The sequence below is a fragment of the Ornithinimicrobium murale genome, from assembly GCF_003352835.1.
In the GTDB taxonomy this organism is placed as follows: domain Bacteria; phylum Actinomycetota; class Actinomycetes; order Actinomycetales; family Dermatophilaceae; genus Ornithinicoccus; species Ornithinicoccus muralis.
Window position 1 is genome coordinate 1 of sequence record NZ_QLVD01000023.1, and the last position, 56511, is coordinate 56511.

Annotated in this window: 54 protein-coding genes and 1 pseudogene (1 of these 55 only partly in view); 16 read left to right on the plus strand and 39 right to left on the minus strand. The window is 70.3% G+C overall.

Features of this window, described 5'->3' with window-relative positions; genetic code table 11:
- From DPQ65_RS09385 to DPQ65_RS09400, 4 genes and pseudogenes are all read right to left on the minus strand, one after another.
- A pseudogene (locus DPQ65_RS09385) lies at positions 1-150 on the minus strand (electron transfer flavoprotein subunit alpha/FixB family protein); the annotation flags it as partial.
- 29 nt (positions 151-179) lie between these two features.
- Positions 180-962, minus strand: coding sequence for an electron transfer flavoprotein subunit beta/FixA family protein (locus DPQ65_RS09390; protein WP_114907098.1), 783 nt, complete (start codon positions 960-962; stop codon positions 180-182).
- An 80-nt stretch (positions 963-1042) separates the two neighbouring features.
- Positions 1043-1792, minus strand: a complete 750-nt coding sequence (locus DPQ65_RS09395) for a hypothetical protein (RefSeq protein ID WP_114907099.1) — start codon at positions 1790-1792, stop codon at positions 1043-1045.
- Positions 1793-1794: 2 nt separating this feature from the next.
- Positions 1795-2148, minus strand: a complete 354-nt coding sequence (locus DPQ65_RS09400; protein ID WP_238146767.1) for a PadR family transcriptional regulator — start codon at positions 2146-2148, stop codon at positions 1795-1797.
- An 85-nt stretch (positions 2149-2233) separates the two neighbouring features.
- Between DPQ65_RS09400 and DPQ65_RS09405 the strand changes: the two genes are divergently transcribed.
- Positions 2234-2593 carry a VOC family protein gene (locus tag DPQ65_RS09405; RefSeq protein ID WP_114907473.1) on the plus strand — a complete coding sequence of 120 codons (360 nt, stop codon included), beginning with the start codon at positions 2234-2236 and terminating at the stop codon, positions 2591-2593.
- A 149-nt stretch (positions 2594-2742) separates the two neighbouring features.
- On the opposite strand, the gene DPQ65_RS09410 is transcribed toward DPQ65_RS09405, so the two are convergent.
- Positions 2743-3549 carry an enoyl-CoA hydratase/isomerase family protein gene (locus DPQ65_RS09410; protein WP_114907100.1) on the minus strand — a complete coding sequence of 269 codons (807 nt, stop codon included), beginning with the start codon at positions 3547-3549 and terminating at the stop codon, positions 2743-2745.
- On the minus strand, positions 3546-4136 hold the full coding sequence (locus tag DPQ65_RS09415; protein WP_202863069.1) for a hypothetical protein: 591 nt from the start codon (positions 4134-4136) through the stop codon (positions 3546-3548). The genes DPQ65_RS09410 and DPQ65_RS09415 overlap by 4 nt, the downstream gene beginning before the upstream one ends.
- Positions 4137-4170: 34 nt before the next feature.
- Here DPQ65_RS09415 and glgX point away from each other — a divergent pair, with 34 nt between their 5' ends.
- The gene (gene glgX / locus DPQ65_RS09420) at positions 4171-6291 is read left to right on the plus strand and encodes a glycogen debranching protein GlgX (RefSeq protein WP_114907101.1); all 2121 of its coding nucleotides are present in this window, start codon (positions 4171-4173) and stop codon (positions 6289-6291) included.
- A 76-nt stretch (positions 6292-6367) separates the two neighbouring features.
- Positions 6368-6697 (plus strand): hypothetical protein, encoded by a 330-nt coding sequence (locus tag DPQ65_RS09425; protein WP_114907102.1) that lies wholly within the window; start codon positions 6368-6370, stop codon positions 6695-6697.
- Between the two features lie 7 nt (positions 6698-6704).
- Here the strand turns inward: DPQ65_RS09425 and DPQ65_RS09430 are convergent, their stop codons facing one another.
- Together DPQ65_RS09430 and glgP are read right to left on the minus strand one after the other, a co-directional pair.
- The gene (locus DPQ65_RS09430; protein WP_162802142.1) at positions 6705-7628 is read right to left on the minus strand and encodes a hypothetical protein; all 924 of its coding nucleotides are present in this window, start codon (positions 7626-7628) and stop codon (positions 6705-6707) included.
- Positions 7629-7805: 177 nt separating this feature from the next.
- Entirely contained in the window at positions 7806-10388 is a 2583-nt protein-coding gene (gene glgP, locus DPQ65_RS09435) for an alpha-glucan family phosphorylase (protein ID WP_114907104.1), read from the minus strand.
- A gap of 12 nt (positions 10389-10400) precedes the next feature.
- On the opposite strand from glgP, the gene DPQ65_RS09440 reads away from it, so the two are divergent.
- From DPQ65_RS09440 to pgm, 4 genes are read left to right on the plus strand one after another with little or no spacing between them, the layout of a single operon-like run.
- Positions 10401-12518 carry an alpha-1,4-glucan--maltose-1-phosphate maltosyltransferase gene (locus DPQ65_RS09440; RefSeq protein ID WP_114907105.1) on the plus strand — a complete coding sequence of 706 codons (2118 nt, stop codon included), beginning with the start codon at positions 10401-10403 and terminating at the stop codon, positions 12516-12518.
- Positions 12518-14224: a maltose alpha-D-glucosyltransferase gene (treS, locus tag DPQ65_RS09445; RefSeq protein ID WP_114907106.1), complete on the plus strand. Its 1707-nt coding sequence runs from the start codon at positions 12518-12520 to the stop codon at positions 14222-14224. Before DPQ65_RS09440 ends, treS begins: the two co-directional genes overlap by 1 nt.
- 1 nt (position 14225) lies before the next feature.
- On the plus strand, positions 14226-18122 hold the full coding sequence (gene glgB, locus DPQ65_RS09450) for a 1,4-alpha-glucan branching protein GlgB (RefSeq protein WP_114907107.1): 3897 nt from the start codon (positions 14226-14228) through the stop codon (positions 18120-18122).
- A gap of 2 nt (positions 18123-18124) precedes the next feature.
- The gene (pgm, locus tag DPQ65_RS09455) at positions 18125-19765 is read left to right on the plus strand and encodes a phosphoglucomutase (alpha-D-glucose-1,6-bisphosphate-dependent) (RefSeq protein ID WP_114907108.1); all 1641 of its coding nucleotides are present in this window, start codon (positions 18125-18127) and stop codon (positions 19763-19765) included.
- A gap of 109 nt (positions 19766-19874) precedes the next feature.
- Here the strand turns inward: pgm and DPQ65_RS09460 are convergent, their stop codons facing one another.
- On the minus strand, positions 19875-20879 hold the full coding sequence (locus DPQ65_RS09460; RefSeq protein ID WP_114907109.1) for a tetratricopeptide repeat protein: 1005 nt from the start codon (positions 20877-20879) through the stop codon (positions 19875-19877).
- A gap of 53 nt (positions 20880-20932) precedes the next feature.
- Between DPQ65_RS09460 and DPQ65_RS09465 the strand changes: the two genes are divergently transcribed.
- On the plus strand, positions 20933-21400 hold the full coding sequence (locus DPQ65_RS09465) for a nuclear transport factor 2 family protein (RefSeq protein ID WP_114907110.1): 468 nt from the start codon (positions 20933-20935) through the stop codon (positions 21398-21400).
- 113 nt (positions 21401-21513) lie between these two features.
- On the opposite strand, the gene DPQ65_RS09470 is transcribed toward DPQ65_RS09465, so the two are convergent.
- The 7 genes from DPQ65_RS09470 to DPQ65_RS09500 form a co-directional block, all read right to left on the minus strand.
- Positions 21514-22734, minus strand: coding sequence for a hypothetical protein (locus DPQ65_RS09470; protein WP_114907111.1), 1221 nt, complete (start codon positions 22732-22734; stop codon positions 21514-21516).
- Positions 22735-22865: 131 nt separating this feature from the next.
- On the minus strand, positions 22866-24614 hold the full coding sequence (locus DPQ65_RS09475; protein WP_114907112.1) for a coenzyme B12-dependent isobutyryl-CoA mutase large subunit: 1749 nt from the start codon (positions 24612-24614) through the stop codon (positions 22866-22868).
- A gap of 42 nt (positions 24615-24656) precedes the next feature.
- Positions 24657-25472, minus strand: coding sequence for a DUF1353 domain-containing protein (locus DPQ65_RS09480; RefSeq protein WP_114907113.1), 816 nt, complete (start codon positions 25470-25472; stop codon positions 24657-24659).
- Between the two features lie 11 nt (positions 25473-25483).
- Positions 25484-26038 carry a GNAT family N-acetyltransferase gene (locus tag DPQ65_RS09485; protein ID WP_114907114.1) on the minus strand — a complete coding sequence of 185 codons (555 nt, stop codon included), beginning with the start codon at positions 26036-26038 and terminating at the stop codon, positions 25484-25486.
- Positions 26039-26462: 424 nt separating this feature from the next.
- Positions 26463-27419, minus strand: coding sequence for a methylmalonyl Co-A mutase-associated GTPase MeaB (gene meaB / locus DPQ65_RS09490; protein ID WP_114907115.1), 957 nt, complete (start codon positions 27417-27419; stop codon positions 26463-26465).
- A gap of 80 nt (positions 27420-27499) precedes the next feature.
- Positions 27500-28732 carry an acetyl-CoA C-acetyltransferase gene (locus tag DPQ65_RS09495; RefSeq protein ID WP_114907116.1) on the minus strand — a complete coding sequence of 411 codons (1233 nt, stop codon included), beginning with the start codon at positions 28730-28732 and terminating at the stop codon, positions 27500-27502.
- 78 nt (positions 28733-28810) lie between these two features.
- Positions 28811-30367, minus strand: a complete 1557-nt coding sequence (locus DPQ65_RS09500) for an amidohydrolase (protein WP_114907117.1) — start codon at positions 30365-30367, stop codon at positions 28811-28813.
- A 143-nt stretch (positions 30368-30510) separates the two neighbouring features.
- On the opposite strand from DPQ65_RS09500, the gene mce reads away from it, so the two are divergent.
- The gene (gene mce, locus DPQ65_RS09505) at positions 30511-30999 is read left to right on the plus strand and encodes a methylmalonyl-CoA epimerase (RefSeq protein WP_114907118.1); all 489 of its coding nucleotides are present in this window, start codon (positions 30511-30513) and stop codon (positions 30997-30999) included.
- 187 nt (positions 31000-31186) lie between these two features.
- The gene (locus DPQ65_RS09510; RefSeq protein WP_238146769.1) at positions 31187-32641 is read left to right on the plus strand and encodes an AI-2E family transporter; all 1455 of its coding nucleotides are present in this window, start codon (positions 31187-31189) and stop codon (positions 32639-32641) included.
- A gap of 132 nt (positions 32642-32773) precedes the next feature.
- On the opposite strand, the gene DPQ65_RS09515 is transcribed toward DPQ65_RS09510, so the two are convergent.
- From DPQ65_RS09515 to DPQ65_RS09525, 3 genes are read right to left on the minus strand one after another with little or no spacing between them, the layout of a single operon-like run.
- On the minus strand, positions 32774-33226 hold the full coding sequence (locus DPQ65_RS09515) for a hypothetical protein (RefSeq protein ID WP_114907119.1): 453 nt from the start codon (positions 33224-33226) through the stop codon (positions 32774-32776).
- Complete coding sequence (locus DPQ65_RS09520) at positions 33223-33534, minus strand: hypothetical protein (RefSeq protein WP_202863070.1); 312 nt, start codon at positions 33532-33534, stop codon at positions 33223-33225. Before DPQ65_RS09520 ends, DPQ65_RS09515 begins: the two co-directional genes overlap by 4 nt.
- 4 nt (positions 33535-33538) lie before the next feature.
- Positions 33539-35194, minus strand: coding sequence for a 3-hydroxyacyl-CoA dehydrogenase family protein (locus tag DPQ65_RS09525; RefSeq protein WP_114907120.1), 1656 nt, complete (start codon positions 35192-35194; stop codon positions 33539-33541).
- A 37-nt stretch (positions 35195-35231) separates the two neighbouring features.
- On the opposite strand from DPQ65_RS09525, the gene nucS reads away from it, so the two are divergent.
- Both nucS and DPQ65_RS09535 read left to right on the plus strand, forming a co-directional pair.
- Complete coding sequence (gene nucS / locus DPQ65_RS09530; RefSeq protein WP_114907121.1) at positions 35232-35927, plus strand: endonuclease NucS; 696 nt, start codon at positions 35232-35234, stop codon at positions 35925-35927.
- An 80-nt stretch (positions 35928-36007) separates the two neighbouring features.
- Positions 36008-37555, plus strand: a complete 1548-nt coding sequence (locus tag DPQ65_RS09535) for a gamma-glutamyltransferase (protein ID WP_114907122.1) — start codon at positions 36008-36010, stop codon at positions 37553-37555.
- A gap of 36 nt (positions 37556-37591) precedes the next feature.
- Here DPQ65_RS09535 and DPQ65_RS09540 read toward each other — a convergent pair whose 3' ends face one another.
- From DPQ65_RS09540 to DPQ65_RS09615, 16 genes are all read right to left on the minus strand, one after another.
- Positions 37592-38002, minus strand: coding sequence for an STAS domain-containing protein (locus DPQ65_RS09540; RefSeq protein WP_114907123.1), 411 nt, complete (start codon positions 38000-38002; stop codon positions 37592-37594).
- 165 nt (positions 38003-38167) lie between these two features.
- Positions 38168-38824 carry a cob(I)yrinic acid a,c-diamide adenosyltransferase gene (locus tag DPQ65_RS09545; RefSeq protein ID WP_114907124.1) on the minus strand — a complete coding sequence of 219 codons (657 nt, stop codon included), beginning with the start codon at positions 38822-38824 and terminating at the stop codon, positions 38168-38170.
- 12 nt (positions 38825-38836) lie between these two features.
- A complete protein-coding gene (locus DPQ65_RS09550; RefSeq protein WP_114907125.1) occupies positions 38837-39265 on the minus strand; it encodes a DUF2550 family protein in 429 nt (142 codons plus the stop codon).
- A 7-nt stretch (positions 39266-39272) separates the two neighbouring features.
- A complete protein-coding gene (locus DPQ65_RS09555; protein ID WP_114907126.1) occupies positions 39273-39542 on the minus strand; it encodes a F0F1 ATP synthase subunit epsilon in 270 nt (89 codons plus the stop codon).
- Between the two features lie 114 nt (positions 39543-39656).
- Positions 39657-41114, minus strand: coding sequence for a F0F1 ATP synthase subunit beta (gene atpD / locus DPQ65_RS09560; RefSeq protein WP_114907127.1), 1458 nt, complete (start codon positions 41112-41114; stop codon positions 39657-39659).
- A 17-nt stretch (positions 41115-41131) separates the two neighbouring features.
- A complete protein-coding gene (locus DPQ65_RS09565) occupies positions 41132-42031 on the minus strand; it encodes a F0F1 ATP synthase subunit gamma (RefSeq protein ID WP_114907128.1) in 900 nt (299 codons plus the stop codon).
- An 82-nt stretch (positions 42032-42113) separates the two neighbouring features.
- Positions 42114-43763 (minus strand): F0F1 ATP synthase subunit alpha, encoded by a 1650-nt coding sequence (atpA, locus tag DPQ65_RS09570; RefSeq protein WP_114907129.1) that lies wholly within the window; start codon positions 43761-43763, stop codon positions 42114-42116.
- Between the two features lie 61 nt (positions 43764-43824).
- Positions 43825-44634: a F0F1 ATP synthase subunit delta gene (locus DPQ65_RS09575; RefSeq protein ID WP_114907130.1), complete on the minus strand. Its 810-nt coding sequence runs from the start codon at positions 44632-44634 to the stop codon at positions 43825-43827.
- The gene (locus tag DPQ65_RS09580; protein WP_420330084.1) at positions 44634-45269 is read right to left on the minus strand and encodes a F0F1 ATP synthase subunit B; all 636 of its coding nucleotides are present in this window, start codon (positions 45267-45269) and stop codon (positions 44634-44636) included. Before DPQ65_RS09580 ends, DPQ65_RS09575 begins: the two co-directional genes overlap by 1 nt.
- 77 nt (positions 45270-45346) lie before the next feature.
- Positions 45347-45553, minus strand: coding sequence for an ATP synthase F0 subunit C (atpE, locus tag DPQ65_RS09585; protein ID WP_109473824.1), 207 nt, complete (start codon positions 45551-45553; stop codon positions 45347-45349).
- Between the two features lie 73 nt (positions 45554-45626).
- Positions 45627-46451: a F0F1 ATP synthase subunit A gene (gene atpB, locus DPQ65_RS09590; RefSeq protein ID WP_238146770.1), complete on the minus strand. Its 825-nt coding sequence runs from the start codon at positions 46449-46451 to the stop codon at positions 45627-45629.
- Between the two features lie 94 nt (positions 46452-46545).
- Positions 46546-46779 carry a hypothetical protein gene (locus DPQ65_RS09595; RefSeq protein ID WP_162802143.1) on the minus strand — a complete coding sequence of 78 codons (234 nt, stop codon included), beginning with the start codon at positions 46777-46779 and terminating at the stop codon, positions 46546-46548.
- Positions 46780-46808: 29 nt separating this feature from the next.
- The gene (locus tag DPQ65_RS09600; RefSeq protein WP_162802144.1) at positions 46809-47273 is read right to left on the minus strand and encodes a hypothetical protein; all 465 of its coding nucleotides are present in this window, start codon (positions 47271-47273) and stop codon (positions 46809-46811) included.
- 148 nt (positions 47274-47421) lie between these two features.
- A complete protein-coding gene (locus tag DPQ65_RS09605; protein WP_114907133.1) occupies positions 47422-48519 on the minus strand; it encodes a glycosyltransferase family 4 protein in 1098 nt (365 codons plus the stop codon).
- A 66-nt stretch (positions 48520-48585) separates the two neighbouring features.
- Positions 48586-49878, minus strand: coding sequence for a serine hydroxymethyltransferase (locus DPQ65_RS09610; RefSeq protein WP_114907134.1), 1293 nt, complete (start codon positions 49876-49878; stop codon positions 48586-48588).
- 4 nt (positions 49879-49882) lie between these two features.
- Positions 49883-50701 carry an L-threonylcarbamoyladenylate synthase gene (locus DPQ65_RS09615; RefSeq protein ID WP_337589682.1) on the minus strand — a complete coding sequence of 273 codons (819 nt, stop codon included), beginning with the start codon at positions 50699-50701 and terminating at the stop codon, positions 49883-49885.
- 250 nt (positions 50702-50951) lie between these two features.
- Between DPQ65_RS09615 and DPQ65_RS09620 the strand changes: the two genes are divergently transcribed.
- Complete coding sequence (locus DPQ65_RS09620) at positions 50952-51632, plus strand: pentapeptide repeat-containing protein (protein WP_162802145.1); 681 nt, start codon at positions 50952-50954, stop codon at positions 51630-51632.
- A 336-nt stretch (positions 51633-51968) separates the two neighbouring features.
- Here the strand turns inward: DPQ65_RS09620 and prmC are convergent, their stop codons facing one another.
- The 3 genes from prmC to rpmE form a co-directional block, all read right to left on the minus strand.
- Positions 51969-52829: a peptide chain release factor N(5)-glutamine methyltransferase gene (gene prmC / locus DPQ65_RS09625; RefSeq protein ID WP_420330089.1), complete on the minus strand. Its 861-nt coding sequence runs from the start codon at positions 52827-52829 to the stop codon at positions 51969-51971.
- 168 nt (positions 52830-52997) lie between these two features.
- Positions 52998-54089 carry a peptide chain release factor 1 gene (gene prfA / locus DPQ65_RS09630; RefSeq protein WP_114907138.1) on the minus strand — a complete coding sequence of 364 codons (1092 nt, stop codon included), beginning with the start codon at positions 54087-54089 and terminating at the stop codon, positions 52998-53000.
- Positions 54090-54211: 122 nt separating this feature from the next.
- Positions 54212-54430: a 50S ribosomal protein L31 gene (rpmE, locus tag DPQ65_RS09635; protein ID WP_114907139.1), complete on the minus strand. Its 219-nt coding sequence runs from the start codon at positions 54428-54430 to the stop codon at positions 54212-54214.
- A gap of 158 nt (positions 54431-54588) precedes the next feature.
- On the opposite strand from rpmE, the gene nthA reads away from it, so the two are divergent.
- From nthA to DPQ65_RS09650, 3 genes are read left to right on the plus strand one after another with little or no spacing between them, the layout of a single operon-like run.
- Entirely contained in the window at positions 54589-55233 is a 645-nt protein-coding gene (gene nthA / locus DPQ65_RS09640; protein WP_114907140.1) for a nitrile hydratase subunit alpha, read from the plus strand.
- A complete protein-coding gene (gene nthB / locus DPQ65_RS09645; RefSeq protein WP_114907141.1) occupies positions 55230-55877 on the plus strand; it encodes a nitrile hydratase subunit beta in 648 nt (215 codons plus the stop codon). The genes nthA and nthB overlap by 4 nt, the downstream gene beginning before the upstream one ends.
- Positions 55874-56239: a nitrile hydratase accessory protein gene (locus tag DPQ65_RS09650; RefSeq protein ID WP_202863071.1), complete on the plus strand. Its 366-nt coding sequence runs from the start codon at positions 55874-55876 to the stop codon at positions 56237-56239. The genes nthB and DPQ65_RS09650 overlap by 4 nt, the downstream gene beginning before the upstream one ends.
- Here the strand turns inward: DPQ65_RS09650 and DPQ65_RS09655 are convergent.
- A protein-coding gene (locus DPQ65_RS09655; RefSeq protein ID WP_114907142.1) for an SRPBCC family protein crosses the window boundary here: on the minus strand, positions 56223-56511 show its 3' portion. 221 nt of this gene lie beyond the right edge of the window; only the last 289 of its 510 coding nucleotides appear in the window; its start codon lies off the right edge, out of view — the gene reads right to left on this strand; it ends in the stop codon at positions 56223-56225. The genes DPQ65_RS09650 and DPQ65_RS09655 overlap by 17 nt on opposite strands.

Consider the following 56511-nt stretch of genomic DNA (forward strand, 5'->3'; position numbering starts at 1 on the left):
CTGCGCCAGCGCAGCCTTGGCGGTCTCGAAACCGGTGCCGACGAAGACGGCCGACGGCTCACCCAGGCGGGCTGCGGCGGTCAGCAACTCGGCCGTGGTCTTGCGGACATTCCCGTCGACGTGGTCGACCAGAACCAGAACTTCAGCCATGGTGATTTTCTCCTTCTCTCTGGTCGGACTCAGACGAACTTGCGGGAGGCCAGGAACTCGGCCAGGGCCTTGCCGCCCTCGCCCTCATCGGTCACGATCTCGCCCGCTGCGCGCGGGGGACGTGCCTCGACACCCTCCACGGTGGTCCACGCCGCCGCCAGCCCAACCTGGCCGGCGTCGATCCCCAGGTCGGCCAGACCCCAGGTGTCAACCGGCTTCTTCTTGGCCGCCATGATCCCCTTGAAGGAGGGGTAGCGCGGCTCGTTGATCTGGTCGGTCACCGACACCACGGCCGGCAGCGTCGCCTCGATCGTATCGGAGGCGGTGTCGCCGTCCCGGCGGATCCTGGCGGTGCCGCCCTCGACGGTCAGCTCGGAGGCGAAGGTCACCTGCGGCAGGCCGAGGCGCTCGGCCAGCATGGCCGGAACCACGCTCATCGTGCCGTCGGTGGAGGCGATGCCGGTCAGCACCAGGTCCACCGGCCCGATCTTCTTGATGGCCTCGGCCAGGACCAGCGAGGTCGCCGGCGCATCCGACCCGGCGATCGCGTCGTCCAGGATGTGCACGCCCTTGTCGGCGCCCATCTGCAGGGACTTCTTGATCGCGTCCGCGGCGTCATCCGGCCCCATGGTCAGGACCGTCACCTCACCGCCGTCACCCGCCTCGTTCAGTGCCAGGGCCGCCTCAACGGCATACTCATCGAGCTCGGAGAGCAGGCCGTCCACGGCCTCACGGTCCGTGGTGTTGTCGGCCTCGAAACTGCGGTCGGACTGGGCGTCCGGCACGTACTTGACACACACGACGATGTTCACGTGTCGATCCTCATCGTTGGGGGCGGGTGGTTACCTAGTAGTCATCTTTGCACTGCCCCGCGGGGGGACACCAAACCGGGTCAACCCACTGCGCGATAGATCACGTCCATCCCCAGCACCAGCACAGTGAGGAAGGGGAAGATGAAGGCGGTCAGCCACTGCAGTGCGGTCCGGCCGGGTGCGGGCTGACGCGGGTCGATCAGCTGATCCGGCTCGGCGAAGTCGGCCCAGGTCAGCACCACCTGCAGCGCGAGCGCCACCACACCGATGGCCGCGACTGTGCCCCAAGCAAACTCAGCCACACTGCCCCGCAGTAGGGCCTGCGGCACGATCAGCGCGATCAGCACCACGAAAGGCAGGGTGAAGGTCGTCCACCGGTGCCGCACCAACAGGGCCAGCGCCGGACCGGGCCGCAACGCAACCAGGAGGGTCAGCACGAGTGCGGCCGCGACCGCGACGAGGTCACCCTGGGAGACAGCGACCCGCGTCCCCTCGACCCAGGCGTCCACGGCGCGGGGCACCGCGACCAGACCGAAGAGCCCGAGGACCAGACCGATGACCGTGGCCGGCCGGAGGCGGAAGGTGCGCGCAGGAGTCCCGTCCACCAGGGACCGTGAGTATGCCGTGGGGTCGCCGAAGGCGTCCGGTGCGCTCTCCCCCGACTCGGCACAGTGGGCGTCGACGGTGGCGAGCGCGTCCCCGATCTCAGCGCCCGTGCGGTCTGCGAGTCGGTGCTCGATGACGAAGGTGTCGCGCCAGGCCCGGTCGATGTGTGGGGTGCTGATGTCGACTCCGCCCGTCGCGGTGGTGTCGGGGTCGCTCTGCCTCATGGTCACGCCCGTCCCTTCGAGACGATCTGGTCGGTGAGTGTTCGGGTGATGTCGGTGAACTCGGCCCACCGGCTGGCCTGCCGCTCCGCCTCAGCGGCCCCTGCGGCGGTCAACGCATAGAACTTGCGACCCGGCCCGCCCTCGCCCGGTCGCCACTCCACCTCGACCCAGCCGGCCTGTTCGAGCCGGCCGAGCAGCGGATAGAGAGTGCCGCCCTTGACGGTGCCCAGGCCGGCCTCGGCCAGCCGGGTCGCGATGGCATAGCCGTAGGTCGGGCCGTCGCGCAGGATCCGCAGGGTGCACACGCTCAGCACACCCCGGAGCCACTCGCTGGGCCACTCCTGCTCTGCGTTCACCACTAGATCATGTCACTGACTAGTCAGGCACGTCAACTAGCTTCAGTGGGGGGTGACCGTCAGTGCCCGCTCCTAGCGTGTGGTCATGGCACCGACACACCACGCAATCGACTACATCGAGATCAACGCCGCCGACCTGGCCACAGCTCGCGACTTCTACGCCCGGGCCTTCGGGTGGACGTTCAACGACTACGGCCCGACCTACAGCGGCATCCGCACGCCCGACGGCCAGGGAGAGGTCGGCGGGCTCAACGGCACGGGACAACCCGGCCCCGGCGGGCCGCTCGTCCTGCTCTACTCCGACGACCTCGATGCCTCTCTCGCGGCGGTCGAGGTCGCCGGCGGTCGCATCCTCCAGGCGCCCTACGAGTTCCCGGGCGGGCGGCGGTTTCACTTCGCCGATCCCGGCGGCAACGAGTTGGGGGTCTGGTCCGCCGACGCGTGAGCGCCTCCGTCGGGACGGGCGAGGCCCACCTGCTCGATGGACAGCAACGACACGCGGCCACCCCCTCGGCAAGCGGCCCTGTGTCGGAGCGAGGGGTGTGGGTGCCGACGCGCCCGGTCACCCGAAAACTCAGGCGCCGGTGCGCTCGGTCAGTTGCCCGTGAACTTCGCCTTGCCTGGACCGTCCTGGACGAACGAGGTCATGCCGATCTGCCGGTCCTCGGTGGCGAACACGCCCGCGAACAGCATCGCCTCGATCGCCAGGCCGGTGTCCAGGTCCGTCTCCATCCCCCGGTCGATGGCCTCCTTGGCCGCCCGCAGGGCGTAGGCCGGACCACTGACGTAACGGGCTGCACGGGCGCGCGCCTCGGCATACACCTGGTCTGGCTCGACCACCTCGTCCACCAGACCGATCGACAGCGCCTCCTGCGCGTCGACCATCCGGCCGCTGAAGACCAGGTCCTTGGCCCTGGAGGACCCGACCAGGCGGGGCAACCGTTGCGAGCCGCCCGCACCCGGGATGACGCCCAGCAGGATCTCGGGCTGGCCGAGCTTGGCGTCGCTGCCCACGACCCGGAAGTCGGCGCACATCGCCAGCTCGCAGCCGGCGCCCAGGGCATAGCCGGTGATGGCCGCGATGGTCGGCTTGGGGATGTGCGCGACTGCCTTGAAGCACTCCTGGATCACGGCGGCACGGTCGACCATGTCGGTGTAGGACATGGTCTGCATCTCCTTGATGTCCGCGCCAGCGGCAAACACCTTCTCACCGCCGTAGATGATCACGGCGCGGACCTCGGCGTCGCCGGACACGATGCCGGCTGCCTCCCCGAGCGCGTCCTGGACCGCGGTGTCCAACGGGTTCATCTTGGGACGGTCGACCCGGATCGTGCCGATCCCGTCCTCGATCTCGACGCGGACGTGCTCGCTTGCCGTCTCGACCGTGCGCACCTGACTCATGCCTGACCGCCGTCGTCCTCGGGCTTCTGGCGCTTGATGCCCTCCGACAGCCACGGGCCGACCTTGGGTGCCTCGCCGTCGGTGACCGCATCCTGGTCCCCGGAGACCACGTCACCGGTGCCGCCGGCCGCGATGTCGGCCTCCCGCTTGGACTTGGCGGTCACGTTGCGGTGCCACAGGGCCACGGCCTGCAGCAGCATGCTGACCGCGATCTGCACCTTGGGCTTGGGGTTCTCCTTGGGTGCGATCACCTGCTCCACGCTGAGGACCAGGTTGCCCGCCGCGATCCCGGCCTTGACCAGGTTGACGCCCAGCGTGATGTCGTTGCAGCCGTTGAGCCGGGTCAATAGGTCGGCGGGCACGCTGTCAGCGATCTGCCACTGGCCGTAGATGCGCAGGATGTCGACCTGACCGCCGGTCAGTGAGCGCGCGAAGAGCTGCTGCTCCTGGGCGGTGAACTTGATGTCACCGTCAGAGTCGAGGTCGGGCTGCAGCTTCAGGTCCTGCAACGCATCGAGGACCCGCCCGCGCAGCGGGTGCTCCTCGGGGGGCGGGGGAAAGTTCGGCAGTGAGGTGGGGTCGGTCATGGTTCTAACGTAACCGAGTCCCTAGGCTGCGACCATGCCCGTGCCGACCCACCGACCAGATGTGCCCCCGCCGCTGGGCGTCACCCTCCACAACGGGACGGCGGACGTGTCCGTCCTGGCCACCCACGCCGAGGCCGTCGAGCTGTGTCTCTTCGATGACGACGGGGCCGAGCGGCGGATCCCGTTGTCCCGCAAGGCCTACGGCATCTGGTGGGACGTCGTGGAGGGAGTCCGACCCGGCCAGCGCTACGGCTTCCGGGTGCACGGCCCCTGGTCACCCGAGCAGGGACACCGACACAACCCCGCCAAACTGCTCCTCGACCCGTATGCCGGGGCGATCGCCGGCGACGTCCGCTGGGGCCCGGAGGTGTTCGGCCACGTCGTGGACCAGGAGTGGAACGGCGACGGTGCCGTCCAAGACGACCGGGACAGTGCGGCATACGTCCCGCGGTCGGTGGTGGTCGACCACGGCACCTTCGACTGGGGGCAGGACAGCTCCCCCTCGCGTCGGTGGACCGAGTCGGTGATCTATGAGGCCCACGTGCGCGGGCTGACGATGCGGCATCCGGACGTGCCCGAGGAGATTCGGGGCACCTATGCGGCACTGGGGCACCCGGCCGTCCTGGAGCACCTGCGTGACCTGGGTGTCACGACCCTGGAGCTGCTGCCGATCCATGCGTTCACCCATGAGCCGCACCTGGTGCAGGGCGGGCTGGTCAACTACTGGGGCTACAACACGATGGGCTTCTTCGCGCCCCACGCGGGCTACGCGGCGGCCCAGGACCCGCAGGGAGTGGTGGACGAGCTCAAGGGTGCGATCAAGGCCCTGCACGGCGCCGGCATCGAGGTCGTGCTCGACGTTGTCTACAACCACACCTGCGAGCAGGGTGCCAACTCGGGCGCGACGCTGTCCTGGCGCGGGCTGGACAACGCGACCTACTACCGGCTGGACGAGCGCGGCCACGACATCGACGTCACCGGCTGCGGCAACACCGTCGACCTGCGAGAGCCGATGGTCGCCAAGATGGTGCTGGACTCGTTGCGGCACTGGGTGACCGAGTTCCACGTCGATGGGTTCCGCTTCGACCTGGCTCCGGCCCTCGCCCGCGGCCGAGACGACGCTTATGACCCGGACCACGCCTTCCACGTGGCGCTGCGCACCGACCCGGTGCTGTCCCGGGTGATGCTCATTGCCGAGCCCTGGGACGTCGGTGTGCACGGGTGGCGCACCGGGCAGTTCCCGCCGCCGTTCGCCGAGTGGAACGACCGCTTCCGCGACGCGGTGCGCACCTTCTGGCTGCCCGACACCGCGCGCGTTCTGCGCGGGGAGACCGGGCACGGCGCACGAGAGCTGGCGACCCGGCTTGCCGGGTCCGCCGACCTCTTTCACCGGGACGACCGGGGCCCGATCGCCTCCCTCAACTTCGTCACGGCCCACGACGGGTTCACGCTCGCCGACACCACGGCATACGAGCAGAAACACAACGAGGCCAATCGGGAGGGGAACCGGGACGGCCACGGCGACAACCGCAGCTGGCACCACGGCGTCGAGGGGCCGACCGACGACCTCGACATCCTCGCGGCGCGGCGTCGTTCGGTGCGCAATCTGATGGCGACCAACCTGCTGGCAGCAGGCGTGCCGATGATCACCGCCGGCGACGAGTTCGGTCGGACGCAGGGCGGGAACAACAACGCGTACTGCCAGGACAACGAGATCAGCTGGCTGGACTGGGCCGCCGCGGACGCCGACCTGGTCGCCACCACGGCGCGGCTGCTGGAGCTGCGCCGGGCCCACCGGGTGCTGAGGCCACCGGAGTTCCAGACCTTCGAGGCTGTGCGCGGCCACGTGCGGCTGCGCTGGTTCGGGGTCGATGGCGAGATCCTGACCGAGGGGCAGTGGTCGGACCCGGCACTGCGCACCCTCGGGGCACTCTTTGATGGCCGCGACCTGGTGGACTCACCCGCCGACGCGGCAGACCTGGTGCTGGTCGTGGTCAACGGCGCGACCGAGGAGGTCACGGTGCGGTTCCCCGACACCGGCGGCGCCCACCCGTGGCGCCTGGAGTGGGACAGCACCTGGGAACGGCCGCAGGACCCCGGGCCCGTTGGCAAGGAACTGACGATGGGCCCCGTGTCCCTCGCCGTCCTGTCCTAATTTTGGGGAGGTTCGGACCGGCCCTCGCGCGATCTTGGGGAGGTTTGGACCGGTCCCGCACCCGTGGCATGGGCTGGTGCGGTACATCCGTGCCACGTGGCTGGATCCGGCTGCCCGCACCGAAAGGCATCTTCCTGGGGACGCCAACGACGCGCGCAGTCTGGCGCTGCGCGAGGCGGTGCGCTCCGAGGCAGAGGACCCGACCTTCATCGGTGTCCAGGTGCCCGACGGAGCCGACCGAGCGGCATACAAGAATGCGCTCACCCGGGCCTGCGCATCGGCCGGCCTCCTGGCAGGTGACTTCATCGGGCAGCCAAGCCTGGGACCACCGGATGATGATTCGATCGACAGCACATGGCTGAGCACGGCGCTCGCTCAGGTGCAGGTGGCCGACGGCGACGAGTAGCGGCGGGTCACCAGTCCTCGACCTCGGGGCAGATCCACGCATCGAGGCGGGCGTCTCTCCGGAGAGCCTCGGCATGCTGCTCGAGCAGGATCGCCTCGGTCCGGGGCCGGTCCTCGTTCCAGACCTCGGCGATCGTCATGTTCATACCCCGCAGCCGGGTCGCGCGCTGTTCGTCGAGCTGTCCCGCTAAGTCGACGCGATGCGGGAAGCCCTGGTACTCCCCCACCAGCCCCGTCTCTGGATCGCACAGGTCCACGCGTGCCACGAAGTGTCCGAGTCGGTCGTAGACCGGCTGGTTCACGACGGGTGCGGGCAGCCCTGCTTGGATCCAGTGATAGCGCATCTCGCTCTCTGGCACCGACTCCGCCCGGGCGCTGATGTGCGGAAAGAGCGCGCGGACCTGGGCCAGCCGGTGCAGGCCACCCAGCGGGTCCAGGAAGTCTGCGAACGGGTCACGCTGGATCATCCCGAACCGCGCGCCCACGTCCAGCATGCCCAGGCGCGTGCCCGCGGTGGGCGCCCAGCGGGCCAGATCGAGCGTCGTGCGCGGCCCGCTCGTGACGAGGAACCCATCCACCTCCTCCCTGTGGGACTCGGGCACCCTGGACCGCCGGATGCGCAACCCACGCGTGTCATAGCTGCCGACGTCCGCTGGGACACTGAGGTCGATCGGCTTCAGCGTGCTTCCGTCCGTGGTGCCATCGAGGAACCTGGGGGTCACCCCGTGCACCACGGCGGCGGCCCAGCCCGACAGCACGGCACCGGCGGGGGCGCGCTCCATTGCGGCCCGCGCCCGCAGCAGCCGCAGGTCATCCGGCGGGTCTCCGAGCACCCGAACGCCCGGGACACCCGGAACCCGCAGCAGACTGTTCGTCGCCCGCTTGGACATTCCTCTGCTGCGCAGCTCTGCTGTTCTCGCAACCTCGAACATGTGCCACCTCCCGCCAGGCAGCATGGGGTGGGCACGGCAGATGGCGCCAGCACCCCGGAGGGTCCTGTGGACAACGTCCAGTCGCCGGGGAGGCTGGGGACGACGGGTCCAGGGTTGCGGCGGTCCAAACCTCCCCAAAAAGGCGCGCGAGGCGGTCCAAACCTCCCCAAAAATGGGTTAGGCGTTGGCGACCAGGCCGAGTTCGGCGTCGGAGGCCAGCAACGGGTGCGCGGGCAGCACGCGGACGGTCCAGCCGAGCGACCCGGTGCGGGTCAGCGCCAGCTCGCCGTCGAACCGGTGGCGACCACCGTCGTAGGACTCCACGGGCTGCAGCAGGCTGGTCTCGACCTCGGTCAACTCGTCGGTCTCCGAGGCCCGACCGAAGGCCACCTGCACGCTCACATCCTCCGGGGAGAGGTCGCCGAGCGCGAGGTAGGCGTGCACGCGCACCGTCTCGCCGATCTGCGGACTGTCGCTGACGCCCTCGGCCTCCACGTGCTCGACCCGCACCGACGGCCAGGCGGCCCGGAGCCGCTCGACCGCCGTCGCGAGGTCGCGGGCACCGGCGTAGTTGTCGTCGCGGACCGCCCAACCGGCCCGGGCCGCGGGCAGGTACAGCGCCCGGGTGTAGTCGCGCACCATCCGGTCGGCCATCACCTTGGGCCCGAGGGTTCCGAGGGTGTGTTGGATCATCTCCAGCCAGCGCGTGGGCAGCCCCGCCTCGTCGGTGTCATAGAAGGTCGGCACGACGCTGTTCTCCAGCAGGTCATACAGCGCCGCGGCCTCCAGCGCGTCCCGCCGGTCGTCGTCGACGCCGTCAGCGGTCGGGATCGCCCAGCCGTTCTCACCGTCGAACCACTCGTCCCACCAGCCGTCCAGGATCGACAGGTTGAGAGCCCCGTTCAGGGCTGCCTTCATGCCGGAGGTGCCGCACGCCTCGAACGGGCGCAGCGGGTTGTTGAGCCACACGTCACAGCCCGGGTAGAGACGCTGCGCCATCGCGATGTCGTAGTTGGGCAGGAAGACGATCCGGTGCCGCAGTGTGGGGTCGTCGGTGAAGCGCACCATCTCCTGGATCAGCCGCTTGCCGGTGTCGTCGGCCGGGTGGGCCTTGCCGGCGATGACCAGCTGCACCGGGCGGTCGGGGTCCAGGAGGATCTTGGCGAGACGCTCGGGGTCGCGGAGCATCAGGGTCAGCCGCTTGTATGTCGGCACTCGCCTCGCGAAGCCGATCGTCAGGATGTCTGGGTCCAGGACGTCATCGATCCACCCCAGCTCCGCTGGGGTGGATCCGCGGGTGCGCATCGACTTGCGCAGGCGGGTGCGGGTCTCGGTCACCAGCTGGTCGCGCATCTCGCGCTTGGTGGCCCAGATCCGGTCGACGGGCACCGCGGCGATGCGGTCGAAGGCGGTGCCGTTGACGAGCGCCTCGGCACCCATGAACTCGGCTGCCAGCCCGAAGACCTTGCGGTCCACCCAGGTGCCGGCGTGCACCCCGTTGGTGATCGAGCCGATCGGCACCTCGGACTGGTCGAAGCCCGGCCACAGGCCCTGGAACATGCCGCGGCTGACCTCGCCGTGCAGCACCGAGACACCGTTGGCCCGCTGTCCCAACCGGAGCCCCATCACCGCCATGTTGAAGACGTTGCTGTCCCCACCGTCGTAGGTCTCGGCGCCGAGCTCCAGGAGCTGTGGCAACGGCACCCCGGGCAGTTCGGAGCCGCCGCCGAAGTGCTGCGACATCTGGTCGACGCCGAAGCGGTCGATGCCCGCGGGCACCGGGGTGTGCGTGGTGAAGACCGTCGAGGCCCGCACGGCACGCAGCGCCTCCTCGAAGGACAGTCCGGCGCCGGAGACCAGCTCACTGATCCGCTCCAGCCCCTGGAAGCCCGCGTGGCCCTCGTTCATGTGATAGACGTCCGGCTCGGGGGCGCCGGTCAGTCGCGACCACAGCCGCAGCGCCCGCACGCCACCGATCCCGAGCAGCATCTCCTGCTGCAGCCGCTGGTCGCCGCCCCCGCCGTAGAGACGGTCGGTCAGGTCGCGCTTGCTCGCGTCGTTGGTCTCCACGTCGGAGTCCAGCAGCAGCAGCGGCACGCGCCCGACCTGGGCCCGCCACACGTGGGCGTCCAGGTGGGCACCGCCGGGCATCGCCAGGGAGATCACCGCGGGACTGCCGTCCTGCTCACGCAGCAGGGCCAGCGGCTGGTTGTCCGGGTCCAGCACCGGATAGGACTCCTGCTGCCAGCCCTCGGCGTTGAGCCGCTGCCGGAAGTAGCCGCTCTTGTAGAACAGGCCGATGCCGACGATCGGCACCCCCAGGTCGGAGGCGCTCTTGAGGTGGTCACCGGCCAGGATCCCCAGGCCGCCGGAGTACTGCGGCAGCGCGGCGGTGATCCCGAACTCCGGGGAGAAGTAGGCATAGGCCTGCCCGAACCCACCGGCCGCGGCACCCGCCTCGGCCTCTCGCTGATACCAGCGCGGCTCGGTCAGATAGCGCTGCAGACCCTCGCCTGCCTCGCGGACCCGCTGCACGAAGGCAGGGTCGCCCGCCAGGCGCTCCAGCTCGTCGGGTGTCAGCGCGCTGAGCATGGCCAGCGGTTCGCGGTTGCCATCGGCCCACTTCTGCGGGTCGATGCTCTCGAAGAGGTCGAGCGTCGGCGGGTGCCATGACCAGCGCAGATTGAGAGCGAGGTGGTGCAACGGGGACAGCGCGTCGGGGAGAACAGTGCGCACGTGGAGTCTGCGGATGGCCTTCACACCGCACAGGGTATGCCGTGGGGCCGGTGTGCCGTGCACGCGCACCTCCCGACCGGTAGCGTCGGGATCGTGAGCCAGACATCAGGGAGCGGCATCAACCAGTCCGTGCTCGACCTCGTGGGTCAGCGACCGATCGGGCGGATCCCCGTGCAGGAGGTCCGCCCGGCCGTCGACGGGGGTGACCGACCGACGAAATCCGTGGTGAACGAACTGTTCCCGATCACCGCCACGGTCTTCCGCGAGGGCCACGACAAGGTCAGCGCGACGGTCGTGCTGACCGACCCGGACGGTGCCGAGCACCACCTCCGCATGCACCTGCTCAACCCCGGCCTGGACCACTGGGGCACCACGGTCTTCGCCGACCGCGAGGGCGTCTGGTCCTATCGGGTCGAGGGCTGGTCCGACCCCTATGCCACCTGGCACCACGACGCCCCGATCAAGATCGAGGCCGGGGTGGACGTGGAACTGATGCTCGAGGAGGGCGCCCGCGTCATCGAGCGTGCCCGCGATGAGGTCGAGCGGTCTCCCGAGGACGCTCAGCTGCTCACCGAGGCGGTCGCCGCACTGCGCGACACCGAGCGCCCGGTCGGTGAGCGCCTGGCGGCTGGCACCGACCTGCGCGACATGCTCACCCACGCGCCGTTGCGGGACCTGGTCAGCCCGAGCCGCGAGCACACCTGGTGGGTGGAGCGACAGCTGGCCCTGCACGGCGCCTGGTATGAGATCTTCCCCCGCTCGGAGGGTGCCACCCAGGACCCGGAGACCGGTCTGTGGACGAGCGGCACCTTCGCGACGGCGGCGCAGCGGTTGCCCGCGGTCGCCGACATGGGCTTCGACGTCGTGTACCTCACGCCGGTGCACCCGATCGGGCGGACCAACCGCAAGGGTCGCAACAACACCCTGGATGCGCAGGAGCACGACCCCGGCAGCCCCTACGCGATCGGCGCCGCGGAGGGCGGGCACGACGCCCTGCACCCCGACCTGGGCGACTTCGACGACTTCGACGCCTTCGTCGCCCGGGCGCAGGAGCTGGGGCTGGAGGTGGCGCTGGACCTGGCGCTGCAGGCTGCGCCCGACCACCCCTGGGCCACAGAGCATCCCGAGTTCTTCACCACGCGGGCGGACGGGTCCATCGCCTACGCCGAGAACCCTCCGAAGAAGTACCAGGACATCTATCCGGTCAACTTCGACAACGCCCCGGAGACCATCTACGCCGAGGTGCGACGGGTCGTCCAGGTCTGGATCGACCACGGCGTCACGCTCTTCCGCGTCGACAACCCGCACACCAAGCCGGTGGAGTTCTGGCAGTGGCTGATCGCCGATGTGGCCCTCGACCACCCGGAGGTCATCTGGCTGGCCGAGGCGTTCACCAAGCCGGCCATGATGCACACGCTGGCCAAGGTCGGCTTCCAGCAGTCCTACACCTACTACGCATGGCGCAACGAGGCGGCCGAGCTCAGGGAGTACGTCACCGAGCTCTCCGGGAAGGCCGCGACCTACATGCGGCCGTCCTTCTGGCCGACCACGCACGACATCCTCACGCCCTACATGCAGTACGGCGGCCTGACCGCCTTCCAGGTGCGCGCTGCCCTGGCCGCGACCCTGGTCCCCACCTACGGGATCTACGCCGGCTACGAGCACTGCGAGAGCGTGGCCCGCCCGGGGGCCGAGGAGCACATCGACAACGAGAAGTATGAGTTCAAGAACCGCCGCTGGGACCTGGACACCCCGGACGGCGGCCGCGACGAGGCGCACGGACGGCCCAACCTGGCCCCGTTCCTGAAGCGGCTCAACGAGATCCGCCGCGAGCACCCGGCGCTGCACTGGATCCGCAACATCACCTTCCACAACGCCGAGGACGAGAACTTCCTGGTCTTCTCCAAGCGGGGCGGTGGGGCGCACGACGGCTCCGAGTCCGACGAGATCATCGTGGTGGCCAACCTGGACCCGCACGCCGTCCGGGCCACCACCGTGCACCTGAACATGCCGGCCATCGGCCTGGGCTGGCAGGACCGTTTCGTGGCCCATGAGCTGCTCACCGGGGCCCAGTGGCACTGGGGCGGAGCCAACTTCGTGCAGCTCGGCCCCGGCAGCCTGCCGGTCCACATCATCGCGGTCAGGAAGTTCTGATGCGGGGTCTGAACCTGCAGCAGCCCGGTCTGCGCTACGACCCCGACTGGTATCGCAAGGCGGTCTTCTACGAGGTCCTGGTCCGCGCCTTCGACGACTCCACGGGGTCCGGTTCGGGCGACTTCAGCGGCCTGATCACCCGGTTGGACTACCTGCAGTGGCTGGGCGTGGACTGCCTGTGGCTGCCGCCGTTCTATGCCTCGCCCCTGCGCGACGGCGGCTATGACGTGGCCGACTACACGGCGGTCCTCCCCGAGTTCGGGACCCTGCCGGAGTTCCAGGAGCTGATCTCCCAGGCGCACGCGCGCGGCATACGGATCATCACCGACCTGGTCATGAACCACACCTCCGACCAGCACGCCTGGTTCCAGGCCTCGCGCTCGGACCCGGAGGGTCCGTACGGCGACTTCTACGTGTGGTCCGACACCGACGACCGGTATGCCGACGCCCGGATCATCTTCGTCGACACCGAGGTCTCCAACTGGCACTTCGACAGCGTGCGCCGGCAGTTCTACTGGCACCGCTTCTTCAGCCACCAGCCCGACCTGAACTTCGAGAACGAGGCCGTCCAGGAGGCCATGTTCGACGTGGTCCGGTTCTGGATGGACATGGGCATCGACGGGTTCCGGCTGGATGCGGTCCCCTACCTGTTCGAGGAGGAGGGGACCAGCTGCGAGAACCTGCCCCGCACCCATGCGTTCCTGGCCAGCCTGCGCGCGATGGTGGACGAGGAGTATCCCGGCCGGGTGCTGCTGGCCGAGGCCAACCAGCTGCCGGCCGAGGTGGTCGACTACTTCGGCACCCCGGAGGCCCCGGAGTGCCACATGTGCTTCCACTTCCCGGTGATGCCGCGGCTCTACTACGCGCTGCGGGAGGAGACCGCCGCCTCGATCATCCGGGTGATGGAGGAGACCCCGCGGATCCCGGAGGGCACCCAGTGGGGCACCTTCCTGCGCAACCACGACGAGCTGACGCTGGAGATGGTCTCTCCCGAGGAGCGGTCGGCGATGTACGGCTGGTACGCCCCCGACCCACGGATGCGGGCCAACATCGGGATCCGGCGCCGGCTGGCGCCGCTGCTGGACAACTCCCGCGCCGAGATCGAGCTGATCAACGCCCTGCTGCTGAGCCTGCCCGGCTCCCCCTGCCTCTACTACGGCGACGAGATCGGCATGGGCGACAACATCTGGCTGAGCGACCGCGACGCGGTCCGCACCCCGATGCAGTGGACGCCGGACCGCAACGCCGGCTTCTCCACCGCCGATCCCGGCAAGCTCTATCTGCCGGTGATCTCCAGCCTGGTCTACCACCACGCCGCCGTGAATGTGGAGGCCCAGATGGCCACCGGCTCCTCACTGCTGCACTGGGTCCGGGGGATGCTCCAGATCCGGTCCCGGCACGAGGTGTTCGGCCTCGGCGAGTTCACCCTCTGCGAGGCGGACAACCCGGCCGTGCTGGCCTACACCCGCGTCATGACCGACCCCGAGGCCGAGTTCGAGGGCCGACCGGGCGTGCTGTGCGTCAACAACCTGTCGGCCCGCCCGCAGGCGGCACGCATCCAGCTGCCCGAGGCCCTCGCTGGGGCCGTGACCACCGACCTGTTCGGCGGCGCCGGCTTCCAGGACGTGGACGCCGACGGCTCGATCCACCTTGCCCTGGGCTCGCAGGACTTCTACTGGCTCGGCCTGACACCTGAAGGAGTCTGAGATGCCCACGCTGACACCGTCGTTCGCGGAGTTCCTCCCCACCTGGGTCGCCTCCCAGCGCTGGTTCACCGGCAAGGGCCGCACCCCCTCGTTGCGCCGGGTCGGTGGCTACCGTCTGGAGGACCCGGCCGGCGAGGTCGGCATCGAGATCCACCTCGTGGTCGACGAGTCCGGCCCGGCGCCGGTGACCTACCACGTGCCACTCACCTACCGCAGCGCGGCGGACCCCGAGCTGCACACCGCCCTGGTGGCCACCACCGAGCACTCCGAGCTGGGCACCCGGTGGGTCTACGACGGCTGCCACGACCCCGTCTATGTCCAGGCCCTGGCCGACCTGATGCACTCCGGGGCCACCGTGAGCGGCGACGCGGACACCGAACTGACCGGCAGCGCCACGACGACCCGGTCGCAGGGGCCACGGCCGCTGGTGCGCCGCAGCGCCGTCCTGGTCGGCGAGCAGTCCAACACCTCGATCATCGTGGAGACCGGCGAGCCGGGCCAGTCCGCGCCGGTCATCATCAAGGTCTTCCGGGTGCTGCAACCCGGCGAGAACCCCGACGTCGCGGTGCAGAGCGCGCTGGCCGAGGCCGGGAGCACGCTGGTCCCGCAGCCGGTCGGCTGGGTCACCGGCACGTGGCACGCGGGCGACACGCTCGCCCAGGGGCACCTGGCCTTCGCCCAGGAGTTCCTCCCCGGTGTGCAGGACGCCTGGCGCATCGCCCTGGTCGCCGCGCGGGACGACACCGACTTCACCTCCCGGGCCCGTGAGCTGGGCACCGCTACGGCGCAGGTGCACGCCACCCTGCGCGAGGCCTTCGGCACCGAGGAGCTCACCCCGCAGCGGCGCGCGGGCCTGCTGGCGCGGTTGCGGGAGCGGCACGCGGAGGCCCGGGAGGCTGCCCCGGAGCTGCAGGAGTATGACGCGCAGGTCACCTCGGTCTTCGAGGCCGCCGAGTCCGCGGCCTGGCCGCCCCTGCAGCGCGTGCACGGGGACTACCACCTGGGTCAGGTGCTCGACGTCCCCGACCGGGGGTGGGTCCTGGTCGACTTCGAGGGCGAGCCGCTGCGACCGCTGGACGAGCGCTCCCTGCCGGACGTCGCGCTGCGCGATGTCGCGGGCATGCTGCGCTCCTTCGACTACGCCGCGGGATCCCTGGCCCAGGACCACTCGGTCGACCGGAGCCGCTGGTCCCGCGCGACCCGCGAGGCCTTCCTGGCGGGGTATGCCGAGGCCTCCGGAACGGACCTGTCCGCATCGGCCGCGGTGCTGGCTGCCCTGGAGCTGGACAAGGCGCTGTACGAGGTGGTCTACGAGACCCGCAACCGGCCCGGCTGGGTCGCCATCCCGGTGGCCGCGGTCCGCGAGCTGGTGGGAGACTCCGTGACCAACGGGCCGGCTCACCCCCATTTTGAGGGAGGTTCGGATCGCGCTGTGACCATTTTTGGGGACGATCGGACCGGGTCTGACTCGCTCAGTCCGGTCGGCCCCGAGAGCGGGAGCGAGGGTGCGGGCGACGTCGGGAGCGAGCCAAACCTCCCCAAGAATGCGCATGAGGCGGTCCGAACCTCCCCAAAAATTGGGGAGAGGCCGCTCGCGGAGGGCGAGGTGGAGCTGCTGCTGCGGGGGCTGCACCGCGACCCGCACTCCCTGCTGGGTGCCCACCCGCACGACGGCGGCATCACCATCCGGGCGCTCCGCCCCCTGGCCGAGTCGGTCACGGTCCTGCTCTCCGGGGGCGAGCGTCACCCGATGCGCCACGAGACCCACGGCATCTGGACGGCCGTGCTGCCGCGCACCGACATCCCCGACTACCGGCTCGAGGTCACCTGGGGCGACGGGGTGGGGCACCAGCAGGACGACCCCTACCGCTTCCTGCCCACCCTCGGCGAGATGGACCGGCACCTGATCGGCGAGGGCCGGCACGAGCAGCTCTGGACGGTGCTCGGCGCGCACCTGCGGACCTACGACGGCCCGCTGGGGCAGGTCCGGGGCACCAGCTTCGCCGTCTGGGCCCCCAACGCCCGAGGCGTGCACGTGGTCGGTGACTTCAACCAGTGGGACAACACGGCACACCCCATGCGGGTCCTCGGCGAGAGCGGGATCTGGGAGATCTTCCTGCCCGATGTCTGGGCCGGCAACCGCTACAAGTTCGACATCACCGGACCGGACGGGCACCGGCGGCTCAAGGCCGACCCGATGGCCCGCGCCGCGGAGGTGCCGCCGAGCTCGGCCTCGATCGTCACCCACGACTGGCACGAGTGGGGTGACCAGGACTGGATGGAGCGACGCGCCAGCACGGACCCGCACACCGGGCCGATGAGCATCTACGAGGTGCACCTGGGCTCCTGGCGCCAGGGCGCCTCCTACCGCGACCTGGCCGAGCAACTGACCCGCTACGTCACCCAGATGGGATTCACCCATGTCGAGCTGATGCCGGTGATGCAGCACCCCTACGCCCCGTCCTGGGGCTACCACGTGACCGGCTACTACGCCGCCGACTCCCGCTTCGGCTCCCCCGACGACCTGCGCTACCTGATCGACCGGCTGCACCAGGCCGGCATCGGGGTCATCCTGGACTGGGTGCCCGGGCACTTCGCCACCGACCCTTGGGCACTGGCCCGGTTCGACGGCACCCCGCTCTACGAGCACCCGGACCCGCGCCGCGGCTGGCAGAACGAGTGGGGCTCCTACATCTTTGACTTCGGTCGACCCCAGATCCGCAACTTCCTGGTGGCCAACGCCCTGTTCTGGCTGGAGGAGTTCCACGCCGACGGACTGCGCGTGGACGGTGTCGCCTCGATGCTCTACCTCGACTACTCACGCAACGAGGGCGAGTGGCTGCCCAACAAGCACGGCGGCCGCGAGCACCTCGAGGCGGTGGCGCTGCTGCAGGAGACCAACGCCACCGCCTACCGCCGCAACCCCGGCGTGGTCATCATCGCCGAGGAGTCGACGTCCTGGCCGGGGGTGACGCGCCCGACCTCATCAGGCGGGCTGGGCTTCGGCTTCAAGTGGAACATGGGGTGGATGCACGACTCGCTGGACTACATCGCCCGGCAGCCGGTCCACCGGCAGTACCACCACCACCAGATGACCTTCTCGTTGATGTATGCCTTCTCCGAGCAGTTCGTGCTGCCGATCAGCCACGACGAGGTCGTCCACGGCAAGGGCTCGCTGCTGCGCAAGATGGGCGGCAGCGACCGGTGGCAGATGCTGGCCAGCCTCCGTGCCTACCTGGCGTTCATGTGGGCCCACCCCGGCAAGCAGCTGTTGTTCATGGGCCAGGAGTTCGCCCAGATCGCGGAGTGGGCCGACGGACGCAGCCTGGACTGGTGGCTGCTGGACCAGCCGGCGCACGTCGGCGTCCAGCACCTGGTGCGCGACCTGAACCTGACCTACCGGGAGACGGCCGCCCTGTGGCAGCTGGACCACCAGAGCTCGGGCTTCCAGTGGCTGGACGCCGACGACGCGCGGGGCAACACCTTCAGCTTCGTGCGCTACGGCACCGAGGACGAGGCCGGGCACCGCCCGGTGCTCGTCGCGGCCGCCAACTTCGCCGGGACCCCCCGTGAGGTCCGTCTCGGGGTCCCGCGACCCGGCCGCTGGCAGGAGGTGGTCAACACCGACGCCCACGCCTATGGCGGCTCCGGCGTCGGCAACCTGGGCTCGGTGACCGCCACCGACCAGCCGCACCAGGGTCAGCCCCACTCGCTGACCCTGACCCTGCCGCCGCTCGGGGTGCTCTGGCTCGTGCCCGAGGCGACCGGTGCGACGACCACCGTCGATGCCCTGCCCACCGACAGGCCCGCGGAGGTGACCGCCCGGAAGCAGCCGGCTGACGGCATACCGGAGCAGTCACCTGCGGACCACACCGCCCCGTCCACCACCAAGGAGTAGCCATGGCCACCCACGAGCGCGCCGGCCGGCCCGCGCAGCCGGAGGACCTGATCGACGTCGCCCACCTGGTGACGGCCTACTACACCCGCACGCCCGACGCGGGGCAGGTCGACCAGCAGGTCGCCTTCGGCACGTCCGGGCACCGGGGCAGCGCGCTCGACACGGCCTTCAACGAGGCCCACATCCTGGCCACCACGCAGGCGATCTGCGACTACCGCGCGGGGCAGGGCACCGAGGGGCCGCTATTCATCGGGCGGGACACCCACGCGCTCTCCGAGCCGGCCTGGGCCAGTGCGCTGGAGGTGCTGGTCGCCAACGGCGTCGACGTCATGGTCGACAGCGACGACCGCTACACCCCCACCCCGGCGGTGAGTGTTGCCATCCTGCGGGCCAACGCCGGCGACCCGGCGGCGCAGGCCGACGGCATCGTGGTCACCCCGTCGCACAACCCGCCACGCGACGGCGGCTTCAAGTACAACCCGCCCCACGGTGGGCCAGCCGACACCGACGCGACCGGCTGGATCGCGGACCGGGCCAACGAGCTGCTACGGACCGGGCTGGACGGGGTGCGCCGGGTGCCGTTCGTCCAGGCGCGCGAGGCGGCCGAGGAGTTCGACTTCCTGGGCACCTACGTGGCGGCGCTGCCCGAGGTGGTCGACCTCGAGGCGATCCGCGACGCGGGCATCCGGATCGGCGCCGACCCGCTGGGTGGAGCGGCCGTGGACTACTGGGCGGCGATCGCCCAGACCCACGGTCTGGATCTGACCGTCATCAACCCGCTGGTCGACCCGACCTGGCGGTTCATGACCCTGGACTGGGACGGCAGGATCCGGATGGACTGCTCCTCCCCCCATGCGATGGCCAGCCTGATCGAGAACCGCGGCCGGTTCCAGATCAGCACCGGCAATGACGCCGACTCCGACCGGCACGGCATCGTCACCCCCGACGGCGGGCTGATGAACCCCAACCACTACCTCGCCGTGGCGATCGACTACCTGTTCGGTGGCGCCCGCCCGGACTGGCCCGCCACCGCCGCGATCGGCAAGACCCTGGTCTCCTCCTCGATGATCGACCGGGTGGCCGAGGGCGTGGGACGCGAGCTGGTCGAGGTGCCGGTCGGGTTCAAGTGGTTCGTGCCGGGGCTGCTGAACGGCTCGATCGGCTTTGGCGGCGAGGAGTCCGCAGGGGCCTCCTTCCTGCGCCGGGACGGCTCCGTGTGGTCCACGGACAAGGACGGCATCATCCTGGCGCTGCTGGCCGCCGAGATGCAGGCCGTGACCGGCAAGTCCCCCTCTCAGCGGTATGCCGAGCTGGTCGCTGAGCACGGTGACCCCGCCTATGCCCGCATCGACGCCCCCGCCGACCGCGCGCAGAAGGCGAAGCTCAAGGGGCTCTCCCCCGCCGACGTCACCGCAACCTCGCTGGCCGGCGAGGAGATCACCGCGACCCTCACCGAGGCTCCCGGCAACGGGGCCGCCATCGGGGGGCTGAAGGTGCAGACCGCCAGCGCCTGGTTCGCCGCCCGCCCCTCGGGCACCGAGGACGTCTACAAGATCTATGCCGAGTCCTTCCAGGGGCCCGAGCACCTGGCGCAGGTGCAGCAGGAGGCCCAGGCCCTGGTCGACGCCGCGCTGGGCAGCTGACTGGCCGGGTGCCGGCCGGCTCCTCGCACGGACAGGAGGACAGGACGCGGTATGCCGAGGCGCGCCGCCGCGTGGGCGAGTCCGCTGAGCGCTCCGGCCGGGTCGTGACCTAGAAGAGTGCGCTCATCAGCGAGCCACGCGCCTTGACGACACGCGGGTCGGTGCCGCCCACCACCTCGAACTGGCCGAGGAGGTGCTTGCGGGCGGTGTCCCGCTCGTCGCCGGAGGTGTTGCGGACCAGCTCGATGAGACGTAGGAAGGCGTCCTCGACGTGCCCGCCGACCAGGTCCAGGTCACTGGCCTGGATCTGGGCCTGCACATCGGTCGGGTTCGCCGCAGCCGCGTCCCGGACGGTGTTGAGGTCCAGCCCGGCCGTGCGGCGCAGGAGCTCGACCTGCCCCAGGCCCAGACGGGCGTCCTCGTCCTTGGGGTTGTCCTGAAGTGCCTGCTCATAGGCCTGTGCCGCGGTGTCCAGGTCGCCCCGGTCGATCGCGTCGTAGGCCTTCTGGTGCAGCGGCGGGAGCTCCTGCTCGTCATCCTCCCCTGCCGCGGCGGCGTCCGCCACACCCTCGACCCGGCCGGAGACGCCGTTGGCGACGGCGGCCGACAGGAACTGCTCCAGCAGGGCGCGCAACTGCTCCACGGGCTGCACGCCGAGGAAGAACGGCACCGGCTGACCCTGCAGCAGACCGACCACCACCGGCAGCGAGCTGACCTGTCCGAAGGCCTCCTGCAGCACCGGGGAGAGCGCCTGCACGATGCCCGGGTTGGCCGCCAGGTCGACGGCGATGACGCGGAACCGGCCCTCCTGGGCCACGGCCTCGTCGACCATGGTCTGGACGAACTGTGCCGACTCGGGGACCTGGTCGGTGTAGAGCACCAGCACGGCCGGCACGTTCATCGAGCCGGTCACCAGGGAGTTGAAGTCCGCGTCGGTGCCCTGCACCAGGACGCCCTCGGCGCCTTGGGGCGCAGCGCCGGCTGTGGCCCCTGCGCCCGGGGCTCCGGCGCCGGCAGCTCCCGATGGCGTCTGCTGGGGGGGCCGCGAGAGGGCCGAGAGATCCACGGCACCGCGCAGGGCGGCATTGAGCGACTGAGGGGTCGGCTGTGTCATGTCTCTATTGTGACCTGTCGCCCGCCGCGGAGCGGAACCGGCAGGATGGACCCATGGATTCACCAGGCTCCATCAGCCAACCCGCCGCCCCGGTGCCCGGCCGTCGCAGCGTGATCCCAGTGGTCATCGTGGCCGGCATCGCGCTCGGCCTGGTCGCCGTCGGGATCATTGTCTGGCAACTGCTGAACCGCCCGGCCAGCGCCCAGGACGTGGCGCACGACTTCGTCGTGGCGACCTACGAGGGCGACGTCGAGGGCTTCTGCTCGCTGGCTGCCCCGGCCCTCATCGATCCGGTGCTGGAGGAGTATGAGGCGGCCGACTGCGGCAGTCTCGCTGTCACGCTGCGCGACGACCCGACGATCGACACGTCCCAGGAGGCAGCCGATATCGAGGTGCTCGAGTCGACGGAGAGCGGTGACACCGCGACCATCCGGCTGAGCGACCCGTCGGGCACGCCGGGTGTATGGACCGAGGTGAACCTGGAACGCTTCGACGACGCGTGGCTGGTGACGGACTTCTAGCAACGCACAGCCCGGTGGGTCGGGCGAGCCAGCCTCCCGGCCCTCGGTTGGGGTTCTCGCACCCTTCCGGAACCTGCAAGGGCCCTGGCCAGGAGGCCGCTAACTCGTGACGGTCAGCTGCCGGAGGCGCCGACGACCTGCTCACGGGCGGCGATGACCTCGGGGTCGCCGCCGTCCGCGCGGACGTGCACCGCGAGGAAGACCAGCGTCGTCATCTCGGCGCTGTCGGTGATCGTGTCGTCCTCGGCGAAGTGGACGAACGCGGCCGGCGGCTCCAGGATCATGCCGTCCCTGACGTCGAAGGTGCTCTTGCGCTCCAGGACGGGGAAGATGATCGCCGACCCGTCGGCCAGCTCGATGGTGCGCAGCGTGCCGGACCGCAGGGAGTGCTCCTGGCTCAGGGCGGCCTGGTCGCTGACGCTGGCGGCCTGCTCCTCGGCGGCCGCACGGACCTGGGGGCCGTAGTTGTTCGTGCGGAAGTCCGGGCGCTCCTCGCCGAAGGGGTAGTCGAGGATCTGGAAGAGCATGTCCACCACATAGCTGGGGTAGTTGCTCAGGTCGGCCCGCCCCTCACGGATCACGGGGGAGCCCTCGGAGCGCGGGTCGAAGGTGCCGACCTCGGTGCCGGCCAGCATCGGGGCACTCCAGCCGATCCGCCACTCGGCGCCGTCCTCCTCCTGCACCATCAGGTGCAGTTCGGGCAGGCCGGACTCCGGGACGGTCTGGACGACCATGTAGGCCGGGAACTGCTCGTCCTCGCGGCTGATCGCCAGGATGTTGGCCCCGGTCGGGTGGTAGTCGATGACCGGGGTGACGCCGATGTCGCGCAGCGAGGTGGCGGCCACGGCGGCGCGCAGCTCGGAGCCGACGAAGGCCGCCTCGTTGAGCTCGGCAGCCTCCTCGGCGTCCGCATTCTGCGAGTTGGCGGCGTGGCGCAGCAGCTCGTCGACGATCTCCTGGCCCTCGTCGACCGAGAGGACCCCGGCACCGGCCGGGGGGGCGGTGACCACACCGTCGTCGGTGGAGGCGTCCTCGTCGTCGCCGGGCGCCGAGGTGCTCTCGCTGTCGTCGCCGGCCGGGGCGGAGGTGCTCGCCGCGTCATTGTCGGCGGTGGACCCGTCGGCGTCGCCGGTCGAGTCCGCGGAGTCTCCTGTGGTGTCCGCGGAGTCATCGGCGGCATCGGCGTCACCGGTGCTCTCCCCCGTGTCGGGGGAGGCGTCAGCGGCCGTGGAGGAGGTGTCGGTGCTCTCCTCGGGCTCGTCGGATCCGCTGCAGGCAGCGAGGAGCAGCGACGAGCTGAGGGCAAGGGCGAGCGCAGTACGGGGCAACTTCATAACGAAATGGTAAACCTCAGACTGCAGGTTCAACCAAATCCATCGTCCCAGGAAGCTCACACCCGGGGGTGGTATTCACGCCGCCCACGCACGGAAAGAGGGTGATGGACATCTCACCCGGGCAGCACGGATCAGAAGCGAGCCGGCTCGCGGTAGACGCCCCACTCCTCGCGCAGTGCGTTGCAGATCTCGCCCAGGGTCGCCTCGGCGCGCACGGCCTCGAGCATGCTCGGGATCATGTTCTCGCCGGTGCGGGCCGTGGCCAGCATGGTCTCCAGGGTGGCCTGCACGCGGCCCAGGTCACGTCCCTCGCGACGCGAGGTGAGCAACGAGACCTGATCGCGCTCGACCTCGTGGCTGACGCGCAGGATCTCCAATTCGTGGCTGACCGACTCGGTGTGCACGTTGACGCCGACGATCTTCTTGTCGCCCTTCTCGAGGGAGACCTGATACTGGAAGGCCGCCTCGGCGATCTCGGACTGGAACCAGCCCTCCTCGATGCCGCGCAGGATGCCGCTGGTCATCGGTCCGATCGGGTGGTCGTAGGTGCCGTCCTCGTTCGGGGTGCGGTCCCGCTCGCCCATCCGCCTGATGGTCTCGAAGATCTTCTCGGCCTCGGCCTCGATCTTGTCGGTGAGCGCCTCCACATACCAGGAGCCGCCGAGCGGGTCGGCGACGTTGACGACGCCGGTCTCCTCCATCAGAACCTGCTGGGTGCGCAGCGCGACCTCGGCGGACTGCTCGGACGGCAGCGCGAGGGTCTCGTCGAGGGCGTTGGTGTGCAGGCTGTTGGTGCCGCCGAGCACACCGGCCAAGGCCTCGACGGCGGTGCGCACCACGTTGTTGAGCGGCTGCTGGGCGGTGAGGGAGACGCCCGCGGTCTGGGTGTGGAAGCGCAGCCACTGCGCCTTCTCGTCGGTGGCGCCGTAGGTGTCGCGCATCCAACGGGCCCAGATGCGGCGGGCGGCGCGGAACTTGGCGATCTCCTCGAAGAAGTCGAGGTGGGAGTCGAAGAAGAAGGACAGACCGGGGGCGAACTGGTTGACGTCCATGCCGCGGGACTGGCCCAGCTCGACGTAGCCAAAGCCGTCGGCAAGGGTGAAGGCCAGCTCCTGCGCGGCGGTCGACCCCGCCTCGCGGATGTGATACCCGGAGACCGACAGCGGCTTGTAGGCCGGGATGTTGGTGTTGGTGTACTCCATCAGGTCGCCGATCAGGCGCAGGTGCGGCTCCGGCGGGAAGAGCCACTCCTTCTGGGCGATGTACTCCTTGAAGATGTCCGTCTGCAGCGTGCCGTTGAGGGCGCCGAGGTCGACGCCCTGCCGCTCGGCCGCGACCAGATACATGCAGAAGACCGGCACGGCGGGCCCGCTGATCGTCATCGAGGTGGTGACGTCGGACAGCGTGATGTCGGAGAACAGGATGTCCATGTCGGAGGCGGAGTCGATGGCCACACCGCAGTGGCCGACCTCGCCCCGGCTCACCGCCTCGTCGGAGTCGCGGCCCATCAGCGTGGGCATGTCGAAGGCCACCGAGAGGCCACCGCCGCCGCGCGCCAGGATCATCTTGTAGCGCTCGTTGGTCTGCTGGGCGTTGCCGAAGCCGGCGAACTGCCGGATCGTCCAGGTGCGCCCGCGATAGCCCGTCGGGTAGAGGCCGCGGGTGAACGGGAAGACGCCCGGCCAGCTGATGCGCTCCATGCGCTCGTCGACGGCCTCGACCTCGGGGCTGGGCCCGTAGACGGGGTCGACCTCCATGCCGGAGAGGGTCGTGAAGTCCGCGTCCCGCACCTGACCCTTGGCGACCGCAGCCTCATAACGCTGCCGCCACCGGTCACGGCCGGAGGTCTGGGAGGAGTCTGGGACAACGCTGTCGGTCATACCTGCAGCGTACCGGTTGACGTCGCGTCAACTCCGAGTCGATCAGACCGTATGCCGAGGCGCACCGCGCGTGCTCTGCTGCGCCCTGGTCTTGTCCTGGGTGCGCACTCCCTGCTCATCGGCCGGGCCGCTGACGATCCGCTCGACGAGGTGGTAACCCAGCACCAGCGCGGCGAGCACGACCGTGACGTGGAGCAGGAAGGCCAGTGCGACGCCGGTGATGATGCCAGCCGCCCGGAAGCGCCCCCAGGAGAGGCCGAGCAGGGCCGGGACCACGACGGCTCCGGCCGCTCCCCCGAGCAGCTCCCACCACCAGCGGGTGTCGGCCCCGCCCATCCAGGGCAGGACGTTGATCAGGTCGAAGAAGTCGAGGGTGGCCAGGACGCCGAGCAGCAGCACCGCGCCGAGCACCCCGACCAGCAGCGCGCGGGGCAGAACCCGGCCCGCGTGCCAGATCGTGCTCAGGGTGACCGCGGACCACATCAGCCAGGCGCGCACCGTCCCCGTGCCCAGCCCGACCATCGCCTCGCGGAAGATGCGGTCAGCCTCGGGGCGGGCGAACGGCTGCCCATCGCGGTCGGTGTCCGGACCGAGGAAGGCACCGGGTCGGACCAGCGCGTCGTGCAGCACCGCCGCCGGCAGGAAGTCGCCACTCTTGGGCACCAACCAGGTGAACAGGGCGGGCACCGAGGCCAGGTCGGTCCGGAAATGCCGCAGGTCCGCGGGCACCACGAAGCACTCGGCGTAGTGGTCGCTCCGGAAGGCGATCTGGCGCAGCAGCGTGAAGTCGCGGCCGTCGATGCTGCGCAGCTCGAGGCGCAGTGGCCCGCCCTGCTCGGCGTCGAAGAACTCGCCCATGGCACCGCGGCCTAGCGCCGCACCATGCGCAGCTCGACCAGCCCGTCGTCCCGGTCAGTGGTCTGTGCACCGTCGAGGCGGAAGCTGTTGCGCTCGTAGAAGCGGATGGCCCGGTCATTGCCGTCCGCCACCCACAGGTAGGCGGGGCGGTCGGCCAGGACCCGGCTCAGCAGCTGCTGGGCCACCCCGGTGCCGAGGTGGTCGGAGACCACGTTGATCGCCCACAGCTGGGTGTCGGTCGGGGCGTCCTCGTCACGGGCCGGGCCGACGCTGATGAAGCCGACCAGTTCCCCGTCGTGCTCGGCGACCGCCACCTGCTCACCACGGGCGCTGTGTCCGTCGCGCAGGAGGTTGGGATTCTGATCGGCCTCCGCGACGCCCTCCTCCGGGCGCAACCGCCGTCCCCAGGTCTGCGCGAAGCGCTCCGGTGTCAAGGCGGCAAAGGCCTCCTCGTCCATCAGCCCGACATACGCTTCCTGCCACACCCGGCAGTGCACCGCGCCCAGCGCCTCGACGTCCTCCCCGCGGGGCGGACGGATCAGGTATGCCGACTCCTCCTCAGCCATGCGCCTAACCTACGACGGATCACCGACGGTGGCTACGGCTCCGCCCGCACCCCGACACCGGGCCCGTGATGGCCAGGACCGGGAAGCCCCGCCCGGGAGGCGCACCACCGGGTCACGGGCACGGAGACGACTTCTACCCACCGCCTGGCGAGACCCTGGGCAGGACCCGGGCACGGGGACGACTACTACCCACCACCGGGCGAGACCCTGGGCAGGACCCGGGCACGGGGACGACTACTACCCACCACCGGGCGAGACCCTGGGCAGGACCCGGGCACGGGGACGACTACTACCCACCACCGGGCGAGACCCTGGGCAGGACCCGGGCACGGGGACGACTTCTACCCACCACCTGGCGAGACCCTGGGTAGGACCCGGGCACGTGCCGGGCTGGCTGAACCGTTCAGAGGGGGCGACGACGCGTTCAGAGGGCGGCGACGACTCGGTCGGCGGCCGCGTAGGGGTCGGTGTCACCGGCGACGACCTGCTCGGCCGCCGTGGTGATGTCGTCCCCGCGTCCGAGGTCACCCATGCGCTCGCGCAGGTGCGCGACAGCGATCGCCTCGATCTCGGCACCCGCGCGGCGCACCCTGCGCTGGTGCAGCTCCCCGTCGGCCATCCAGTCGCGGTGCTTGTCGAGCGCCTCGAGCACCTCGTCCAGCCCCTCGTTCCGGTCGGCGACGGTCTTGAGCACCGGCGGACGCCACAGCCCGGGCTCGGTGCGGTCCCCCAGGCTGATCATGTGCCGGATCTCGCGGACGGTGTTGTCCGCGCCCTCCCGGTCTGCCTTGTTGACCACGAAGACGTCGCCGATCTCCAGGATGCCGGCCTTGGCTGCCTGCACACCGTCCCCCATACCGGGGGCCAGCAGCACCAGGGTGGTGTCGGCCAGACCGGCGACCTCCACCTCACTCTGTCCCACGCCGACGGTCTCGAGCAGGACGACGTCGCACCCGGCCGCGTCCAGCACGCGCAGGGCCTGTGGCGTGCTCCAGGACAGCCCGCCGAGATGGCCGCGGCTAGCCATGGAGCGGATGTAGACCTCGGGGTCGAGCACGTGGTCGGTCATCCGGATGCGGTCTCCGAGCAGCGCCCCGCCCGAGAACGGGGAGGACGGGTCCACGGCGAGCACCCCCACCCGTAGCCCACGGCCGCGGAGACCGCTGACCAGCATGGACGTGCTGGTGGACTTGCCGACGCCGGGGCTGCCGGTGAGCCCGATGATGTGGGCGTGCCCGGTGTGCGGCGCCAGGGCGGCCATCACCTCCCGCAGCGCGGGATGGTCGTTCTCGACGAGCGTGATGAGCCGGGCCACGGCTCGCGCCGACCCGGCTCTGGCCTGCTCGACCAGGCTGGAGACATCAACCTCACGCCGCGACATGGTCCTCCTGAACCCGTTCACCAACCGAGCCCCCACCGGGGCAGGACGTTCTCACCAGCGCCCCGACGGGGCGCGAGGGCTCAGGACCGGGCGGGCACGCGCACGATCAGGGCATCGCCCTGGCCGCCGCCACCGCACAGGGCCGCGGCTCCGGTGCCACCACCGCGCCGCTGGAGCTCCAGGGCGAGGGTCAGCACCAGGCGGGCGCCGGACATGCCGATGGGGTGGCCGAGCGCGATGGCGCCGCCGTTGGGGTTGACCCGCTCGGGGTCCAGGCCCAGCTCCTTGGTGGAGGCCAGGCCGACCGCGGCGAAGGCCTCATTGATCTCGACCACATCCAGGTCGGCCGGCTCGATGCCGCCCTTCTTGCACGCCGCGACGATCGCGTTGGCCGGCTGGCTCTGCAGGGTCGAGTCGGGGCCGGCGACGACCCCGTGCGCCCCGACCTCCGCCAGCCAGGTCAACCCCAGCTCCTGCGCCTTGGCCTTGCTCATCACGACGACGGCCGCGGCCCCGTCAGAGATCTGCGAGGCGCTGCCAGCGGTGATGGTGCCGTCCTTGGAGAACGCCGGCCGGAGCGCGCCGAGGGACTCGGTCGTGGTCTGTGCGCGGATGCCCTCGTCGGTGCGGAAGTCGACCGGGTCGCCCTTGCGCTGCGGGACCTGCACGGTGACGACCTCGTCCTCGAACTTGCCGTCCTCCCAGGCCTTCGCGGCCAGCTGGTGGCTGCGCGCTGAGAAGGCGTCCTGCTCCTCGCGGGTGAACGCCTTGTCGGCGACGTTGGCGTCCTCGGTCAGGTTGCCCATCGCCTGGTCGGTGAAGGCATCCCAGAGACCGTCATAGGCCATGTGGTCGCGCATCGTGACATCGCCGTACTTGAAGCCGGCGCGGCTCTTCTCCAGCAGGTGCGGGGCGTTGGTCATCGACTCCTGGCCGCCGGCGACGACGATGTCGAACTCACCGGCGCGGATCAACTGGTCGGCCAGGGCCACGGCGTCCAGCCCGGACAGGCAGACCTTGTTGATGGTCAGCGCGGGCACGTCCATCGGGATACCGCCCTTGACCGCGGCCTGGCGTGCCGGGATCTGGCCGGCACCGGCGGTCAGCACCTGGCCCATGATCACGTAGTCCACCTGGTCACCGGTCACGCCGGCCTTCTCCAGGGCTCCCTTGATGGCAAAGCCACCGAGGTCGGCCGCGGAGAAGTCCTTGAGGCCGCCGGACATCCGGCCCATCGGGGTGCGGGCGCCGGCGACGATGACCGAGACGTTCGCTTCCGGGGTGGTCTGCGGGGCGTCAGGTGTTGCGGTCATGGGGTCCTCCAACGACTTCGGTGATGAGCAGCAGTCCTGTCCCCATCCTACCGAGCAGCAGCGCCTGACCCGAACGGCCTAGCCACCGTGCACCAGGTGACCCCCGATCACCGTCGCCTCCACCGTCATCTCTCGCAGCACCCTGGCCTGCTCGGCCGCCCGGAGCGGTTCGGGAGCTGCCCCGGGCAGCCCGCCCTCGGCATACGGGTCCTGGTTGAGCAGCACCAGGTCCCCCGGTTCGCCGACGGTCAGCCGCCGACCGTCGACCGAGGCGGCGAGCGCCTCCCCGGGGGTGAGCGAGAGCTCCGGGTGCCACGCCGCGCCTCCGGCCGGCCCGCGCCACACCGCGGCGGCCATGGCCAGCCACGGGTCGAGGGGTGCGACCGGGGCGTCCGACCCCAGGGTGAGAGGGATGCCGGCCTCCAGGAGCGGGCGGTAGGCGAAGGCGTTGCGGGTGCGGTCGGGCCAGCAGTGCTCCGTGGCCGCGCGGTCGTCGATCAGGTGCGCCGGCTGGATGCTGGCCCGCACCGGCAGGCCCGCCCAGTGCGGCACGTCGCCGGGCGCCACGAGCTGGGCGTGCTCGACGGACCCCGTGGCTCCGGTGGCGCGAAAGACATCCAGGGCCTGCCGGACGGCACGGTCACCGATCGCGTGCAGCGCCGTCTCCAGGCCGTGCGCGTGGGCCGTGCCGACCAGCTGGGTCAGCTCGTCCTGGGTGAAGTTGGGCAGGCCGTGGGGGTCGGCGAGGTCCTCGGAGTCCGCGTAGGGGTCGCAGCACCAGGCGGTCCGGGTGTTGAGCGAGCCGTCCGAGATGATCTTGAGCGCACCCATCCGGGCCCACCCGTCGGTGCCGGGGAGCGGGTCGCCGGTCGCCCAACCACGCGCGGTGATCTCGCCCAGACGACTGGCATAGACGCCGGTACGCACCCGGAACGGCCCCCGTGCCGCCATCCGTGCCGGCCACAGGTCCCAGGCCGGGCTGAACTCCAGGTCCACGATGCCCACCACGCCCTGCGCCCGGGCGGCCGTGATCGCCTCCAGGACAGCGGCCTCCGCCTGATCCGCAGCTCCCGGCAAGGAGCCCAGCCGGTCATAGGCGTCGAACCACTCGTTCTCGGAGACCACGCCCTCCCGGGGTGGGCAGTCCAGCAGGCGCAGGGCCGAGGAGTTGAGCCACCCGTGGTGACCGTCGCCTGAGATCAGCACCACGGGCCGACGGGGGCTGACCGCGTCCAGGTCGGCCACGGTGGGCTGGCGGGCCCAGCCGGCGGTGCGGTGGCCCCAGCCGATCAGCGGAGCCGTCAGCGCGTGGTCGGGACCGGGTGACTCGGTCGTGTCCAGCGCGGCCCGCACTCGGTCCACGACCTGCTCCACGCCGTTGGTCCCGGAGACGTCGAGCCGGGAGCGCACCAGGGCCCACTGGACCATGTGGACGTGCTGGTCCCACAGGCCGGGCACCACCCAGCGCCCCTCCCCCCGCAGCTCGGGCACGCCCGCGTCGGGCAGGTCCGTCCCGACCGCGGCCACCTGGCCGCCCCGGATGAGTATGTCGAGTGGCTGGCTTCCCGAGGTCCCTCCGGGAGCGTCTCGGTCCAGTGGCACGGGACGCACCGCGCGCACCAACAGATCGGTCATGACTGCACGCTAAGGCCAGGCCCGCCCCGGATCACGCACCACCCCGCTGCGTGGCGCGGGCCGGGCTCGGCCGGCCCCTCCGCATACGAGCTGGTCGGTGCGGTGTGGGCAGGTCTGTCGCCGCCGATCGGTAGGCTCGGTGCATGACTGGCCTGCCCGACTCCGTGACCCCGCTGCTGCTCGCCATCGACCACGTGGGGATCGCCGTGCCCGATCTCGACGAGGCCATCGCCTTCCACCGGGACGTGCTCGGCCTCGTCGTGTTGCACGAGGAGACCAATGAGGAGCAGGGGGTGCGCGAGGCGATGGTCGGTGCCCCCGGGGCACCCGAGGGATCGGCACTGCTCCAACTGCTCGCGCCGCTGTCCCCCGAGTCGACGATCGCGAAGTTCATCGACCGTTCCGGGCCGGGCCTGCAGCAGCTCGCCTACCGGGTGGCGGATGTCGAGGCGGTCTCGGCGGTGCTGCGGGAGCGCGGGCTGCGGCTGCTCTTTGACGGCCCCCGGCGCGGCACCGGCGGCAGCAGGATCAACTTCGTCCACCCCAAGGACACCGGTGGCGTGCTGGTCGAGCTGGTCGAGCCGGCGGTCGGTTCCGGTGCGGCTGATGGTGGACCCACTCCTCATGGGTGATGATGGGCCGGTGAGCGAGGGAGAAGCCACAGCAGGCTCGGGGGACGCCGGTCGGTCGTCAGGGAGCACCGGTCGGGCTTCCGGGGGCGCCGGCCAGGCATCAGAGGAGACCGGTCAGGGCACGGGGGGCACTGGTCGGCGACGACTACGGCTGCCTTCCCTAGGGCGCGGCGACGACGGCGTGGGCGTGCGCGGGCGGGGCCGTGAGGCGGTGGAGAGCTGGCGCCGCTACCGCGAGACCCAGCTGAGCGAGCTGGCCGAGAGCAACCGGCTGCAGCGGGAGATGGTCGAGCGCCGACACCTCGCCCCACCCCCACAGACCACGCTGCCCGGGCTGGCCGGGACCGGGTCGGACCGGGCGGCCGCGGACGCGACGGGGGCGAGCACGACGACGGGAGCCAGCACGGCGGGGGCGAGCACGACGACGGGAGCCAGCACGGCGGGGGCGAGCACGACGACGGGGGCGAGTCAGACGGGGACGAGCACAACGGGGACGAGCGCAGAAGCTGGCGGGGCGACGACCGGGGAGGGCACCGGGAGGGCACCGGGAGCGCCCGGGGGCCCGCAGCCCGAGGAGCCGATCGTCGAGCGGCGACGCGAGATGATGATGGTGACCTCGCCGTTCATGTTCGGCTTCTTCGGCGCGCTCGGCGTCCTGGTGGCCTGGTGGCTCGCCCAGAACGTCTCCCAGCTCAGCTCGGTGATCACCTTCGTGGTGATCGCGATCTTCCTCACGCTGTCGCTGAACCCGATCGTGGAGAGCCTGACCCACCGCGGGATGAACCGGTCCAGCGGCGTCTTCACGGTCTTCGTCGGGCTGATCCTGGTGCTCGGCCTGTTCAGCTGGCTGGTCGTGCCGACCATCGTCTCGGAGACCTCGACGCTGATCGAGCGGGCGCCGCGCTATGTCGAGGACCTGGGCAACCAGGAGTGGGTGACGCGCCTGGATGCGGAGTATGACGTCAGCAGCCGCCTCGAGACCGAGTTCGAGAACCGCCTGCAGGACACCACGTTCATCTCGACCATCTTCGGGGGCGTGCTCGGCGCGGCCGGAGCGCTGGCCGGTGGCCTCATCGGCGCCTTCACGGCGCTGGTCCTGACCCTGTACTTCCTGGCCGCGCTGCCGACCGTCAAGGACGCCGCCTACAAGATCGTGCCGCTGAGCCGGCGGGCGCGGGTCATCGGGCTCGCCGAGGAGATCATGCGCCGGGTGGGTGGCTATGCCCTGGGTCAGGTCGCGGTGGCGACCATCAACGGCACCTGCTCGTGGATCATGATGCAGCTGCTCGGCGTGCCCTACGCGATTGTGCTGGCCGTCCTCGTCGGGATGCTGGGGCTGATCCCCCTGGTCGGTGCCACCCTCGGCGCGGTCATCGTGGCCCTGGTGGCCCTGAGCCAGGGCTGGGTCATCGCCCTGGTCGTCTGCATCTACTACCTCGTCTACCAGCAGTTCGAGAACTACGTGATCGTGCCGCGCATCATGGCGCGGACCGTCTCGGTGCCCGGAGCGGTCACTGTGGTCGCGGTGCTGGCCGGGGGCACCCTGATGGGCGTGCTCGGCGCGCTCGTGGCGATCCCCGTCGCGGCGGGCATGCTGCTGCTCTACAACGAGGTCGTCGTCCCCCGCCAGAACCGCCTCTGACCCATTTTTGGGGAAGTTCGGACCGCTTCAAGCCCATTTCTGGGGAGGATCGGACCGCACGCATCCACCGGGAGGTGGTCCAGACCTCCCCAAAATCATGCCGGGCGTGTTCCAAACCTCCCCAAGAATGGGTCAGGCGACGGGGACCCAGCGGGACAGCTCGACGAGCGCGATGTGCCGCGCCTGCGGTGTGCCGGTCAGCGCGACGATCCCCCAGCCGTTCCTCAGGTGGACCGTCAGCATCGTGGGATGCGACGGATCCGGCGTCCCGACTCCGCTGATCTCCTCGTAGGGCAGATGCTTGGGGCCCCGCAGGGCGCGCGTGTACCGCAGGCCGTCGGGGGCGACGGTCAGGGTGCCGCGCACGGCATACTGCGCGAGCGCGAGCCACGGCAGGCCCGAGCGCACGACCGAGATCTGCCGGGTCGGGATCGTGGCAACCGGCCCCTGCGGCCCGGGCACCACCGTCGGCTCCGGAGTCGGTTGGCGGTGATAGCGCAGGATGAAGAACCCGACCCCGGCGATGAAGGCCCCCACGGCCACGAGGATGCCCACCACCAGCAGGACCAGGGCGGTGTCACTCATGCCCAGGCCTCCCCCGGTCGGCGACGGTCACGAGCGTTCCAGCAGGTGGTGTGCCAGTGTCGCCGGTTCTCCACGCCGTGCATCCCCGCGGTGGGCCAGGCGACGGTATGCGGAGTGGTCGCCGGCAGTTCCTGGAGGCACCCCGGGCACAGGTAGGCGCGGCCGGAGTCGTTGCCCCCGACCTGCCGCGCCGCCCACGCCTGGCCGCCGAACTCCACCTCGTCCAGGACCGGCCGACGCTCGACCGGTGGGCCGTTGCGCCGCGGCTGGACCCGCCCGCCGCGCCGCTTCCGGTTGGACCGGCCCACAGGATCACCGTCCGGTGAGGAACGGCTCGTCCAGCAGGACGTGCTCCACCAGCAGGGGTGAGGGCGCCAGGTGCGTCTGGAACCCGGCGGTGCCGGTGTAGAGCTCCTCGGCCACGGCGAGCACCTCGTCGGCGCCGAGCCGGTCGATCATCGCGAACGGTCCGACCGGGTAACCCAGGCCGAACTGGAGCGCGGTGTCGATGTCCTCGGCACTGGCATAACCCTCGTCGAGCATCCGGACGCAGTCGTTGAGGTGGGTGACCAGCAGGGCGTCGACCACCAGGCCGGTGCGGTCCTTGCAGACGACCGGCGAGGCGTCGATCGCGGTGATCGCCGAGCGCACGGTGGCGAGGGTCTCCTCGGACGTCGTGATGGTGCGCCCGGCCTCGATGACCTGGCCGTTGGGGGTCGGGGCGTGCACCCGCAGCACCACGGTGTCCTCGGGGCGGCCGCTGATGGCCGCGAGCGCGACGGCGGAGTAGGTGTTGACGGTGGCCAGGATCGTGCCCGGCGCGGTGATCTCGCCGAGCTCGGCGAACAGGTGGTCCACGTCGCGCAGGGACTCGGCCGCCTCCTCCTCGACGTTCTCGTCCTGGGCCTCGATGACCAGCCCCACCGAGGCCAGCCCGGAGAGGTCGTCGGAGGGGTCGGCCAGGTGCGTGACGGCATACCCGCCCTCCTGGAACCGACCCACCAGCTCCTCGGCGAGGGCCCCCGCGCCGAGGACGGCGACCGACTGCAGGTCCCGCCCGGCCGCGGCTGTGGGAGTGAGCTCATCGTCGACGACCTGCCCGCTGCCGGGCTTGGCGAAGGTGTAGAAGCCCTGCCCGCTCTTGCGGCCGAGGCGCCCGGCCAACACCATGCGCTCGAGCATCGTGCTGGGGGCGTGCTCCTGGCTGCGGCTGTGGCCGTAGATCACGTCCGAGATGTGATGCAGGACGTCGAGCCCGACCAGGTCGCCCAGGGTCAGCGGCCCCATCGGCAGACCGATGCCGACGCGCACCGCGGTGTCCAGGTCCTCGCGGCTGACGTGGCCGGTCTCATACATCCGCAGGGCGGCGCTGAAGTAGCCGTAGAGCAGGTAGTTGGCCACGAACCCGGCACGGTCGCCGATCACGACCGGCTTCTTGCCCATCGTCTCCGACAGTGCGCGCACCGTCTCGGTGGTCTCCGGGGCGGTCAGCGGGGTGGTGATGACCTCCACCAGTTTCAGGATCGGGGCCGGGTTGAAGAAGTGCATGCCGATGATCCGGCCAGGCACCTTGGCCGGCGCGGCGATCTCGGTGATGGACAGGCTGGAGGTGTTGGTCGCCACGATCGCGTCATCGGCCAGCACGTCCTCGAGCTTGCCGATCACCTCGTGCTTGAGGTCCATGATCTCCGGCACCGCCTCGACCACCAGGTCGGCGGGGGCCAGGTCGGCATAGTCGGTCGTGATGGTGATCCGGCCCAGGATCTCGGACTGCCCCGCCTCGTCCAGCTTGCCCTTGGCCACCGCGCGGTCGGTGGAGGCCTGCAGGATCCCCCGGCCTCGCTCGGCATACTCCTGGCTGCTCTCCACCCCGATCACGGTGAGCCCGCCCCGGGCGAACACCTCCACGATGCCGGCACCCATGGTGCCCAGTCCGATCACTCCGATGGTTCCGATCTCACGTGCCATGCCCCGATCCTCTCACCCGACGCTTAGGGTGTGGCACGTGCGTGTTGTGATCGCCCGGTGCAGCGTTGACTACGAAGGGGCCCTGCAGGCCCACCTCCCCCTGGCCACCCGTCTGTTGATGGTCAAGGCCGACGGATCGGTCCTGATCCACTCCGACGGGGGGTCCTACAAGCCGTTGAACTGGATGGCTCCGCCCTGTCGGATGGCCGAGCTGGAGCCCGATGAGGAGGAGCAGGAGCAGGGGGTCGAGTCGATTTGGCTGGTGCAGCACGCCAAGCGCGAGGACCACCTGCGGATCCGTCTGCACGAGGTGATCTCGGACTCCTCGCACGACCTGGGGATCGACCCCGGTCTGGTCAAGGACGGGGTCGAGGCACAGCTGCAGGCGCTGCTGGCCGAGCACATCGCCACCCTCGGTGAGGGCTACACCCTGTTGCGTCGGGAGTACGCCACCGCCATCGGACCGGTCGACATTCTGTGCAAGGACAGCGCGGGCGCGACCGTCGCCGTGGAGATCAAACGGCGGGGCGACATCGACGGGGTGGAGCAGCTGACCCGCTACCTCGAGCTGCTCAACCGCGACCCGCACCTGGCCCCGGTGCAGGGAGTCTTCGCCGCCCAGGTGATCAAGCCGCAGGCGCGGGTGCTGGCCACCGACCGCGGCATCCGCTGCGTGACGCTGGACTATGAGGCTCTCCGCGGGCAGGACGACACGACCTCGCGCCTCTTCTGACCCATTCTTGGGGAGGTTTGGAACGCCCTGTGCGCATTTTTGGGGAGGATCGGATCGTCCGGTCGGGGCACAATCACCCCATGACCCGCCGCGCCGCGATCGCCGCCCCCAACTCCTCGGCCACCCAGGCGGGGGTGCACGCCCTGGGCAGCGGGGGCAACGCGATCGATGCGGCCATCGCCGCCATGATCACGGCCACGGCGACCGAGCCGGGCATCGTCAGCCCGCTGGGCGGGTGCTTCATCAACGTGTGGCCGATGGACGGCAGCCCGGTGGTGGTGGACGGCAATGTGGAGATGCCTGGACGCGGCGCCGCCCCGGAGCGCTTCGGCGCGGGGCTGATCGAGTGCGTGACGACCTATGGCGGCGGGCTGACCACCCACGCCGGGCCCGGGTCGGTCGCGATCCCTGGCATGTTCGCGGGGATGGGTCTGGCGCACGAGCGGTTCGGCGCCGCGCCGTGGAGCGAGCTGTTGGAAACGGCGGCGACGATCGTGGCCGACGGCTTCCAGCTCAGCCACACGGCCGCCTCCTACTTCGAGCTCGTGGCCCACACGATCTTTGCCTGGGACCAGGACACCCGGCGGCTCTACACCGACGACGGCCGGGCGTGGCAGCCCGGCCACCTGATCCGGGACGACAACCTGGTGGCCACCCTGCGCCAGATCGGTGAGGAGGGCGCGGGCAGCGTCTACACCGGCGACCTGGCGGCCCGGATCGTGGCTGATCTGAGCGAGCGCGGCGGCCTGATCACCGCCCGGGACCTGGCGGCCTACCGTCCCGCGGTGCGCACCCCGTTGCGGACCAGCCTGGGCGGCTGGGACCTGGCGTGCAACCCGCCACCGGCCATCGGCGGACCGGTGCTGACGGCGATGCTGCGACTCATCGGCGACGTCACCGGGCCGGTCTCCCCCGGGCACGCCGCGCGGGTGATGAAGGACGTCCTGGACCTGCGCCTGCACCGGGTCGACATCGCCGACGACCTGGAGGCTGCCGGGCACGAGCTGCTGCAGACGATCGCCTCGATGGGCGCGGTCGGGCTGCCGACGTCCCCGGACACCGCCCATGTGTCGGTGGTCGACAGCGACGGCACCGCCTGCGCCATCACGGCCTCGGCCGGCTACGGCTCCGGCATGTACGTCGCCGGGACCGGCCTGCTCGGCAACAACGCCCTGGGCGAGCCCGAGCTGAACCGCCGCGGCCTGCACGCGCTGGCACCCGGCACGCGGATGGCCTCCAACATGTCCCCCACGACGGCGCGGCACCCGGACGGGACCGTGCTGTCGGTCGGCACGCCGGGCGCGGACCGCATCACCACGGCGCTGCTTCAGGTGCTGCTCCACTTCTGCCTGCACGGCGAGACGCTGCAGTATGCCGTGGACGCACCTCGGTTGCACGTGCGCCACCTGGACGACGGGACAGTCCGCATCGACCACGAGGAGTCGGACACCCTGCGCGGGGCCCTCACTGATCTGCGGACGGCCGGGTCGGAGGCTGTAGTGCCGCTGCATGCGCACGCGCCGCACGCGATGTACTTCGGCGGGGTGGGTGCCGCTCTGCGGACCGCCGACGGTGAGCTCACCGCGGTGTCGGATCCGCGTCGCGACGCGGCCACCGTGGTGGGCTGACGTCGCAGGCGGGGGTCAGCGAGGCTGACCAGGGGGTCAGCGAGGCTGCCCGGGGATCGAGGACATGGCGGCAATGCTCGCCCCGGCCTGCAGGCGTGGCGGACCGGCGACGTGCAGGCCCTCCACACGGGCCAGCACGAGGTGCAGTCGGGTGATGCGCATGAGTCGCTCCAGCCGCTCGGAGGCCTCGGCGATGACGAGGCGGCGGTTCTGGCGGCGGGCCCGCTGGTGCAACCCGACGAGCACCCCCAGCCCCGTGGCGTCGGCCACCTCGGCCTCCCGCAGGTGCAGCACCAGGTCACCCTCGCCCGCAGCGAGGATGCGTTGCAGCTGTGCACGCAGCTCAGGCACGGTGCTCACCCCGAGCTGTCCCCGAATGGTTGCTTCACGCCCCGGCGAGTCCACGAACAACTCGATGCCCGGCCCGGTCCAAGCCACTGCAGTCATTCCGGCCTCCGCCCACGTGCCCCTGAGTGTCCGACAACGCTCGGTGAGTGTTGTCGGACAGTGTCTAACCAGGTAACGCCATGGAACCAGGATTGGTTGCCCGGAACTTGGTCACAGTTTCGTAAATTCTCAGCCTCGCGCTTGTAGCACTCGGTCCACGTGGCGTCAATCCTTCGGGGCTGAGCCACCGCGCTGCTTGACCGGCTGCTCCGCACGACCGCCACCGGGCTGCCACAGAACGTCACCGCCCGCCTCGAGGTTGGCGACGCGCGCCAGGATGAACAACAGGTCCGAGAGCCGGTTCAGGTACTTGGCGGTGAGCAGGCTGACTCCCCCGACGCCGCGCTCCGCGTCCTCGGCCGCGGGCTGGTCACCGTGGGTCTCCACCGCCGCCCAGGCCGACCGCTCGGCACGCCGGACCACCGTGCGGGCCACGTGCAGGTGGGCTGAGCCCGGCGTTCCTCCGGGAAGGATGAACGACCGGAGCTTCTCCAGCTCCTCGTTGTAGCGGTCGCAGTCGGCCTCCAGCTCATCGATCCACGCGGCCTCGACCCGCAGAGGCGGGTACTCATAGGACGCGCGCAACGGGGCGCAGAGGTCTGCACCCACATCGAAGAGGTCATTCTGGATGCGGACCAGGGTGTCCTGGACGTCCTGGCGCAGCCCTCCGGCTGCCACCGCCACACCGATGGCGGAGTTGGCCTCGTCCGTATCGGCATAGGCCACCAGGCGCGGGTCGTTCTTGCTCGTGCGGCTGAAGTCGCCCAGAGCCGTGGTGCCGTCGTCGCCGGTGCGGGTGTAGATCCGATTGAGGATGACCATAGCGGCATCCTCTCAGGCGACGTTGGCGTTCCAGCCCGGGGGCACCGACTCCAGCCAGGAGCGCAGTGCCGTGTAGTGCTCCAGCCCGAGCGCGAGCTCGAACCGGTCCTGTCCGTAGGTGCACGGCACCGCCAGCACCGGTCCGGTGAGCCAGGAGAACGCCGCCGGGTCCTGCGACCGGGCGATCCCGAACTCGAGACCGGCGCGCTGCCACCGGTGCACGGGGGAACGGAACGGACCGCCCCGACCGTAGTGGTCGAGACGGCCCGAGTGGTAGGTCAGTTGCCCACGGCGCCAGTCTGCGGACTCGTCCGCGCGGAAGGCGCACGGGAAGCTGTGGTGACTGCCGGCATACCGAGAGAACAGAAAGAACCCGGCGGCCATCACCAGGACAGCCGCCACCATCGCGAGCACGATGAGGAGGATGCCACCGGTGTCCATGGTCAGCTCAGGCGGTCAGACCGGAAGCATCCACCTGGGCGGCGACGATCGTCACCCGGTCGTGGTCGACGGACAGGAAGCCCGAGTCGATGGTCACGCTCTGGTGGCCGCTCTCTCCGTCGAAGCTGACGTCACCGGCGACCAGCACACCCAGCAGCGGGGAGTGCCCGGGCATGATGCCGAGGTCACCGTCCGTGCTGCGCGCGCGCACGAAACTAGCCTCGCCCTTCCAGACCATCCGGTCGGCGGCGACGAGCTCAACCTGCAGTGCACTCACGTGCTGTGTCCTCTCGGTGATGACGTGTTGTCCAGTCTAGTCCAGTGGTGATCCGGAACGGGCGGCGGCCGCAGCCGCCGCCCGTCCGTGGACCCATCGGTCAGTGGTGCCCGATCAGCTGTTCTTCTCGAGCTCTGCGGCCTGACGCTCGACGTCATCGAGGCCACCGCACATGAAGAAGGCCTGCTCCGGGACGTGGTCGTACTCGCCGTCGGCGACCTTGGTGAAGGCCTCGATCGTGTCCGCCAGCGGCACCGTTGAGCCCTCGAGGCCGGTGAACTGCTTGGCCACGTAGGTGTTCTGCGACAGGAACCGCTGGATGCGACGGGCGCGCCCGACGAGGATCTTGTCCTCCTCGGAGAGCTCGTCGATGCCGAGGATCGCGATGATGTCCTGCAGCTCCTTGTAGCGCTGCAGGATCGACTTGATCCGGACCGCGGTGTCGTAGTGGTCCTGGCTGATGTAGCGCGGGTCCAGGATCCGGCTGGTCGAGGTCAGCGGGTCCACGGCCGGGTAGATACCCATCGAAGCGATCGGGCGGGAGAGCTCGGTGGTCGCGTCCAGGTGGGCGAAGGTCGTCGCCGGGGCCGGGTCGGTGTAGTCGTCGGCCGGCACGTAGATCGCCTGCATCGAGGTGATCGAGTGACCGCGCGTCGAGGTGATCCGCTCCTGCAGCACGCCCATCTCGTCCGCCAGGGTCGGCTGGTAACCCACGGCCGAGGGCATGCGGCCCAGCAGCGTGGAGACCTCGGAGCCGGCCTGGGTGAAGCGGAAGATGTTGTCGATGAACAGCAGCACGTCCTGCTTCTGCACGTCGCGGAAGTACTCCGCCATCGTCAGGGCGGACAGCGCCACGCGCAGGCGGGTGCCCGGCGGCTCGTCCATCTGGCCGAAGACGAGGGCGGTCTGGCCGAGCACGCCGGCCTCCTCCATCTCGACGATCAGGTCGTTGCCCTCACGGGTGCGCTCGCCGACACCGGCGAACACCGACACACCACCGTGGTCGCGGGCGACCCGGGCGATCATCTCCTGGATCAGCACGGTCTTGCCGACACCGGCACCACCGAACAGACCGATCTTGCCACCCTGGACGTAGGGGGTCAGCAGGTCGATGACCTTGATGCCGGTCTCGAACATCTGGGTCTTGGACTCCAGCTGGTCGAAGGCCGGTGCCTTGCGGTGGATGCCCCAACGCTCGGTGATCTCGAGGGTCTCGCCCTCGGGCAGGTCGAGGACGTCACCGGTGGCGTTGAAGACGTGACCGAGGGTCACGTCGCCGACCGGGACGGTGATCGGGCCGCCCGTGTCGCGCACCTGCGCGCCACGGACCAGACCATCGGTCGGCTGCAGCGAGATCGCGCGGACCATGCTGTCGCCGATGTCGAGGGCGACCTCAAGGTTCAGCGTGGTGGTCTCGCCGTTCAGCTCGACCTCGGTCTGCAGGAGGTTGTACATCTGGGGGATCTGCCCCGGGGGGAACTCGATGTCGACGACGGGGCCGATGATGCGGGCCAGACGACCGACGCCGCCCTGACCCTGCTGGGTGTCCGTCTCGTTCACGGTTGCAGTCATGGTGGAGTGCTTCCTTCTCACTTGGCGTCGGCGAGGGCGCTGGCGCCGCCCACGATTTCGCTGATCTCTTGGGTGATCTCGGCCTGGCGTGCCTGGTTGGCCAGCCGGGTGTAGGTCTTGAGGAGCTCGTCGGCGTTGTCGGTCGCCGACTTCATCGCCCGCTGCCGCGCAGCCAGCTCGGAGGCCGCTGCCTGCAGGAGCGCGTTGTAGATCCGGGAGGTGACGTACTGCGGGAGCAGCGCGTCCAGCACCTCGGAGCTGTCCGGCTCGAACTCATAGAGCGGGAAGAGCTCCTCCTCGCTGGCCTTCTCCTCGGCGTCCACGACCTCCAGGGGCAGCAGGCGCACGACCTGCACCTCCTGGGTGACCATGTTGATGAACTGGGTGTAGACGATGTGGATCTCGTCCACCCCGCCGTCCTCGGAACCCCTGATGAAGTCCGCGGTCAGCCGGTCACCGATCTCCTTGGCCACCTCGTAGGTCGGCTTGTCCGTGAAACCGGTCCAGGACTCCTCGAAGGCCCGCTGCCGGAACCGGAAGTAGCCCTCCGCCTTGCGCCCGGTGAGGTAGGGGACGACCTCGCGACCCTCGTCCTGCAGGAGCTCGCGCAGCGCCTCGCTCCGCTTGAGGACGTTCGCCGAGTAGGCGCCGGCCAGGCCACGGTCGCTGGTGATGACCAGCATCCCGGCCTTGGCGGGGTTCTCCCGCTCGAGCGTGAGCGGGTGGTCGACGTCGGAGAAGGTGGCCACGGCGGAGACGGCGCGGGTGATCGCGCGGGCGTAGGGCGTGGTCTGCACCACGCGCTCGCGGGCCTTGGACACGCGGGAGGTGGCAATCAGCTCCATCGCCCGGGTGATCTTCTTCATCGACTGGACGGACCGGCTTTTCTGGCGGTAGATCCGCTGCTGGGCTCCCATGCCTCGCCTCTCTTGTCAGCCGTACGGGTGGTGGTTTGGTCGTGCCTGCCGCGCGACCGGTGAGCGGTCGCGCGGCGGGCGGTCAGCGCTTCTGGCGCTGGATCTGCTCCTGGTTGACGTCCTCGACCTCGAGCGCGTCACGGTTCTCGTCGTCCTCGTCACTGCCGGGCTGGATGCCGCCACCCTCGGAGGCCCGGAACTGCTCCTTGAACGCCTTCATGCTGTCGTCCAGAGCGGCCAGGGTGTCATCGCCGAGCTTGCCGGTCTCCCGGATGCCGGCGAGCATGTCGCTCTTCTCGCGGCGCAGGTAGTCGACGAACTCGCGCTCGAAGCGGCGGATGTCCGCGACGGCGACGGTGTCGAGCTCACCGGTGGTGCCGGCCCAGATGATGGCGACCTGCTCCTCCACGGGGATCGGCGAGGACTGCGGCTGCTTGAGCAGCTCGACCATGCGGGCACCGCGCTCCAGCTGGGCCCGCGAGGCGGCGTCCAGGTCGGAGGCGAACATCGCGAAGGCCTCCATCTCACGGAACTGCGCCAGGTCGACCTTGAGTCGTCCGGAGACGCTCTTCATGGCCTTGACCTGGGCGGCACCGCCGACCCGGGACACCGAGACACCCACGTCGATCGCGGGGCGGACGTCGGAGTTGAACAGGTCGGCCTGCAGGTAGATCTGGCCGTCGGTGATGGAGATGACGTTGGTCGGGATGTAGGCCGACACGTCACCGGCCTTGGTCTCGATGATCGGCAGACCGGTCATCGAGCCCGCGCCCATGTCGTCGGAGAGCTTGGCGCAACGCTCGAGCAACCGGCTGTGCAGGTAGAAGACGTCACCGGGGTAGGCCTCGCGGCCCGGCGGGCGACGCAGCAGCAGCGAGACGGCGCGGTAGGCCTCGGCCTGCTTGGACAGGTCGTCGAAGACGATGAGGACGTGCTTGCCCTGGTACATCCAGTGCTGGCCGATCGCCGAGCCGGTGTAGGGGGCGAGGTACTTGAAGCCGGCCGGGTCCGAGGCCGGGGCCGCGACGATGGTGGTGTAGTCCATCGCGCCGCCCTCCTCGAGGGTGCTGCGGACCGACGCGATGGTTGAGCCCTTCTGACCGATCGCGACGTAGACGCACATGACCTGCTTGTCCGGGTCGCCGGACTCCCAGTTCTGCTTCTGGTTGAGGATCGTGTCGATGGCGACGGTGGTCTTGCCGGTCTGGCGGTCACCGATGATCAGTTGACGCTGGCCGCGGCCGACGGGGATCATCGCGTCGATGGCCTTGATGCCGGTCTGCAGGGGCTCGTGCACCGACTTGCGCTGCATGACGCCGGGAGCCTGCAGCTCCAGAACGCGGCGGCCCTCGGCCTCGATGTCGCCGAGACCGTCGATCGGGTTGCCCAGCGGGTCAACGACGCGGCCCAGGTAGCCGTCGCCGACGGGGACGGAGAGCACCTCGCCGGTGCGCTTGACCTGCTGGCCCTCGTCGATGCCGGCGAACTCACCGAGCACGACGACACCGATGTCGTGGACATCGAGGTTCATGGCCAGGCCCAGCGTGCCGTCCTCGAACTCGAGCAGCTCGTTGGCCATGGCCGAGGGCAGCCCCTCGACGTGGGCGATGCCGTCACCGGCGTCGGCCACGCGCCCGACCTCCTCAGTGGTCGCGGCGTTCGGCTCATAGGACTGGACGAAGTTGTCCAGTGCGTCCCGGATCTCGTCCGGACGGATCGTGAGCTCCGTCATCATCTTCTCCTCGTATGCGGCCCGGTCCGGGCCCGTGCGGGTGGGTCAGGGGGGTGCGGGGTCAGCTGATCATCCTGCGGCGCGCCTCGTCGAGGCGGCTCAGGACGGTGCCGTCGATGACCTCGTCACCGATGGCGACACGGATGCCACCGACCACCGTGGGGTCGACGACCTCGTTGATGCGCACCGAGCGGCCATACTGCTGGCCGAGTGCTTGGGTGAGTCGTTCGCGCTGCTGCCCGGAGAGCCGCACCGCAGTGGTGATCGTGGCGGTCAGTTGCTCCTGCCGCCGCGCCGCGATCGAGAGGTAGCCCTCGACCGCGTGGTCGAACCGGGTGCTCCGGTGGGTGGCGGCCAGCTCAGCAAGCCGGATCGTCTCCGGGGCGCTGCGACCGTCAAGCAGGCGGTGCACGACCTGGGCCTTGGACTCCACCGGGGCGCGTCGGTCGGTCAGCGCCGAGCGGAGCTCGGCGGTGCCGTCCACGATGCGCCCGAAGCGGAACAGCTCGTCCTCGACCTGGGTGAGCCGGCCGTTGGCCTCGGCCTGAGCCAGGATCGACTCCACACCGAAGGCCTCCAGCGTGGCGGTCAGGTCGCTCTCGGACGCCCAGCGCTGGGCAGCGACGGTCGCGGCGATCTGCTGCGCGGGCTCGCTGACCTTGCCACCGAACAGGCGGTTGGCCAGCTCGGCCTTCTCGCCACCCTCACGGGACGGGTCGGCCAGCGCGCGCCGGAGCACGGCGTTGCCGGCCACCAGGTCGGCGACCTGGAGCAGCTCCTCGCCCAGGGCGCCGCGGTCGGAGGCCTGGTCGAGCACCTGCGAGAGGACCTCGCGGGAGCCGGCGAGAGCCGATCGTGACGCGCCCTGCATCAGTTGCCCTGCCCCTCAGCGCCGGCGGAGCCGTCGGACGGTGAGCCGACGACCTCGGGACGGACGTTGCCCGCCTCGAGCTCGGCCAGGAACCGGTCGACGATGCCACTCTGACGGGTCTGGTCCTCGAGGGACTCCCCGACGATCTTGCTGGCCAGGTCGGTCGAGAGCTTGCCCACGTCGCTGCGGAGGGAGACCACGGCCTGCTGGCGCTCGGCCTCGATCTGCTTGGTCGCGGACTCGGTGATGCGGTTGGCCTCGGCCTGCGCCTGCTCACGCATCTCGGCGATGATCGACGCGCCCTGCTCCTTGGCCTCCTCGCGGATGCGAGCTGCCTCGTCGCGAGCCTCGGCGAGCTGCGCCTTGTACTCGCGCAGCGCCGCCTCGGCCTCTTCCTGGGCCTTCTCGGCCTGCTGCATGCCGCCCTCGATCGCGGCGGTGCGCTCGGCATACGCCTTCTCCAGGTTGGGCACGACGTACTTGGCCACAACCCAGTACAGGATGCCGAAGGCCACCAGCCCGAAGATGAGCTCGGGGAGGTAGGGCAGGATCGGCAGAGCCGTGGCCTCGGGGTCGTCGGACCCGGCGGCCGTGACCACCGGGACGGCGGTCAGGGTGCTAGCGGTCAGCTGCACGATGGTCTCCTCTGGGACGGTGTCACCTCAACGAGGCAACACCATGTCGAATCTGGTGGGTTCTGGAGAGCCAGCCGTCAAAGACGGATGAAGAAGAGCACCAGGGCGAAGATCGCGAGCGCCTCGGCGAGCGCGAAGCCCAGGATGGCGATCGGCTGGAGGATCTTCTGGGCCTCCGGCTGGCGCGCGACGCCGTTGATGTAGGCGGCGAAGATCAGACCCACGCCGATGGCCGGGCCGATGGCAGCGAGGCCGTAGCCGAGCAGTGTGATGTCACCAGTCACGTCAGTTCTCTTTCTGTGTGTTGTCCCGGGCGACTGTCAGCCGCTCGGTGGCAATGAGCTATTTAGTTGTTGGTCAGTGCTCGTCGACCAGGGCGCCGCCGATGTAGGAGGCGGCCAGGAGGACGAAGACGTAGGCCTGCAGGAACTGGACCAGGGCCTCGAAGACGGTCATCGCGAAGGCCATGATCCAGGCCGGCAGCGAGACGACGCTCAGGAGCCCACCCTGCAGGAAGAGCTCCCAGCCGCCGATGATGAAGACGACGAGCAGGAGGTGGCCAGCAAACATGTTGCCGAAGAGTCGCAATGCCAGCGTGAGCGGGCGGGTCACGAAGAAGGTCAGCATCTCCAGGGCCAGGATGGCCGGCTTGATCCAGCCGGGCAGGCCCGAGGGGAGCATGAACTTGAAGTAGCCGATCGCGCCGTGCTTCTTGACGCCGATCCAGTGGTAGACGACGTAGACCAGCAGCGTGAGGGCGATGGGGAAGCCGATGCGGCCCATCGTGGGCATCTGCACCGGCGGGATGATGCCCATCCAGTTGTTGAACAGGATCAGCACGAACATCGTGAACAGGAAGGGCACGAATGGCAGGAAGTCGCGGCTGCCGATCATGTCACGGGCGATGCCGTTGCGCACGAAGTTGTAGACGGCCTCGGTGCCGGCCTGGCCCTTGCTGGGCACGATGGCGGCCTTGCGGGTGGTCGCGACCAGCCACCAGGACAGCAGCCCGACGGTGAGCGCCAGGATCACCATGGGGCGGGTGATCGCCAGCGTCATCTCGGAGCCGAACAGGTCGACGGTGCCGAACTTCACCAGCGGCTGCCAGAACAGCGAGGGGTCCGGGGGGAAGTGGCTCTCGTCCTCGGCCATAGGCAGCAGCATCGCCGCGGTCGGGCTCACAGGTTCTCCTCAGTCGTGCTCGGGCAGGTGGTCGTGCTCAGGTGGTCTGGAGACGCGCCACATCGCGGCAGCAGCAGCCAGCTCGCGGGGGGCGTCATGACGTACCGTACCGGTTCCAGATGACGTACATGGACAGGGTCATCCCCGCCAGCAGCCCGATGACGATGAAGAACGTCAGGTCGAGCCAACGGTCGAGGAGGAGGCCGGCGCCGCCGAACAGCAGCGGACCGGCGAGCAGATAGGCGATCACATCGGTGGCGATGTTGGTCTGCGCTGCATGCCCCGGAGTGTGCTCGGGCTCGGTCGAGCGCTCGGGCTGCTCGGTCATCGGTGGGCTCCCGCCGTTGGCTCGCGACATCATCGCACCTCGCGGGCGGTGGAGTCACCTTCGTCACCGAAGACCAGCTGGCGGGACCCGGTGTAGCCCACGACGGTGCCGACCTGGAAGGCCATGCCTGCTGCCAGGAAGCCGATCCCGAGCGGGAGCATGTCGATCCAGCCGACGCGGGAGAGCAGATAGAGCACGGCGAAGCCGACGATGATCTGGAGGCCGAGGAGGGCGAACGCCCCGGCCATCGTGGCGTAGGCGGGTCCGGCCACGACGCCGGTGATGCCGACCAGCCCGGCCAGGAAGATGCTGACTCCGATGCCGCCGCCGAGGAGCGCGGAGTGCCCGGCCCACTCGTCCCAGACGGCCCAGGCGATGACGCCGGCCAGCAGGGCCACGACCAGTCCGGGCAGGAGGGAGAAGGTCACCATCCGACGCCGCACGGAGCCGGGCACACGCCGGGGGCGTGGCTTGGGGCTGCGAGTGCGGGGCATCGGCTTCCTCACTGATTGGAGCGGGGGTCGGTGCTGTCGGAGTTGTCCAGAACACACGGTGAAGTGCGCTTGTGAAAGTTATCACAAGCACCCCGCGAAGGGCCAGCCGCCAGTGGTCCGACCCTCGGTGACCTTGCTCACGCAGGCCTCAGGACGCGGTCGTGCGCCTCCCGGGCTGCCAGGTCAAGACCGCCGCCACGAGCAGCAGCGCCACCAGGACCGAGGCGGTGATCAGCGGCGGGAAGAAGGCGAAGGACACCGCCCCCACGGCCAGGAGGGCGGCCCACAGATACATCAGGGCGACGGCCCGGCGGTGGCTGTGCCCGATCTTGAGCAGCTGGTGGTGCAGATGGTGGGCATCCGGCTTCCACGGCACCTGTCCCCGACGGGTCCGGCGCACCACGGCCAGCAGCATGTCCAGGATCGGCAGCGCCATGATCGCCACGGGCAGGAACAACGGCAGCAGGAAGGCGGTGGTCGCCGACGTCGCCGCGACGCTCGAGCTCGGGTCCACGCTGCCGGTCATCGAGATCGTGGCGGCAGCCAGCAGCAGGCCCAGCAGGAGGGCACCGGCATCCCCCATGAACAGTCGGGCCGGGTGGAAGTTGTGCGGCAGGAAGCCCAGGCAGCACCCCATCAGCGCAGCAGTGATGAAGGTCGCCGTGGTGAAGACGTTAGGTGGGTCGAAGTCGTGGCTGACCAGATAGCTCCAGGCGAAGAAGGCCCCGGCCGAGATGAACACCACGCCGGCGGCGAGCCCGTCCAGCCCGTCGACGAAGTTCACGGCATTGGTGGAAACCACCACGATCATGATCGTCAGCGTGACCAGCACCGGCTCGGGCAGCACGGTCACGCCGAAGACCGGGATCGACAGCAGCTGGACGCCGAAGAAGGCCATCACGCCACCGGCCAGCACCTGCCCCGCCAGCTTGGTCAGCCAGTCCAGGTCACGGACGTCGTCGAGCGCTCCCAGCAGCGTGATGATCCCGCCGCCCAGCAGCACACCCAACAGCTCCCGGCTCTCGAAAAGCCCTGAGAGATAGGGCAACTGGCTGCCGACCGCCACCGCCGCGGCAAAGCCGAGGAACATGCCCACACCCCCCAGTCGCGGGATGGGCACGGAGTGCACGTCCCGCGCCCGCACCGGGGTCACTGCACCGATGACGAAGGCGAGGCGACGGACCAGGGTCGTGGCGGCATACGTGAACACCGCGGCGATGAGGAGCACGAGGAGGTATTCGCGCACCGCTCACCCCACAGTCCTCACCCGCCGGCCGTATGCCGACGCTCGCGTTGCGTTGAACAGGGCAGGTCAGGGCGCCGGGTAGGCAGGGTAGCTGGTCAGCAGGTCGGTCACCTCGGCGCGGATCGCCCGGGCCCCGTCGTGCTCAGGGTCTCCGTCCGTGGTGGTGACGGCCCGGTGGATCAGGTCGGCGATACGGTCCATCGCCTCGGTGCCCATCCCCTGAGTGGTGACCGACGGGGAGCCCACGCGGATGCCCGAGGCGACGTTGGGCTTCTCGGGGTCGAACGGGATCGCGTTCTTGTTGAGCACGATGCCGGCCGCGTCGCACCGAGCCTCGGCATCGACGCCGGTCACGCCCACACCCTGGAGGTCGTGCAGCGACAGATGGGTGTCGGTGCCGCCGGTGATCGGGCGGATGCCCCGCTCGCCGAGCCCGCCCGCGAGGGCCTGGGCGTTGGCGATGACGGCCTGGGCGTAGTCCCGGTAGGCCGGGGTGGCGCACTCCGCGAAGTTGACCGCCTTGGCGGCGACGTTGTTCATGAGCGGGCCGCCCTGCATCATCGGGAAGACGGCGCGGTCGATCTTGGCGGCGTGCTCCTCCTTGCAGACGATCGCGCCGCCACGCGGGCCGCGGAGCACCTTGTGGGTGGTGAAGCTGACCACGTCGGCGTGCGGCACCGGGGAGGGGATCGCCTGTCCGGCAACCAGGCCGATGAAGTGCGCGGCGTCCACCCAGAAGATGGCGCCGACCTCGTCGGCGATGGCGCGCATCCGCTCGAAGTCGATGAGGCGCGGGATGGCCGAGCCGCCGGCCAGCAGGATCTTGGGGCGGTGCTCCTTGGCCAGGGTCTCCACCTGGTCGTAGTCGATGTCCTCGGTCTCCCGGTCCACGCCGTAGTGCACCGCGTTGAACCACTTGCCGGAGAAGGACACCTTGAAGCCGTGGGTCAGGTGGCCACCGTGGTCCAGCGACATGGCCAGGACGGTGTCGCCGGGCTTGGCGAAGGCGCCGTAGACGGCCATGTTGGCGCTGGCGCCGGAGTGTGGCTGGACGTTGGCGTGGTCGGCCCCGAACAGAGCCTTGGCCCGCTCGACGGCCAGCACCTCGGCCTTGTCGACCTCGGCGCAACCGCCGTAGTAGCGGCGACCGGGGTAGCCCTCGGCATACTTGTTGCTCAGCGTCGACCCCATCGCGGCCAGCACCGCCGGGGAGGTCTGGTTCTCGCTCGCGATCAACTGGATCCCCGCGCGCTGCCGATCCAGCTCACTGACCAGGACCCCGGCGATCTCGGGGTCCTGCTCCAGGAGCTGGGCGTAGTTGGGTCCGTAATAGGTGTCGGCCTCGACCTCGGTGCTCATACCGTCACTGTAGTGAATCGGGCCCACCCACGGAGCGCAGGTCCCCCGGACGGATGCTCACCCCGCTGGGCCGGATGCCCGTGACGGCGAGCGGGTCGCGCAGCGTGACCAGCCGGGCGCCGTCGGCCGAGGCCGCCGCGGCCTCCTCGCTGTCCGGTTCCGGGTCCTCGACCGCCGGTGGGGCGTCGTGCAGCACAGTCACCCCGAGCACCTCCCGCAGCCGGTCGGCGGGGATCGCTCCGTGCCGCAGCACGACGGGCTCCTCCCCCGTGCAGTCCACGATCGTGGAGGCCAGGCTGTCGGTGCGCGGGCCGCCGTCCAGATAGAGCGCGACCGCCCCACCGAGCTGTTCCTGCGCCTCCTGCGCGGTGGTCGCCGGCGGCTGCCCGGTGACATTGGCGCTGGTCACGGCCATCGGCCCCACCTCGGTGAGCACCTGCAGCGTGAGCAGGTCATCCGGCATCCGCAGCGCGACGGTGCCGTTGGTCTCGCCCAGGTCCCAGGCGAGGGTCGGCTGGGCGCGCACGATGATCGTCAGGGCCCCCGGCCAGAACTGGCGGACGAGGATCTTGGCATACATCGGCACGTCGGTCGCCAGCCCGTCGACCGTGCGCGTGCTGGGCACCAGCACCGGTGGCGGCATCTCCCGACCTCGGTGCTTGGCGGCGAGCACCATCGCGACCGCCACGCGGTCGAAGGCATCGGCCCCGACGCCGTAGACGGTGTCGGTCGGCAGCACGATCACGCGGCCATCGCGCACGACCTGGGCGGCCTGCTCGATGACCTGCTCGCGGGTCTGCGGGTCGGTGGCGTCAACGATCACCGCACCAGTTTCCCACCCCCACCCGACCGAGCGCGCCGGGACTCGAATTTTCACCCGACCGAGCGCGCCGGGACTCGAATTTTCACCCCACCGAGCGCGCCGACACCCGACTCTCACCCCCACCGAGCGCACCGACACCCGAGACGCCCGCTCACAACCGGGTTCGGCCGCCATTCTGAGTGCCTGAGCACGCTGTTGGGCGGCCACTAGCCTGGGCATGCCCGTCAGTGCTGCGTGTCAGGATCCTCGTATGCCGACGCTCACCGACCAGCGCCCCTCACCTCCGGAGCTCGACCAGTTGGCCGACTCCGGCGAGCCCATCGAGCTCGTGCGTTGCGACCTGACGGAGCTGCGACTGCGCGACCTCGATCTCGACGACGCCGTCCTCACTGACTGCGTGTTGAACGGGGTCGACCTGACCGGATCCCGCCTGTCCGCGGTCCGCGTCACCGGCGGCTCGGCGACCGGTGCGCGCCTGGACCGCTGTGACCTCAGCGACGCCCGGTTCGACCAGGTGGACCTGTCCAGCGCCGTGCTCAGCGGTGCGCTGCTGACCGATGCGGAGTTCCGCGGCTGCCGGATGACCGGGCTGGTGGCCGAGGCGACACGCGGCATGGGGTGCCTCCTGCTCGGCTGCAACGCCTACGGCGCCGAGCTGCCGCAGATCGTGCTGGCCCGGAGGTCGCACACCGGCACCCGCTTCACGGAGGCCAACCTGGCCGGAACCGACCTGCGCGAGGCAGTGCTGGACGGGTGCGTGCTGCTGCACACAGATCTCTCTGGAGCGGACCTGGACGGGGCCGATCTGCGTGGCGCCGACCTCGGGCCGTGCACCCGGGAGCGCCTCGATGTGCTGTCAGGGGCGATCCTGTCCAGCGCCCAGGCGATCGCAGCGTTCCAGGACCTGACCGGCGTCACGGTCACCGACTGAGCCGGCTTGCCTCCCAACCGGACTGGCTCAGGCGAGGGGTCGGTGTTCGACATGACAACACGTCCGCACGCCGCTAGCGTCGGGGGATGAACGCCGCACCTTCCAACCCGGAAGGGCGACAACCTAGGAGGTAGTCACATGCGTGGAAGTGGACTGATCTGGACGATCGTGGGCATCCTGCTGATCATCGCCCTGTTGATCTTTATCTTCTGAGCACCACCGGTCGAGACTCCCTCCGACCACAGGGCGCGTCCGCACTGGGCGCGAACCGACCGAGTCCCGTGGCCCCGGCACACTTGTGCCGGGGCCACCTCTGTGTCCGGCTCACACCGGGCCTCAGGCCCGGATCGCCCGGGTGACTCGCGGCAGACCGGTCAGGTCCTCGTGATCGGCGACCTCGGACCAGGCACCCGTCGCCCGCAGCCGCGTGACCATTGCCTCCCCCTGCACGTCGGCGTGCTCCATCAGGAGCACACCAGCAGGGACCAGCAGCTGCGCAGCCCGTGCCGCCACCGCCAGCGGGACCTGCAGCCCGTCCTCTCCCAGCCCGTAGAGCGCCACCTGCGGGTCGTGGTCTCGCACCTCAGGGTCGATCGGCACGCTGCCCGGCGGGATGTAGGGCGGGTTGCTGACCACGACGTCCACGCCTCCGAGCAGGTCCTCGAAGGCGGTCGTCGCGTCGCCCAGTCGCAGATCCACCGGCAGCCCGGTGCCGTCCACATTGGCGGCGGCCCAGGCGTGGGCCTCCTCGGAGAGCTCGACGGCGTGGACGCGAGCGGTCGGCCACTCCTCAGCCAGCGCGAGGGCGATCGCGCCGCTGCCGGTGCACAGGTCGACGACGACGGGCTGCTCGCGAGCGCTGCGCAGGTCGGCGAGGGCGAGGTCGACCAGCACCTCGGTCTCTGGCCGCGGCACGAAGACCCCGGGCCCCACCCGCAGTGCGAGGTGCCGGAAGTGCGCGGACCCCGTGAGGTGCTGCAGGGGCACCCGCGCGGCGCGTTGCTCGACCAGCAGGCGGTATGCCGTGTGGTCGGCTTCTGCGACCTTCTCGCCCAGGAGCAGGGCCCGGCGGAGATCGGCGACGTCTCGGCCCAGGACGTGGGCCAGCAGGGCCTCGGCGTCGACCCGTGGGCTCGCTACCCCGGCGTTGGTCAGCTCGCGGGCGGCGGCCCGCACGAGGTCACTCGCCGAACGCATCGGTGCCATCGCGGTCTCCGGCCGGAGAGGGCGCGCCCGCCTGTGCGACGGACCGACCCTCCTGACACGCTGCGCAGGGCGGTCCGAGCCTCCCCACAAAGGCGCGCAGGGCGGTCCGATCCTCCCCAAAAAAGCGCGCAGGGCGGTCCGAACCTCCCCAAAAATTGGTCACCGGTCGCCGAGCGCGGACATCCGGGCGGCCTCGTCCGCGTCCACGGCGGACTGCACGACCGGGTCCAGGTCTCCGTCGAGCACGTGGTCCAGGTTGTAGGACTTGAAGCCGGTGCGGTGGTCGGCGATCCGGTTCTCCGGGAAGTTGTAGGTGCGGATCCGCTCGCTGCGGTCGACCGTGCGCACCTGGCTGCGGCGCTGGGCCGAGGCCTCGGCCTCGGCCTCCTCCACGGCGTGCTGGTGCAGCCGGGCGCGCAGCACGCGCAGCGCTGACTCCTTGTTCTGCAGCTGGGACTTCTCGTTCTGGCAGGACACCACCACCCCGGTGGGCAGGTGGGTGATCCGGACCGCCGAGTCGGTGGTGTTGACCGACTGGCCGCCGGGTCCGCTGGAGCGGAAGACGTCGATCTTGAGCTCGTTCGGGTCGAGCTCGACCTCCTCCGGGTCGTCCAGGTCGGGCATGACCAGGACCCCGGCCGCGGAGGTGTGGATGCGTCCCTGGCTCTCGGTGACGGGCACGCGCTGCACCCGGTGGACGCCGCCCTCATACTTCAGCCGCGCCCACGGGGCCTCTCCCGGCGCCGGGGTGCCCGGGGCGTTGATCGCCAGCCGCACGTCCTTGTAGCCGCCGAGGTCGGACTCGGTGGCATCCAGCAGCTGGGTCTTCCAGGAGCGCCGCTCGGCATACCGCAGGTACATCCGCACCAGGTCGCCGGCGAACAGTGCCGACTCCTCGCCGCCCTCCCCGGCCTTGACCTCCAGGATCACATCCCGGTCATCATCCGGGTCGCGTGGCACCAGCAGGCGCCGCAGGCGCTCGGACGCCACGTCGGCTCGCTCCTGCAGGGCGGGCAGCTCCTCGGCGAACGAGTCGTCCTCGGCCGCCATCTCGGTGGCGGCACCGACGTCGCCCCGGGCGGCCTCCCACTCCCGGAACGCGGCGATCGTCGGCGACAACGCGGCATACCGCTTGTTCAGCCGCTTCAGCGCCACCGGGTCGGAGTGGGTGGCCGGGTCGGCCAGCTGGGTCTCGATGCCCGAGAACTCCTCGAGCAGCGGCGCCACGGCGCTCGCGTCCACCTCAGCCATACCTCACCATTTTCATCACGGTCTCGGGACCCGACCCACAGCGTCGCAGCGGGCTCCACGGGTCGGGCAGAAAGAGCAACGCCGGCCCCACGACTGCTGTCGCGGGACCGGCGTGCAAAGTTCTACTTGCTGGCGGCCTTCTTGCCGTAGCGCTCCTGGAAGCGAGCCACCCGGCCACCGGTGTCCAGGATCTTCTGCTTGCCCGTGTAGAACGGGTGGCACGCGGAGCAGACCTCCGCGTGGATCGACCCGGAGGTCGCGGTGCTGCGGGTGGTGAACTGCGCGCCGCAGTTGCAGGTCACCCGAGTCTCGACGTACTCGGGGTGGATGTTCTTCTTCACGGTGTCTCCTCACAGGTGGCGAGTTCCCCGGGTCGGCGCGCGGACGCGCGTCGTGAACCGGAGGGCCAAGGGATGATTCTGCCAGACACAACAGCATCGCCACAAAATCTGTTCCCGCCCGGGAGGCTCCGCTGACCCCCGAGGCCTACGCTGGCCCCATGGCCACCGACGCCGACCACGGTCAGCACCACCACGAGGACCACCCCGAGTTCAGCGAGCTCTCCCCGATGGACGCCCGCGTCCGGGCACTGGAGACGCTGCTGACCGAGAAGGGCCTGGTCGATCCTGCGGCGCTCGACGCGATCGTGGAGCGCTACGAGACCGAGGTCGGGCCGCACAACGGAGCCCAGGTGGTGGCGAGGGCGTGGACCGACCCGGCCTACCGCGAGTGGCTGCTCACGGACGCCACGGCCGCCATCGCCTCCCTGGGCCACGTGGGCCGGCAGGGCGAGCACATGGTCGCTGTGGAGAACACCGCAGACCGGCACAACATGGTCGTCTGCACCCTGTGTTCCTGCTACCCGTGGCCCGTCCTGGGACTGCCGCCGGTCTGGTACAAGGCGCCGGCCTACCGCTCCAAGGCGGTGATCGACCCGCGCGGCGTGCTCGCCGACTTCGGTGTCACCCTGCCCGACGAGACGGAGATCAAGGTGTGGGACTCGACCGCGGAGGTGCGCTACCTCGTCATTCCCCGTCGCCCCGGGGGGACCGATGACCTCACCGAGGACGAGCTCGCCGCCCTCGTCACCCGCGACTCCATGATCGGCACCGGCCTGGCCCTGTCCCCGCAGGGGGCGTCGTGAACGGCGTCCACGACCTCGGGGGGCTGCAGTCCTTCGGGCCGGTCCTCCCCGAGCCGGACGAGCCCGTCTTCCACGAGGAGTGGGAGCGGCGCGCCCTGGCGATCACCCTTGCCCTCGGCGCACTCGGGCAGTGGAACATCGACCAGAGCCGGCACGCGCGCGAGAGTCTGCCGCCGGCGACCTACCTGTCCAGCAGCTACTACGAGATCTGGGTGCGTGGCCTCGAGACCCTGATCGCCGGCACCGAGATCATGGAGCAGGGTGACCTGCGGGCGCGGACCGGTGAGGAGCTGCTGGCCGGCGTCTCGGCGCAGGGCACCTACGAGCGACCCACCGCCCGCGAGCCCCGGTATGCCGAGGGGCAGGCCGTGCGCGCCCGTGACCTCAACCCGGTGGGCCACACGAGACTGCCCCGGTATGCGCGGGGCCGGGTCGGCACGATCGTCGCCGTGCGCGGGGCGCACGTCTTCCCCGACCGCAACGCGGTGCCCCCGGGTGAGGTCCCGGACCAGGAGCCGGAGTGGCTCTACACGGTCGAGTTCACCGGGCGGGAGCTGTGGGGCGAGGACGCCGACCCGACGCTGACCGTGTCGGTCGAGGCCTGGGAGCCCTACCTGCAGCCCGTCCCTCAGGAGCCTCGGTGACCACCGCCGCCGAGTCCCTGCGACAGATCGCGGCCGCCTGCGGGGACACCCTGCCCCTGCCACCGCGCGGCGACGAGCAGGTTTTCGCCGCGCCCTGGCAGGCGCAGGTCTTCGCGATGACTGTCGCGCTGCACGAGCGCGGTGTCCTCACCTGGCCGGAATGGGCTGCGGCGCTTGGCCGCCGGGTGGCTGACGGCGCACCCGATGGCAGCGACTACTACGCGTGCTGGGCGGACGCCCTCCAGGACGTGCTCGCCGAGCGGGGCATCGCCTCGACCGGCGACGTGGAGCGCACCACGCAGGCCTGGCACGACGCGGCGGCGCGGACGCCGCACGGTCACCCGATCAGCCTTGAGCGTTGAGCCGCCGTGCTGCGCCGCGCTGCCGTGCGTCCTCCACGAACTCCTCGCCGCTGAACGCACCGGGCAGCCCTGACCCCGACTCGATCCGGGCCCGCAGGCTCTGGGTGATGTAGTCCGACCACGCCGTGGAGCACACGTCGTAGCACTCCACCTCGGGCGTGATCCCCTCGTGGGTGAACGTGACCTGGGTGCGGCCGCCCACCTCCGCGACGTCGAAGAGCACCGTGGTGCCGGTCCACTCCTCGGGGTCCTTGGTGAACCCGAGGTAGCTG

Bases quoted from the DNA above. Each gene is read 5' to 3' on its own strand.
- DPQ65_RS09395 (WP_114907099.1), bottom strand. From the start codon at position 1,792: ATGAGGCAGAGCGACCCCGACACCACCGCGACGGGCGGAGTCGACATC.
- DPQ65_RS09405 (WP_114907473.1), top strand. From the start codon at position 2,234: ATGGCACCGACACACCACGCAATCGACTACATCGAGATCAACGCCGCC.
- DPQ65_RS09410 (WP_114907100.1), bottom strand. From the start codon at position 3,549: ATGAGTCAGGTGCGCACGGTCGAGACGGCAAGCGAGCACGTCCGCGTC.
- DPQ65_RS09415 (WP_202863069.1), bottom strand. From the start codon at position 4,136: ATGACCGACCCCACCTCACTGCCGAACTTTCCCCCGCCCCCCGAGGAG.
- glgX (WP_114907101.1), top strand. From the start codon at position 4,171: ATGCCCGTGCCGACCCACCGACCAGATGTGCCCCCGCCGCTGGGCGTC.
- DPQ65_RS09430 (WP_162802142.1), bottom strand. From the start codon at position 7,628: ATGTTCGAGGTTGCGAGAACAGCAGAGCTGCGCAGCAGAGGAATGTCC.
- DPQ65_RS09440 (WP_114907105.1), top strand. From the start codon at position 10,401: ATGCCGTGGGGCCGGTGTGCCGTGCACGCGCACCTCCCGACCGGTAGC.
- treS (WP_114907106.1), top strand. From the start codon at position 12,518: ATGCGGGGTCTGAACCTGCAGCAGCCCGGTCTGCGCTACGACCCCGAC.
- glgB (WP_114907107.1), top strand. From the start codon at position 14,226: ATGCCCACGCTGACACCGTCGTTCGCGGAGTTCCTCCCCACCTGGGTC.
- pgm (WP_114907108.1), top strand. From the start codon at position 18,125: ATGGCCACCCACGAGCGCGCCGGCCGGCCCGCGCAGCCGGAGGACCTG.
- DPQ65_RS09460 (WP_114907109.1), bottom strand. From the start codon at position 20,879: ATGACACAGCCGACCCCTCAGTCGCTCAATGCCGCCCTGCGCGGTGCC.
- DPQ65_RS09465 (WP_114907110.1), top strand. From the start codon at position 20,933: ATGGATTCACCAGGCTCCATCAGCCAACCCGCCGCCCCGGTGCCCGGC.
- DPQ65_RS09470 (WP_114907111.1), bottom strand. From the start codon at position 22,734: ATGAAGTTGCCCCGTACTGCGCTCGCCCTTGCCCTCAGCTCGTCGCTG.
- DPQ65_RS09475 (WP_114907112.1), bottom strand. From the start codon at position 24,614: ATGACCGACAGCGTTGTCCCAGACTCCTCCCAGACCTCCGGCCGTGAC.
- DPQ65_RS09480 (WP_114907113.1), bottom strand. From the start codon at position 25,472: ATGGGCGAGTTCTTCGACGCCGAGCAGGGCGGGCCACTGCGCCTCGAG.
- DPQ65_RS09485 (WP_114907114.1), bottom strand. From the start codon at position 26,038: ATGGCTGAGGAGGAGTCGGCATACCTGATCCGTCCGCCCCGCGGGGAG.
- meaB (WP_114907115.1), bottom strand. From the start codon at position 27,419: ATGTCGCGGCGTGAGGTTGATGTCTCCAGCCTGGTCGAGCAGGCCAGA.
- DPQ65_RS09495 (WP_114907116.1), bottom strand. From the start codon at position 28,732: ATGACCGCAACACCTGACGCCCCGCAGACCACCCCGGAAGCGAACGTC.
- DPQ65_RS09500 (WP_114907117.1), bottom strand. From the start codon at position 30,367: ATGACCGATCTGTTGGTGCGCGCGGTGCGTCCCGTGCCACTGGACCGA.
- mce (WP_114907118.1), top strand. From the start codon at position 30,511: ATGACTGGCCTGCCCGACTCCGTGACCCCGCTGCTGCTCGCCATCGAC.
- DPQ65_RS09515 (WP_114907119.1), bottom strand. From the start codon at position 33,226: ATGAGTGACACCGCCCTGGTCCTGCTGGTGGTGGGCATCCTCGTGGCC.
- DPQ65_RS09525 (WP_114907120.1), bottom strand. From the start codon at position 35,194: ATGGCACGTGAGATCGGAACCATCGGAGTGATCGGACTGGGCACCATG.
- DPQ65_RS09535 (WP_114907122.1), top strand. From the start codon at position 36,008: ATGACCCGCCGCGCCGCGATCGCCGCCCCCAACTCCTCGGCCACCCAG.
- DPQ65_RS09540 (WP_114907123.1), bottom strand. From the start codon at position 38,002: ATGACTGCAGTGGCTTGGACCGGGCCGGGCATCGAGTTGTTCGTGGAC.
- DPQ65_RS09545 (WP_114907124.1), bottom strand. From the start codon at position 38,824: ATGGTCATCCTCAATCGGATCTACACCCGCACCGGCGACGACGGCACC.
- DPQ65_RS09550 (WP_114907125.1), bottom strand. From the start codon at position 39,265: ATGGACACCGGTGGCATCCTCCTCATCGTGCTCGCGATGGTGGCGGCT.
- atpD (WP_114907127.1), bottom strand. From the start codon at position 41,114: ATGACTGCAACCGTGAACGAGACGGACACCCAGCAGGGTCAGGGCGGC.
- DPQ65_RS09565 (WP_114907128.1), bottom strand. From the start codon at position 42,031: ATGGGAGCCCAGCAGCGGATCTACCGCCAGAAAAGCCGGTCCGTCCAG.
- atpA (WP_114907129.1), bottom strand. From the start codon at position 43,763: ATGACGGAGCTCACGATCCGTCCGGACGAGATCCGGGACGCACTGGAC.
- DPQ65_RS09575 (WP_114907130.1), bottom strand. From the start codon at position 44,634: ATGCAGGGCGCGTCACGATCGGCTCTCGCCGGCTCCCGCGAGGTCCTC.
- DPQ65_RS09595 (WP_162802143.1), bottom strand. From the start codon at position 46,779: ATGACCGAGCAGCCCGAGCGCTCGACCGAGCCCGAGCACACTCCGGGG.
- DPQ65_RS09600 (WP_162802144.1), bottom strand. From the start codon at position 47,273: ATGCCCCGCACTCGCAGCCCCAAGCCACGCCCCCGGCGTGTGCCCGGC.
- DPQ65_RS09610 (WP_114907134.1), bottom strand. From the start codon at position 49,878: ATGAGCACCGAGGTCGAGGCCGACACCTATTACGGACCCAACTACGCC.
- DPQ65_RS09620 (WP_162802145.1), top strand. From the start codon at position 50,952: ATGCCGACGCTCACCGACCAGCGCCCCTCACCTCCGGAGCTCGACCAG.
- prmC (WP_420330089.1), bottom strand. From the start codon at position 52,829: ATGCGTTCGGCGAGTGACCTCGTGCGGGCCGCCGCCCGCGAGCTGACC.
- prfA (WP_114907138.1), bottom strand. From the start codon at position 54,089: ATGGCTGAGGTGGACGCGAGCGCCGTGGCGCCGCTGCTCGAGGAGTTC.
- nthA (WP_114907140.1), top strand. From the start codon at position 54,589: ATGGCCACCGACGCCGACCACGGTCAGCACCACCACGAGGACCACCCC.